The sequence below is a fragment of the Legionella sp. PATHC032 genome (assembly GCF_026191185.1).
Lineage (GTDB): Bacteria > Pseudomonadota > Gammaproteobacteria > Legionellales > Legionellaceae > Legionella.
In genome coordinates, this window is sequence record NZ_JAPHOV010000001.1 from 3130172 (window position 1) to 3187842 (window position 57671).

A 57671-nucleotide genomic window follows, 5' to 3' on the forward strand; every position below is an offset into this window, starting at 1 on the left:
TTGGTATAAAGTAAAAAATATGACTGCTTCGATCATTAAAACCAAAGCGACTAACATTCTCATAAAAAAAGCCTGAGTTTGTTTGCGCATTAAATAGATATAAACACACACTACGAGCAGTGTAATACCCCACAACAGATTTTTAGCAAGCATGACATGTTGTAATAAGTAAGCTGATATTCCAGTAAGCATTAAAACACCAGCTATTATTATTCCCCAGTGAAGAACAGTTATTTTTCGAAGATCCGCTTTTGTATTGACATGCGCCACATGTTGTCGTTGATACCAATAATTCACAATACCCAAAATCAACCCTATTGCACTAATCATGTAAGCATATGAGTAACCATAAGCGCTTGATACTGCTGGTCCAACGAATAATGCAACCATACTGCCCAAATTAATAGCCATATAATAAAGGGTAAAACCGCCATGTAATCGCGGATCATTGTCATCATAGCATTTGGATAACAAATTCGATGGATTCGCTTTGAATAGACCATTGCCTACACAAATTAAACCTAATGCAAGAAATACATGCTGCTTATCAGTGACTGCAAGAGAAAAATAACCCAGGGCCAGCACAACAAGCCCGAGAACTATGGTTCGTTTGGTGCCAAGAATCCTGTCGCCTAAATATCCACCAATAACCACCATCCCATACACCAGCGCAGAATAAGCACCAAAGGTATAGTAAGACTCTAAATCGCTATAACCCAGGTAACGAATAAAATAAAGAGTAAGAATTCCCTGAACTGTATAGAATCCAAATCGCTCCCACAACTCCAACATAAAAATCATGTGAAATGCACGAGGTTGCTCACGAAATAAATTCAGCATGAATTTTCATTCCTTGATAGTAATTTTTTTTAACTTAAAGGAAATTCTTGTTTTTTGCAATGCAGATTTAAATTTTAGGGGCATCAGGATGCTCTATATCTGACTCGCTTTCTCCATCCTCATCATCATTCTCTTTGGCTGGTAGTTTTCTGGAACCCAACGTTCCTGGAGAGGGAGAGGTGGATAGAGATGAAAAATGCTGAAGCTTATCTGGCGACGCTTCCTCTACTTCCTCTTTTTTTTCCATTCTTACTTTTTCCTTGAGCCTGTTGATATTTACTGATAACCCTACCAGTACATCCTCAGTTGATTCATGTACAGGTTTATGTTCCTCTGAATCCGCAGAAATTGGCATCTCAGCATCTATTGGCGGTAAATCAAACTCATTATCGATTTGCAAAGAATCTTCTTTTTTTTCTTCTTCCTCATGACTTAAAGTCGGTTTGTTATCTATATCCTGTGATTCAGCACTCTCACTTGGGGTTGATTTTAATTTATTGTAGAGCCAGACAGCCGTTGATTTAACTAATGGCGCACTTACCCTAGCAACGAAATACGCACCTCCAGCAATTGCTATTCCAGCCAACATTCCCCCGCCAACGGGCGGGAAAAATAAAGTGACAGTCAAGGCTACGATAGTAAGCGCAGACAAAGCAACCGCGACAGTCCTGTCAACAACCTTCATTGTATCCAACTTTTTGATTTGTTGTTCTAATTGCAACTCGTTGTTTTTTAAACTCTGGATTTGTTTTTTCTGCCTGTTATAGTCCTCCTGGACAACTGATATTTCAAATAAAATGGCTGCTATTTGCTCTTCATTGTCAGCGCTTTGTAAAAGGGATTCTAAATGCTTGGCTTTATCCTGAATTTTCAGCATTTCATCCTCTTCTCTTATGATCTCCGCTTTTAACTTTTTCCTTTCCCTGCCTAGTTGATAGCGTTCGTAAAGAGTTTTTCCTAATAAAAACGCACCCACACCTAAACTGAGGCCTGCTGCAGCAAAAGCTATATAAGGAGCTGCTACCGGAACTGCCAATGCGGTTATTGTCAATCCTAACAATACTGCGGAATAAAGCCATTTTGCATTATTACTCAAATTAACAGGCACTTCTTCGCCTAGCAAATAAGCTGATAAATAAATAATAGGAATGCGCAGAAAATCAAAACCGGCCATGGCCACACCGCCAAAAGCAAAACCGTGAGCTAAAGATTCTTTGCCCGGGGTATGGGATATACTAGTGATTCGCTCACCAATTTTGACAGCTACGTCACCCGTATCATCAACCGTTTTTAAAAATTTTGACAGCAAGGGAATCCGTTTTGTGGCTTTTTTTAATAGTGACGTTTTATCTAAAGGAGTCAACGGATATTCAATAGGAAGCTGCATCGACTGTAACAGTTGAAGAGCTTTTTCTATTTCAAATTTTCTGAATCTTTCGTCTTTTGTAATTCCCATCACAGTCACTCAAGAAAAGCATTGATTTAATTTATATATATCAATTCATTATCAAGCAAAGATGGCATTGGCAATTCTTTCTTGCTAATTAGTCCTGATTTCAACTATATTTCTAATTATAATAAATAAAATAAAACATGATGGCTAAAAAAGCTCTATATTTGGCAGGTGGTGGTGCTCGAGGTGCTTATCAAGCAGGGGTACTCAAAGCAATCGGGCATATTTTACAAACCAAAACGCTACCTTTTGACTTGGTAAGTGGTGTCAGCGTAGGCAGTGTCAATGCAGCCGTACTTGCTGAAAATGCCAATGATTTTCCTGCCGCCCTGGATAAACTCGAGGCCATTTGGGGTGAAATTCATTGTCAACAAATCTACAAGGCAAGTAATTACGAATTGAGCAAATCAGTAATGCGTAATTTAAGCACCTTAATTATCAAACAACGTCAATCAGGGCATTTGCTTGATACAACACCATTACGGCAATTTCTGGAAGAAAACATTGACTTCACACGAATCGAACAAAATATACAAGAAGGATACCTTGATACTTTCGAAGTCTTAAGCGCCTGTTATGAAACACATCAAACCATCTCTTTCTATGCCCATAATCATTCAGAATTTGAAGATTGGAATTATCCACGTCATAGCAGCCAACGTGCGGTGATTAATGCCCAGCATATTCTGGCATCAAGCGCCTTACCACTGTTCTTCCCCCCTGTCAGTCTCAATGGATTCCATTATGGCGATGGAAGTATAGGTTTGGTCGCCCCCCTTCGCGGAGCTATTCGTTTTCAAGTCGATAGAATTCTCATCTTAGGCACCAGGGAATTACCCGAATTTACCGATCCAGAAACCTTGCGCAATGGTGAAATCGCTTTCGCCCATATTCTAGGCAATATGATGAATGGGCTTTTTCTGGATAATCTGGATAGGGATATAGAAATGGTCAATCGTATGAATGAAATAGCTACTCTTTTATCCATGTGGAAAAAACGACGCTCTCCCTGGAGACCTATCTCAACGTTGCATTTACGCCCGAGCAGAGCAATGGCCTCAGTAGCGCAAAACCATTACACCAGCATGCCAGTATTGCTTCGATTTTTATTAAATATTATGGGAGCCAGGAGTCATTCCGGTGATCTGCTTAGCTTTTTACTCTTTGAAAAAGAATTTACTCGGGAATTACTGGAATTAGGATACCAGGACACTATTGCCGCAGCCACAGAAGTCAGCGCTTTTTTTAGTTAGCCAGAGTTTGGTTGCAAAAGCACATCAACCTGTTATGCAAACTTCCGATTTAAAAAGATCGCAGTTGCGCTAAGATTTCCTTGGTAGAAGGCATAATATCATTCCATATAAAGAATGCTTCGGCAGCTTGCTCTACTAACATACCTAATCCATCAGCTGCTTCACACCCTCCATTACGAGCATATTGAACAAAGGCAGTACTTGTTTTTTTATTATAAGCTAAATCATAACAAAATGGTTTATGGGATAACACTTCTTCAGGTAATACAATGACTTGACCTGACAGACTCGCAGAAGTGGCATTAATGATTAAATGAAAGGACTCTGACAACTCAGCAAAACTTGCGACATTAATTTGAGGAAATTGACGCTGTAATTCTTCTGCTTTTTCCAAAGTCCGATTAGCAACCATTAATTTTAACGGTTTCGTTTCTAATAAAGGAAAAATAATCCCTCTTGCGGCTCCGCCAGCCCCCAGAATCAGAATTTTTTTATCTTTTAATTCAAGAAATCGGGATAAATCACGTATCAAACCAATACCATCGGTATTGTCAGCATGTAATTGATTTTCTTTCATCCAAAGGGTGTTTGCCGCGCCAGCCAGGGTACATCTCGGCGTGCGTACTGTTGCTAATTCATAAGCGCGTTTTTTATAAGGTAAAGTGACATTAAGTCCATTGCCATATTGGATAAAGAAATCAGATACCTGCTGTTCAAACCTGACATCATCACCCAGGATTTTTTCATAAATCAATTTAATTTGGGTTTGTTGAGCAAACATTTGATGAATAACAGGAGACAAACTATGTGCAATTGGATTACCTATCACTGCAAAATGGTGAAGCACAAAAAAACTCCTTTATCCTATAGGTTTCGTTGGTTTTCTAAATTATAAACTTTTTTCACCCAAGCAGCACATCAATCCATATTTATCTTAAATCGAATCCTTGATGATCAAGCTGAAAAGTTAATTTAAGAGTTTTGTAAGTTTTGTATGCGCAAATAAAAGGATAAAAATCGGCTAAGGCGTGCTGAGTTTGCCTATAGCAAAACCCAGCACACGTTAATTCACTCTATTTTTCTTCAACGACCAGACTCTTATCTATAACTTCACGCAAATCCCGCGATAAATCCAGTTGTGTAAGCTGCTCCAACTGATTCAGGATTAGCTTTTGTCTTGGCTCATCATAACTTCGCCAGCGCGTAAAAGGGGTAGCCAATCGTGCAGCGATTTGAGGATTCAGTTTATCCAGTTTAATCAGCACATCACTTAAAAAAACATATCCGCTACCATCTAGGGCATGGAAGTTTCTGGGGTTAGCCATACAGAAAGCGCCAACCAGAGCCCTAACTTTATTGGGATTTTTAATACAAAAAGCAGGATGTTGCGTTAATTTTTTGACATGAGCCAATGTACCTGGTAATTCACATGCCGCTTGCATGGCAAACCACTTATCCAGTACCAATTCATTATGAGACCATTGTTCATAAAATCTTTCTATGGCTTCGTTCCGGTGAGACTCCCTGGAACAATTGACTAGTAAGCTGCAACTGGCAATTTGATCCGTCATGGTCCGAGAGGCTTTGAATTGTTCTTGGCATAATTCTAAAGCATCCGATTCTTTTGCTTTCATCATCAACCATAAACAGACATTTCTTAATTTTCTGCGTCCATAAGCTTGGCCATGCATGCGATGATCTTCTAATTCCCATAATGCTTTATAAAGATCAGATGCCTTTGTGTATAAACCCAATCCCAATTGTTGACGGAAATAGTCTCGCACTGATTCCACCTTGCTGACATCAACCCATTTCATTGTAGCTGCTACTTCTTCAAATCCTGGTGGTGTCAGCAACTCTGCCCGGAGATCCATATCAAGAGACTCATCAAGCAAAACATGCTGAAAGGCAGCGATAAGAGTTTCAGACACTTGCCATTCACTGGTTGGTAATTTCAAGTTTTCATTGAGGCAGTTAAGAACCAGACGTTGTGCGGCGTCCCACTTGGCATATCCATCCGTTTCATAACGCAATAAAAATAACAAATCATCCTGCTCCAGATCATCATAAATTTTTACAGGAGCTGAAAATTCTCTTAATAGCGAGACAACTGGCTTCTCATTTAGCCCGGAAAAAATAAAACGTTGTTCCTTCTCTTTTAACTCCAAAAGCTCATTTTCTATGGGAATCATTTCCCCTTTCGAATCAAATAATGCCATGCGAACCGGGATATGAAATGGTTTTTTCTCATGGCATTCAGGAGTAGGAGGACAATGTTGTTGCATAGTAAGTTCTAATCGCCCTTCTGAAAAATGGCTTAGGACACGCACTTCAGGCGTCCCTGCCTGGCTATACCAAAGTTTGAATTGTGTTAAATCGACTCCGTTGGCATCTTCCATGGCAGCAACAAAATCATCAATGGTTACGGCATGGCCATCATGGCGTTTGAAATAAAGATCCATGCCTCGTCGAAACCTCTCCTTGCCTAGCAAAGTATGTTGCATGCGAATCACTTCCGCGCCTTTGTTATATACTGTCGCCGTATAAAAATTATTAATTTCCTGATAGGATTCAGGTCTTACTGGATGCGCCATACTCCCCGCGTCCTCAGGAAATTGAGCGCTACGCAATACCTTAACGTCCATGATCCGATTGACATCACGAGAATTCATATCCCGAGAAAATTCCTGATCCCGAAAAACAGTCAATCCCTCTTTCAAACTTAACTGGAACCAGTCACGACAAGTCACACGATTTCCTGTCCAGTTATGGAAATACTCATGGCCTACTACACCTTCAACATCCGCAAAATCTTGATCAGTGGCTGTTTCAGGGCGAGCAAGGATGTATTTGGAATTAAATATATTCAATCCTTTGTTTTCCATGGCTCCCATATTGAAATCGCTTACAGCGACTATCATATAAATATCTAAATCGTACTCACGACCATAAACCTCTTCATCCCATTTCATGGCCTTTTTTAATGACTCCATGGCATGAGAGCACTTGTCTTCATTCCCTGGCTCTACATAAATACGTAAATCAACAGTTTTCCCAGAGCAAGTAACAAAACTGTCTCTAACACTAGCTAAATTACCAGCTACCAAAGCGAATAAATAAGAGGGCTTCTTGAAAGGATCCTTCCAAACCACCCAATGACGTCCATCAGCGGTTTCCCCAGCATCCATTAAATTACCGTTAGACAATAAAATTGGATATTGCTTTTTATCAGCATTGATTCTTGTTGTAAAAGTTGCCAAAACATCGGGTCTATCCAGATAATAGGTAATTCGCCTAAAACCTTCTGCTTCACATTGAGTACAAAACAAATGGTTAGAACGATAAAGTCCTGATAATTGTGTATTTTCTTGTGGTTTGATGCGAGTCACTATGTTAAGGATTATTTCATCAGAGCATCGCTCTATAATAAGGGCGTCTTTAGACAAAACATACTCTGTGGGTTCTAATTTTCGCCCATTTAAATGCAAACCGATTAATTCCAGCTCTTCACCATACAAATGCAAAGCGCCATCCTTTTGACGTGTTAACTTAAGAGTGCTGCTCACTAAAGCATGGTCATCATACAAATCAAAGTTCAATTCCACCATCTCAACTGTGAAACAAGGCGATTGATAATTCTTCAAATAAATGGTCGTGTCTGGCATAGTCATTGCTTCCTATAAAAAAAACGAATAAGTTTATTGATTTATGTATTAAATTAAGTGGTTAGTCTACTATACTATGAATTAAAAGAAGTAGTTTTTGCTTTTATACAGGAAAGAGTAAAAAAGAATCACATTATATCCTTCTCAGGGTTAAGTAAAAGGGGATGGCGCATGAATACACAAGATTTTTTAGCGGGTTATACCAAACGATTTGTTGATAATAAAGAAGAAGACATGAGTTTGGATGAGTATCTGGAATTGTGCAAAACGGACCCGACAGCATATGCCAACCCAGCAGAGCGTTTGCTTATGGCGATAGGCGAGCCTGAATTGATTGATACTCGACATGATCCGGTTCTATCACGAATTTTCTCAAATAAAATAATCCATCATTATGAAGTTTTTAAAGATTTTTATGGAATGGAAGAACCCATTGAGCAAATCGTTGGCTTTTTAAAACATGCTGCGCAAGGTTTAGAGGAAACGAAACAGGTTTTATATCTTTTAGGGCCTGTTGGTGGAGGTAAATCGTCCATTGCAGAAAAATTGAAAGACTTAATGGAAAGAGTCCCTTTTTATGCAATCAAAGGCTCCCCTGTCTTTGAATCTCCACTGTCATTATTTAACCCCTTGGAAGATGGTGAATTACTTAGAGAACGTTTTGGTATCCCAACACGCTACCTACGCTACTTAATGTCCCCCTGGGCAGTCAAACGATTACAGGAATACAATGGCGACATCAGCAAATTCCGGGTTATTAAAGTCAAGCCTTCTCGACTCAAACAAATTGCCATCGCAAAAACAGAACCTGGCGATGAAAACAATCAAGACATTTCTTCTCTGGTTGGTAAAGTCGATATCCGTAAATTGGAAGAATTTTCCCAAGATGATCCTGATGCTTACAGCTACTCTGGAGGCTTGTGTCGAGCCAACCGCGGGCTTTTGGAATTCGTGGAAATGTTTAAGGCACCGATAAAGGTACTTCATCCCTTGCTGACCGCAACGCAAGAAGGTAATTACAATGCCACAGAAGGGCTTTCAGCTATTCCTTTTGAAGGAATTATACTGGCCCACTCCAATGAATCAGAATGGCAATCCTTTAGAAACAATAAAAATAACGAAGCATTTATAGACCGAATCAACATAGTCAAAGTGCCTTATTGCCTGCGTGTTTCTGAAGAAATCAAAATCTACCAAAAACTAATCCATAACAGTTCTTTAGCCAATGCGCCTTGCGCACCTGGTACACTGGATATGCTAGCCCAGTTTTCTGTATTAACCCGTTTAAAAGAACCACAAAACTCCAGCATTTACTCCAAAATGCGCGTGTATAATGGAGAGAGTTTGAAAGATACCGATCCCAAGGCAAAATCGTATCAGGAGTATAGAGATTTTGCAGGGGTTGACGAAGGGATGAGCGGAATATCCACGCGGTTTGCCTTCAAAATCCTTTCAAAAGTATTCAATTTTGATCATACTGAAGTGGCAGCAAACCCGGTTCATTTAATGTATGTGCTGGAACGCCAAATCGAACAGGAACAATTTCCTCAAGAGTTACATGAAACCTACTTGAACTTCATTAAAGAATATTTGGCGACCAAATACGTCGATTTTATAGGTAAGGAAATTCAAACCGCTTACCTGGAATCCTATTCTGAGTATGGGCAGAACATATTTGATCGTTACATTACCTATGCTGATTTCTGGATTCAAGATCAGGATTATCGCGATCCGGATACTGGCGAGATATTTGACCGAGCCTTATTAAACCTGGAATTGGAGAAAATCGAAAAACCGGCAGGGATCTCCAATCCTAAAGACTTCCGTAATGAAGTAGTCAATTTCGTACTGCGCGCTCGAGCAAATAACCGAGGAAAAAACCCTGTATGGAATAGCTATGAAAAACTAAAATCAGTCATTGAGAAAAAAATGTTTACCAATACTGAAGATTTGTTACCCGTTATTTCTTTCAATGCCAAAGCATCTGAAGAAGATAAGAAAAAACATGAAGAATTTATCTCTCGAATGGTAGAGAAAGGCTACACACGAAAGCAAGTTCGCTTACTTTGTGAATGGTACTTGAGAGTAAGGAAGTCACAATAATAGGTAGCATAATTCATAACGTGACAGGTTATGAAATACAGTCAGGATTATAAGTAACTATCTGAAGCAATAAAATGGAACCCAAACTCAGATATCGCTAATAGCCTGACTAACAAAAAACTTACCTGCAGAAGGTGTGGAGCTAACAATTATGTCGCAATTAATTGATAGACGACAAAATGCTGGAAAAAAAAGCACGGTTAATCGCCAACGTTTTTTACGCCGTTATAAAAGCCAAATTAAAAAAGCAGTTTCTGAGGCTGTCGGAAAACGGAGTATTACTGAAATTGACCAAGGCGAACAAATCACTATACCCGCCAAAGACATTTATGAGCCTCAATTCCATAGAGGCCATGGTGGCCATATCGAACGTGTACTACCTGGAAATGATAACTTCATCGCCGGAGACAGGATAAAAAGGCCTGGCGGTGGAGGTGCTGGAGGTGCTGGAGGTAACGCCAGCGATAGCGGTGAAGGTGAAGATAATTTTGTTTTTGAATTATCCCGTGAAGAATTTTTGGAGCTCTATTTTGAAGATCTGGAATTACCTGATTTGGTAAAAAAGGAATTAGCAAGAATTAGCACTTATAAAACAGTAAGAGCTGGCGTAACCACGAGTGGAATACCTAATAATATTAATGTCCTTCGTTCAATGAAGCAAGCAACAGGACGTCGCGTCGCTTTAGCCTCCCCCTATAAAAAGCGCTTAAAGGAGGCTGAAGAAGAACTTGAACGCCTGAAGCAATTAGCCAATCCGGACAAGCTAGATATTTTGAAGCTTGAAAGAGACATTGAGTTTTTCAAAAAAAAGATACAGACCGTACCATTTATAGACACAATTGACCTGCGTTATAATCACCGTGTGCGAGTGCCATCACCATCTACACAAGCAGTGATGTTTTGTGTGATGGACGTATCAGGCTCCATGGATGAAGCTAAAAAAGACATAGCAAAACGCTTTTTCATATTACTTTATATGTTTCTTACCAAAAATTACGAAAAAATTGAATTGGTTTTTATCCGCCATCACACCTCAGCCAAAGAAGTTAATGAAGAGGAATTTTTTTATTCACGCGAGACGGGCGGCACCGTTGTTTCCAGTGCCCTGGAGTTATTAAATACCATCATTGAGGCACGCTATCCTCCTCAAGCCTGGAACATTTATGTTGCCCAAGCATCCGATGGCGATAACTGGAATGCAGACTCTCCTTACTGCCAGGAGCTGCTACAGGAAAAAATTATGCCTTTATTGCAATATTTTGCTTATATTGAAATCATGCCCCGTCATCATCAAAGTTTGTGGGAAGTATATCAACAAGTAAAAGAACGTTATCCTAATTTTGCCATGGAAAATATTGATAATGTCGCTGACATTTATCCTGTATTTCGCGAATTATTTAAAAGGAAAACGCTATGAGAAAAAAGCCACTGTCAACCGGTGCAGAATGGACTTTCGAGTTAATACAGGCCTATGACCGCGAAATTGCGCGCATCGCTAAAAGCTTTAATTTGGATACCTATCCAAACCAAATTGAAATCATTACCGCAGAACAAATGATGGATGCCTACTCATCTGTGGGTATGCCCATCGGTTACCACCATTGGTCTTTTGGAAAACATTTTGTCAGTGTTGAGAAAAGTTATAAAAGAGGACAAATGGGCTTGGCCTATGAGCTTGTAATTAATTCCAATCCTTGTATTTCTTATTTAATGGAAGAAAATACCATGGCTATGCAAGCATTGGTTATTGCCCACGCATGCTATGGCCACAATTCTTTTTTTAAAAACAATTACTTATTTAAAATGTGGACTTCTGCAGATGCTATTATTGACTATCTGGTATTCGCCAAGAAATACATCAGTGATTGTGAGGAACGTTATGGAATAGATGCGGTAGAGTCAATACTTGATGCTTGCCATGCCCTTATGAATTACGGAGTTGATCGATACAAGCATCCCGCTCCTTTATCTATCCAGGAAGAAAAAATTCGACAGCAAAACCGTGAAATTTACATGCAATCACAAGTTAATGAATTATGGAGAACAATACCTTTCAGTAAGCAAATCGATAAAAACGGACAAAAAAAGCGCTTCCCAGAAGAACCTCAGGAAAATATTCTTTATTTTATAGAAAAAAATGCCCCTCTCTTAGAGCCCTGGCAAAGAGAAATAGTGCGTATAGTAAGAAAATTAGCCCAATATTTTTATCCTCAGGGACAAACTAAAGTGATGAATGAAGGATGGGCTTGCTTTTGGCATTATACTATTTTGCATGCCTTGTATGACGAAGGTTTAGTGACCGATGAATTTATGCTGGAAATACTACAAAGCCACACCAATGTCATCATGCAACCAGCATACAATAGTCCTTATTACAGCGGTATTAATCCATATACCCTTGGCTACCACATGATGCAAGACATCAAACGAATCTGTGAAAACCCCACAGAGGAAGACAAAAAGTGGTTCCCCTATCTCGCGAACACAGATTGGCTCACAAGCCTTGATACAGCGATGCGCAACTACAAAGATGAAAGCTTTATCGCTCAATACCTGTCACCAAAACTTATACGAGATTTAAAACTGTTCCATATAGTTGATGATGATCGCAACTCCGAATTATACATCAATGCCATTCACGACGAATGGGGATATCAGCAAATCAGAGAAGCATTATCCAGGCAATATAATCTGGGTTATCTGGAACCTGATATTCAAGTCTATTCTGTCGATTTGCAAGGAGATCGCTCTTTGACTTTAAGATACTCTCAACAAAACAGGGTACCACTTGGAAGTTCAACTAATGAAGTATTGAAGCACTTACATTATTTATGGCAATTTCCGGTCATATTACAGGCAGTAGATGTGGAAAATAAAATCACCGAGGAATTTAGTTGTCCACCACTAAATACAAATAAAACAGCGGAAACTCATTGATGATCTTATAGGACTTACTCAAAATAGCAATTAGTTTTCAATTATATATAAGTACCGGTATCTTTATCCTTTACTCACTGCCCCTTAAGTGATATTGAAGCAATTTATCTGTCTACCCCTTCGGCAACAGGCAATCTGCGGATGCCCCGATCGAAATACTCTCCTAATAATTTCTTAATAATTTTGTACTATACTTTGCCATAATCAATCTTTGGGGTCACTGCCATGCCTTTAGCTCAAACCAAACGCCTGATTAACACCTACGGCGCTTCACTTAAAAATGGAACAATTTCTAACGAAGAACTGATTAATTTGCTGGATCCCAACACTTTTACAAAATCAGAAGGTTATGTGGATCCCAATGCCCCGGTTTCAGACTCCAATCACAGCAAAATGGATGCAATAAAGGATTTTGTATTAACTATTGGCCCAACTTTAGATTCTGAGATACTTCACCAATTAACATCTCGAGTGATCGAACTATCGCCCCCAGGAGATAGAAACACTTTTATGAGAGGCTCCAGCTTGGAAAAAGCTTTTTTAGCTTTTGAAATGGCTTACTATCCAACAAAAGCAGAAGAGCATTTCAACTCAACAAGAATTAGAACAGAATTCCCAGGCGAAAATGATATTGCCAATCTTAAAGCGGTTATTTTGAATCCAATCATTGCATTTTTCCAATCGCCTCCCGGAACCGATGAAAAATTAGAAAAACTAATTGAATTGTGCACAGATTATAAAGAGCACTTGCAACCCTCTCTAACCGATGACGTTAATAATCTAGTAAATAAAAAACATGCGATTGTTACAAGCATGCTAGCAGCTCTCACTGACAGCACAGCTTCAAATAGTGCAACAAAAATTAAAAATATGGAGCAAATACTGACTGAGGAACACAAAGCCACTTTAAAAGATCGCCGCGACTCATGGAGTGGCGCAAGATTTCTTGAAAGCATACTGCACATATTAAGCCTGGGCATTTATTCAAAACTGACCAAAGGCACTTTTAAGTTTTGGAAAAGCCATGGCGAGGCTCTCTCCGATAACATTGAAGAAGTTAGCAAACAGCAACCTGACATGAAATAAGTATCAATCGATAATCAATAAACTGACTTTAAACAAATAGCCTCTCAAAAATATTTAAGATTCTTGAGAGGCATTCAAACAATTACTCGGAGGCCAGCTCAATAGCGAACGCTACAGCCAGTTTGGAGAAGTTGGTCATATGCTCCAGATTTAATAAATCCATTTTATCAGAAGAAGTATGGATGTATGGATTGTGATCGGCGAAACTGGTTTCACATGGGAAAGCAGCAGGAATATCTTCTTCATTCCAGGAGGCATGATCACTGCAGCCATAACCACATCGAGAATAATCTACCGGTACGTGAATATAATGATCAATTAATTTGGCCAAATAATTACTTAAATTCTTATCTGTGTAATCAGTAAACACCCACATCGTTGGATCATTGGCATCATTTCGATAGCCTGTCATGTCAAATTGCACCACAGCCTTCACTGGAATTGATTGTTCCTGAAAGTGTTGAACGACGTGTTGTGAACCAACCAAACCTCTTTCTTCAGCGGCATACCAAATAAAATAGATGGGGCGCTTAAATGTCGCTTTAGATGACATGATAACCCGCGCTGCTTCCATAATACTTGATGAGCCACTACCATCATCACCAGCGCCAGGCATACGACCATCAAGAGTATCCATATGAGCGCCAATGACAATAGCGGGAGCCTGTATGTCTTTGCCAATCACGGTAACCAGGGAAGGTTGTTTGTACCACCCGGTTTTTACAAAAAAGGTCGAAGTATCAGTTCTGTCATACTCAACAGCCATTTGTTCAAATTTGGATTTTAACCAATTGGCCGTTTCAACACCTGTATCCTTGGTTGCAGAGCGATTATAATAGGAAGTCAGATGAGTCAAAGTTTGCCATATGTTGTCAGAGACTACTTCTTTTAATGCTGCATTGACTTCTTCTTCATGCTTGATTTCATAAACGTCTTTATGTAATTTGAATACACCAAACGGTTTAATGAGTTTTTTTTGCAGTAACTTTTGAGCAGATTGCTGTTGGTTTGCCGCTAATGTCCCTGTTAATTTGTGACTCACATTCATAAAATGGCCACAATTTACTTTATCAGCCAGAATAGTCAGAGTCTCTACATCAGATGATGAGACATCAATAATTTTGAACTCTTTGTTCTCGGCCAAAACCTTATGGGGTATGGTTATTTTTGCAGCAAGGCATTGTGGAACTTGCAATTGCTCATGAACAGGCGACGTCGTTGCAAAACATGAATTACTGGCGAGTATTAATCCTGATGTGATACAGGTCATCCATTGGTTAAAACGCATATCCTCTCCTAAGTTATTTAAATCGTTTTTGATACTACCTGATGAAACGAATATTGCAAACAAACTTTATTGTTGAATTGCAACAAAGACAAAAATTATCTTTTTTGACATTAATGCTATTGATAATCATTTTCATTTAGTATAAAGTTCTGCATTACGCATCAATGAGCAAATATACTACAATGAATATAAAAAATATACCTATCAAGCCCCAAAAAATCCCTTATTACTTGTTTCTTCTTTTACTGACGACAGGAGCAAGCCTGATACTTGGCTTTTTAAGCTTTGGAGGCATGTATGCTCTTTTGCCCGCGCTGCCTTTAGCTTTCGCAGGTTTTGCTTTATCGGTCGCTTATGAAGGCGAAATCTATTTGCAAAACATAAAAGGCGCTCTTAATAAACTGTTTAAATTTAACTATCTTAAGAATTACCTGGCCAAAGAGTATTTGCTTACTCATTTTCCAAACACCGACGAAGAAAATTGCCCGCAATTTTTCAAAGATTATAAAAGACAGTTAGAATTATTGGGTGAATTTGGTCATAAAGAACTCAATCAAGACAGTAAAAAAAGAAAGCGCCAAATTGAAAAAACACTCTCAGACATGGAAAAGTGGTTTGCCCTGCAATTGTTTTCAGATAAAAACAATACATCCCCAACCCCATCCAAATACACGAAGGAACTACTTGACTGGCTTGCTTTAAATAAGCAAGACGAATGGGTAAAACGATGGGAAAAGCGTCATTTTCAATTTCATATTGTCAAAGGTTTTAGTGTGGTTGCTGGTCTTTTCATGGGGCTGGGAAGCACCTATCTTATTGTTGAAGCCTTTACGGTAATTCCGTTTTTTGCTGCCATTCCATTCGCATTGTGGCCCATTATAATCCTTCCAATGGCTATCGTCGCAGGGGCTGCTTATGGAATGCTGACCTATAATGCTGTTACTGATATGATCAACAATAATACAGTTGTCAAATGGTATAACAAAATTCGCGATGATTTAAGTCAAGGTTTAACTGTACGCAATGTGTTTATAGCAACTACTGCTGTTTTTCTTGTTGGACTGGCACTGGCCCTAACCGTCTGTACTGCTGGAACATGGTGGACGATTGCTACAAACGCCCGCCCTTTATTTGACTGGATGAAAAAAATGCCCAGTTTTATTATGGGGGTTATCAATCCGATTATAACTGGTGCTTCGGCTATCGTCTTTAACATACAAAACACAGCTGAATCACTGGATATGGTCGATGAAGCAACTCGTAGCAATAAGAACGTCTTCCAAAAAATTTACGAAGCAACAAGCAATGGATATCAGCACTTACGTGAAACTGAAAATTGGTTACAAATAGTTAACCCGTTTCGCATTCTTTTAAAATTAACCATTACCCCACTACGTATTCTTTTGTTTCTGGGACATTTGATCAGCGTTGCAGTCACATCGGATCGTATGCCTGGAGTACCGCAGATTCTTTCCGCACTCGTTGCCATTATTAGCGAAGGCTTTGAAGATGCCCACTATTTTATTGGACATGACCATGAAGACGAACAGGATGAAGAACATGGACACCAAGATCATCACCAATTTGAAAAACTCCTAAAGGAAAGGCTGAATCCTGACTCCGATCAAGATCATAATATGGATATTCCTACCTGGGTATTAAAAACTATTGCTTCACCTATATATGGCTTAGCAGCACTCTGGGATTGTTCTGCCAGTAAGCTAAATCCTCCTCAAGAGAATCATAGTAAGAATTTGCCTTCTGGCAAAAAACCTCATGTGTTAAGTCTTGGAGAAGCATGGAATAAACAATGGGGAGTAGCCAAAGAATTCGATGTTAAATTAAATGCTAATGCTGAACGCCCATCGCAGGAATGGCAAGTTGAGCATGCTGTTGCTCGGATAGAGAAATTTCAAAGAAAGCATCTTAAAGACATCGTTATAGGTCGCGAATTGGCCGATAAAAAGATCGTCGCGCTCAATCAATTAAAAGAAAAAATACGTCATCCTGAAAAAGGTGAAACATTGAGTGACACTCTGGAACAAGCTAAAAAGCAATCAGACTACAATCAACACAGACTATTTAGCCAAAAAGGGGAAAAAACCCGCACACAAATCTTCATTGAAGAACTTCCAGAACGCGTCAATCTCTCTCATGGCCAATGATAGTGATTACCAATAAGTGCCTTAAAAAAGCAGCAAGGAGTTCAGGTAATGATACTCCTTGCTGAAAATCAATATAATCTACTCTTAGCTTAACAAGTTTTTCAGTCCTTCCAGGTGAGATTTGGCCAGTTTTTTTGATTGCTCTTCACAACGCTCGCCGCCTTTCCCAAACCACTCTAAACTCTCTTGAGGCAATTCATCCAAAAATCGGCTTGGAACACAATCTTGCAGTTCTCCAGCACGGCGTCTCTGCTTGGCTAGAGTAAAGCATAACCCCTTCTGCGCACGTGTGATCCCTACATAAGCCAATCGTCTTTCTTCTTCAATTTGATCATCATCAATGCTCACTCGATGAGGTAATAACTCCTCTTCCATCCCTACCAAATAAACAAAAGGAAATTCCAAACCTTTTGAGGCATGCAATGTCATTAACTGTACTACATCACTTGAAGATTCATCGGATTGTTCCAGTATATCGATTAAAATTAATTTATTCACCACATCAATGAGGGATTGTTCAGGCTCCTTACTCAACAAGCGATTAACCCATTCTAAAAGCTCCCATACATTATCCATTTTTTTTTGTGCCTTGGCGGGAGAATCACATTGTTCATAAATATAAGCTTCATACCCAATATCTTCCACCATTTGCCTTAAATGCTCCAGGACTGAAGCCGAACTGATGCGCTTTTTAATATCTTCCATCCATACTTTGAAATCATGAAAAATAATTCTCTGTTTCTCAGCAACAAACTCAGACAAGGCCAAATGATCGGATCCATGATATAAACTTATTCCTCTGGACTGAGCATAGCGTCCCAGAGCATCGAGACTACTCTCTCCTATACCTCGTTTGGGGGTAGTAATTGCTCGCAAAAAAGCGGCATCATCTGCTTCATTACAAAGCAATTTAAGATAGGCAAAAATATCCCTGACTTCTAACTTGGCAAACCAGGACTGGCCTCCGCTAATATGGTAAGGAATACCATGATGTCTTAATACCTTTTCAAATATTCTCGCCTGATGATTTCCTCTATATAAGATAGCGTAATCGCTATAATTTGTTCGATTACGTAATTTATGGCTTATTAAATCAGCGATCACATGTTCTGCCTCATCCTGCTCATCCTTACAGCTAACAACTCTTAATAATTCCCCATGCCCCAAATCACTCCATAATTTTTTTTCAAATAAATGTTGATTATGCGCAATCAAATGATTGGCAGCATGTAAAATTCGGCTGGTTGATCGGTAATTCTGTTCTAATTTAATAATCTTTAACCGAGGAAAATCTTTTTGTAACTGTGCCAAATTCTCTGGCTTGGCGCCACGCCAGGCATAAATCGACTGATCATCATCACCTACCACCGTAAAGTGAGCACGAACCCCTACCAATTTTTTTACCAGAAGATACTGGCTAGTGTTTGAATCCTGGTATTCATCCACCAACAAATGACGTACTTTATTCTGCCAATATTCCAACACATCAACATGGTCATTCAATAGATTGACAGGTAACCGAATAAGATCATCAAAGTCCACCGCATTATATGCTTTTAAAGCTTCTTGATAGCGTGGATAAATTGTTAAAGCTTCGTCACATAAAAGAGTTTCCGGAGGATTTTGAAGTATTAATTCAGGATGTAATAAATTATTTTTCCAAAGAGAAATTTGTTGTTGAATTTTGAGGATAAAGTCTCTATCGGTTGCCTTATTAACGGGTAAAAAACCCCGCAAAATCTGTAAACAATCTTCGCTGTCAAAAATAGAAAATCCTGGTTTCAAATCACATCGAGAAACATCACGCTTGATAATGCTTAAGCCTAATGTATGAAATGTTGCAACCTTTAATCCCCGCCTGTTTGCAGCGGGTAAAAAGGCAGAAACCCTCGCACGCATTTCATTCGCTGCTTTATTTGTGAAAGTAACGGCACAAATGGAGTTGGCATTATAACCACATGAATTAATTAAATAACCAATTTTTTGGGTAATAACTCTGGTTTTACCACTTCCAGCCCCAGCAAGTACCAACAAAGGCCCATCAATATATTTCACCGCAGCCATTTGTTGGCTATTCAACATACCTATTCCCGTTCAAAAAAAAGGCATTATCACCCAGGCTTTCTTTTTCAGGCAAGAATTAATTGATAGAACGCTCTACATCAAACTCGTCTTCGTTGTCACACAGGATATACTCTGATTCTTTTTCTATTTCTTTAATTTCTTCTATACCAAACAGTAATTTGTCTATTGTCTTAAACAAGGGGAGAAGTAAACTGTTATTTTTCATAATAACTCCTTACAATTTTAAAAAGGGGTTTTTTAAGGATAGTCCATGGAATAAATTTCTCCAGGAAAATTGAAAAATAATTAAGATACGCTGGTTATAGAAACCACTACTTCCCCTATAAGATTTTGTTCAAAATAACTGGATTCAGAAAAAGCCAGAGATGAACATTTTATGATAGAATAGGCAAATTTGTGTTATAGGTTTGAAATGAAAGAAGCAGACACCTTACAGCGTTTTATTTTTGAACATGCAAATATCCGTGGCGAAATCGTTCATATTGAAAAAACATTTCAAAATATTATGAACCAACGCGATTACTCACCTATGGTAAAAAATCTTTTAGGTGAAGCCTTAGTTTCTTGTTTGCTCCTGACAAGCAGTATTAAATTTGAAGGAAATTTAAGCCTGCAATTTCAAGGTGACGAAAGATTATCCCTATTACTCGTTCAATGCGATCATAATTTAAATATAAGAGGCTTTGCAAAATGTGCAGAGGGTCTTGAAATCGCTGATTACGCGACTGCTTTTCTTCAAGGTCGAATGGTCATTACTATAAGTCAGGACAGCCAAACTCAAGCCTATCAAAGCCTGATACCTATTCAATCCACTTCCATGAGCGAAAATCTGATGACTTATTTTGCCCAATCAGAACAAATTGCTACTCGCGTCTGGTTAGCTGTCAATGAAGAGATGGCTGCAGGTATGCTATTACAACTTATGCCAGGTCAAGATACCATTCAAAGAGAGCAATTTTGGGAATATGCCGTTCAGCTGGGACAAACAGTAACTGAAGATGAATTGTTGACTATAGACAATCAAACACTACTCTATCGTCTTTATAATGAAACGGAATTAAGAATATTCGAGAGTCGTGCTACTCGTTTCCAATGCCGCTGCAATCAGGAGAAAATGAAACAGGTCATTGCCATCCTGGGAGAAGAAGAAGCGAATGAATTAATTAAAGAAAAAGGAAAAATAGAGATCACTTGCGATTTTTGCAATCAAAAATACACTTTTGATTCAATCGACGTTACTTTGCTATTTCGCAAATAAAACGGGCCACTGTTTACTGCATAGTCAAATCTGGATCTGCCAGAACTCCGCATGTTGACTGACTAAACTGCATATACTCCCCTCTCATGGCTTGTAGTACTTGCTGCAAAGTAATAAATTGCTCACTTAATTGCAAATACAAATTGGCCGTCTGATTCTCCTCAAGCTCTCCAACAGTCAAATAAGCCGCTTGCCCCATGTCAGAAAAATAACTCAAACTCACATGGCGTTTTTTAGCGATGCCTGGAAATAAGCCACAAAACAATAAGCTTTTATCCCCCACATCCCTTAATAATTCGACTTGTAGCTGGCGAGGTTTTCGCATGGATTCAAGAAAGTCAAGTGCAACAACAGATTCGATAAGTTTTGTGCCTTGAGAAAAGCGCATGAGCAAAAAAACCAGATAACTTTCGGTGTTTTCATTCAATATCAGCCTGGTAGCTGCTTGCGCTTCATTAACCAGGGCATGCCATTGGCTAATATCAGTGGGATGTAATATTAGTTGTTTCATAAATACCCCCCATATTTACCTCTTACTATTAGTCTAGCAAACAAATACCAATTGTTTTCTATGACTAATATAATAATTCCTAATGCATTTTTATGATTAAATCAAGGTTTTCTTATCTTGAAGACAGATAAATCATAGGAAAACCAACATCAATTTAAGACGGATATGTTATTCTTATCGAAAGCAATTAAGTACCAAGCCTTCATGAACTCGTTTCATTTCAAATGAAGGCCTTTAGCATCTGCTCTTTGCAGATGGCGCTAGATATTAAGCTTCTTCCAGTCCGACCAGGTACCTGAATATCCCATGAGGGATTGGCGAGCAAATTCATAAAAATGAATCAAAAATTGCAGCCTTTGCTCATAATAAGGAGTTAACTCAGGGATTTCACGATTCGTCACCGTCAAATTATAAAAAGGCGGAATGGAGGCTTGTCGTGCGATGATTTCATCAAAGCTAACCTTGTCTGCGTTCTTCAACATATCAAACATGGCAAAAACAGTTGTCGTACGGCCTTTTCCGCCCCGGCAATGAACATGATACCAGGTGTCTTCCGGATTATTTTTAATCAGTGCGACAAGCGCATCCACTTCAGAGTCTAAAGGAGCCCGGTGATCGGATATGAATATGCGATAATAATCAAATCCTTTTTTATATACATAATATTCTTCATTTTTTACAGTGCTCACTACCATCGATTTACCTTGAGAATATTGTTTGGCTACATATTGGGGGACAGTTAAAACACCGTTAACAATTTTCCTTGATCTTAAGCCAGCTAACCAGTTTTCCTGGTCGAAAGTACTCTGGCTATTGGACTTGCCTAAATTTATCCAGTTGTAGGCACTAACTAAAGTAATTGCTCTGCCATTGAGATAACCATGACTCTCCTGGCGAAGATCAAGCACTATGACTTTTTTTGCATCAGCCCCCATTTTTCTGGAAATCGACTCGGCAATCGCCTCCCAACCCTTTTCGCTTGGTTGCTCGCTTCCTGACAAATGAAATTTATTAATCCCAGAGATATTACCACCGTAAACATCCGCAATCGTTGCAACCTCTCTATATCTAATGACAGGTGAAAATTGGGTTTTACTGTCCTGGACAATACATGGATTTTCAATAGTTGAATCGCAAACACTCGAGGAAGCTAACTGAGAGGCATAACTCTGGGTTGATAATAATATCAGCATTACCACTTTAAATCCTTTAAAGCTCATAATAAATCCTTTTTAAATCCCTAAAGATGAACCGCTGCATTCTATGTAAAAGACTTTTATTATTCAAGACGCGTTACATTTCAGAAATAAAATCATAACCCTTAATACTTTACTGCCAAATCATTCTATACTTTATTGAGCTGCTCAAATAAACCATGTCCGTTGGGGATAAACCATGAAATATCGCAAATTGGGAAAGGTTGGTCCTAATGTTTCAGCATTGGGTTTTGGGTGCATGGGTTTATCAGAGTTTTATGGCAAACCCGCCCACTTTGATGATGCGGTTAAAATTATTCGCAATGCTCATGACCAATACCAGGTTAATTTCTTTGATACGGCCGATATTTATGGAAAAGGTAACAATGAAGAATTAGTCGGCAAGGCCATAAAACCCTTTCGTAACCAGGTTATACTTGCAACGAAATGTGGAGTAGTAAGAACAGATTCTGATGATGAAATGAGTGTCAATAATTCATCTGCCTATATCAGAACAGCCTGTGAGAAAAGCCTAAAGCGCTTAAATACTGACTACATTGATCTCTATTATTTACATCGTTATGACTATCAAACACCAATTGAAGAAGTAATGAGGGTAATGCATGATCTGATTGACCAGGGAAAAATTGGTTACATCGGATTATCTGAAACTGATGCTGATACCATTCAGACAGCTCATGCGGTAGTCAAGGACAAACTGGTTGCTGTTCAAACTGAATATTCCCTTCGAATTCGGGAGCCGGCGACAGCCGTTTTGGGAACCTGCCGTGAGTTAGGCATTTGTTTTGTTGCCTATTGCCCCATAGCACGTGGTTTCCTCAGTGGTCAGATTAATCCCCATCTTTTAGGGAAGGATGGCTTTGATTTCAGAGTTAATGTTCCACAATTCCAAGCCGAAAATTTTGATCAAAATCTCGGTTTAGTCAATGATCTTGAGGTCATTGGAAAAAGAATAGGTTACACACCAGCACAATTATCATTAGCCTGGCTATTAGCACAAGGAGAAGACATTATTCCTATTCCAGGAACCTCCAATCCACAGCATTTAGCAGAAAACATGCAAGCGATTGATATCCTTCTAACCTCTGAGCAAATGGAGGATTTGGAAAATGCCTACAAAAATAATCCTGTTGCTGGGAAACGATTATCCAAGGAACTGATGGCAGCCTTTCATTTAAGAGAATAATCTCTGTGTAAATAAGAGAATGCTATTATCCTCACTACAAATCATAGGTTCTCCAATACTCTAAAACAGGACTTACAACATTTAGAAAAGACTTCTTTACATAGACTATTATTCTAATAAGGGAGAATAACATCTGGTTAACATGAAAACGCCCATTTATCTTGTAACACAATTTCAACAACTGATGGATTTAATGCAAAACCAATATCAAGTGTCTTGTCTTGAACTGATGCAGCGCTCAGGTAAAGCAGCCTGTGACTTTTTGATGTATCGGTGGCCAAAAGTTAAAAAGATCAGTATTTTTTGTGGCCGTGGCGATAATGGTGGACAAGGCTATGTTTTGGCTCAGCAAGCAAAAAAAATGGGAATGAACCCAACCGTATGGCAAGTAGGACACCAGCTGAGTAAGTCAAAGCCACCTCAAATGCATAAAGAGGTATGGCACGAAATGAGTTCATGCCATCATCAAGGAATTGTTCTACACCCTTATTCGCCTGAAATTGATTTAGGCAATCCTGAATTAATTGTCGACGCCCTTTTTGGCGTAGGGTTATGTGGCCATGTTCGCCCGGAAATAGCCTCTCTTCTTCAACGCCTCCAACAATTCACTGTACCCATCCTGGCCATCGAAGTACCGACAGGAATCAATGCCAGCACAGGTGAAATAGCGGGCAATGCCTTGGCTGCGACAGCAACTATTACTTTCTTGTGTATGAAATTAGGGCTATTAATAAATGATGGTAAAATTTATAGTGGAGAAGTGGCATTCGATGATTTACTGGCACCTGAAACAATTTATCAACAGGTCAAAGGTATAGAAGAGCCCGACTTGCTTGATAATTCTACTGGCTTCCCCAAAAAAATTTGGTGCCGTAATAAAACTCAAAAAGTCTGGCAGTTCAGCATCGACTAACGAGTAGATATTCTTTAATGAGCGATTCGTGTATAATGTTAAATCTATGAACAATTGCCAGTTATTACCTTAAATTATTAAATCTCGCTATTCCCCAACTAAAGGTTTTTTATGATTGAAAAAATTCGCAATATTGCCATTATTGCTCACGTTGACCATGGCAAAACTACTCTTGTTGACAAGCTCTTGCAACAAACTGGAACGCTAAATGAGAGAGCTCCAAAAGTTGAACGCGTGATGGACTCCAATGCGCTTGAAAAAGAGCGCGGCATTACGATCTTAGCCAAAAACACTTGTGTGTACTGGAAAGGTTATCAAATTAATATTGTAGATACCCCAGGACATGCGGATTTTGGCGGTGAAGTAGAGCGTATTCTTTCTATGGTCGACAGCGTTTTGTTACTGGTCGATGCAGTTGACGGTCCCATGCCACAAACCCGCTTCGTCACCCAGAAAGCATTTGCCCGTGGCTTAAACCCCATTGTCGTTATTAATAAAATTGACCGTCCAGGAGCAAGACCTGATTGGGTGATGGATCAAGTGTTTGACTTGTTTGATAACTTAGGCGCCAATGATACCCAACTGGACTTTCCTGTAGTTTATACCTCCGCTTTAAATGGCTATGCCAAACTTAATTTGGAAGACAATACTACGGACATGACTGCCTTACTGCAAACGATCATAGACAAAGTCACACCACCTTGTGTCGATGCGAATGGTCCGTTTCAAATGCAAATCAGTTCTCTCGATTATTCTTCTTACGTTGGCACCATAGGCATTGGACGTATTACTCGAGGGCAAATTAAGGCAAAATCTTCGGTAAAAATTATTGATAAAGACGGTAATATGCGCAGCGGGCGACTCCTCCAGCTACTAGGATTCAAAGGACTGGAACGGGTTGAAGTAGAGGAGGCCAGCGCCGGTGATATTATTGCGATAACCGGAATTGAGAACCTGAATATATCCGACACGATTTGTGATCCCAATCAGGTAGAGGCATTACCAGCGCTTTTAGTAGATGAACCTACAATCAGTATGACTTTTCAGGTTAATGACTCGCCACTGGCCGGTCAAGAAGGTAAATACGTCACATCAAGAAAAATCCGTGAACGCTTAAATACAGAATTACTGCATAATGTGGCGCTTCGCGTAGAAGACAGCGATGACCCCGATAAATTCAGAGTTTCTGGTCGTGGGGAATTACACTTGTCGATTCTCATTGAAACGATGCGACGTGAAGGCTATGAATTGGCAATAAGCAAACCGGAAGTGATTATTCGCGAAGTCAATGGCGAACAACAGGAACCTTATGAGCACCTAACCGTTGATGTTGAGGAAAACCATCAAGGGACCATTATGGAAAAATTAGGCGAACGCCGAGGGGAAATGCAAAATATGGTTCCTGATGGCAAAGGCCGAGTACGCCTGGATTACATCATACCTACCCGGGGATTAATCGGTTTTCATAATGAATTTTTATCCTGCACTTCAGGTACTGGATTAATGTATCATGTCTTTGATCACTATGGCCCGTTGATTAAAGGGCGCATCGGAAAGCGTATCAATGGCGTCATGATAGCTAATTGCCCTGGAACTGCCCGGGCTTTTGCCTTGTTCAACTTGCAAGAACGTGGAAGACTATTTTTAGAGCCTCAATCGGTCTGCTATGAAGGAATGATTGTAGGTATTCATGCCAGAGATAACGACCTGGTTGTTAATGTCACCAAAGAAAAGCAATTAACCAACATCAGGGCTTCAGGTTCGGATGAAAATATTATCCTGACCCCTCCAGTCAAATTATCTCTTGAGCAAGCGCTTGAATTTATAGATGATGATGAGTTAGTTGAGGTTACCCCGTTATCTATCCGTTTACGTAAAAAATTTCTCAAGGAACACGATAGAAAAAAAGCTTCTCGTACTGCCACCAATGAAGAATAATAAATATTATGAAACAAAAATTTAAACGAGCCATCTTGTATGCCCGCCAACACAGAGCCAATCAGGAAGTGAATGAAAGTTTGCATCGACTGGTTGACTTTTTAGGCACGCAAGACATAGAAATCTTTCAGGACACAGATACTGCGGCCAGTTTTGAATTAGAGGTTCCTGTTTTGCCTAGAGAAAAGATGGGGGCAAAACACGACTTGATCATTGTCGTGGGTGGTGATGGCAGTTTACTTTCTGCCTCACGCATGGCGATAAAAGTTAATGCACCGGTCATCGGGATTAACAGGGGGAGGTTAGGTTTTTTAACGGATATTTTACCCCAGGACATCGAATCCCATTTAGGTCCTGTGCTTAATGGACAATATAATGAAGAAGAACGTTTTTTATTGCATACTAAAATCTATGACAAGGAAAACAGTTATTTTGAAGGTGATGCACTCAATGATGTCGTATTAGGCAGAGGAAGTGAAACGCATTTGATAGAATTTGATGTTTACATCAATCAACAGCTGGTTAGCCACTACCGTTCGGATGGAATGATTTTATCCACTCCAACTGGCTCAACTGCCTACGCCTTGTCTGCAGGAGGACCGATAATGCATCCTCAACTCAATGCTATCGTCTTGGTGCCTATGTTTTCACACAGCCTAAGTTCTCGCCCCCTCGTCATCGATGGGGAAGCAGAAATTGAATTGTATATCAGCAAATCAAATGAAACCGATTTACGTATCAGTTGTGATGGACACGAATCCCGTATAGTGAAGCCGGGACAAAAAGTAGCAGTCAAAAAAAATGGTAACCGATTGCGTTTGTTACACCCTCTTGATTATCATTATTATGATACATTACGAAGCAAGCTTGGTTGGGAATCAAAGCATCAGGGATAAAACATGCTCACAACATTGCGCATTGAACATTTTGCTATTGTTAAACAACTGGAACTGGATTTTGCACAAGGCATGACTACCTTTACAGGGGAAACAGGCGCTGGCAAGTCAATCATGATTGACGCATTACTGCTGGCCCTGGGTGAAAAAGCAGATACTTCCGTAGTTCGCCCCGGCGAAGAAAAATGTGATATCACCGCTGGATTTTGTTTCGATGAATCATCAGAACCCGCTCAATGGTTAGCCGAGCATGATATTGCTTGCCATGATGGTGAAATCTATCTAAGGCGTATTATTTATGCAGAAGGCCGCTCCAAATCTTATATTAATGGCCAACCTTTCCCTTTACAAAAAATAAAGGAGTTAAGTGAAAAACTGGTGCATATCCATGGGCAACACCAGCATCAAACACTCATGCAACATGCGACACATAGACAACAACTTGATCGCTATGCCAATAACCACCTCTTGTTAAATGAAGTCAATACACTCTATAAACAACATCAACAACTAGTACAAGAAATCAAGGTATTACAAAGTCAGGAGCAACAAGCTGACCGAATTAAATTATTGCAATTTCAAATTGATGAATTACAAACGCTGGGCATCCGGGAAGGTGAAGTTGAAGCCTTACATCAAGAGCATCAAATATTGCATCATGCCAAAGAGTATCTACAGTTAAGTCAACAGATCAATGAGCTATTGAATAGTGATGAACAACCGAATATTTGCTCTGGTTTAAATCATATTTTTCAACTGATTCAACAACTTCCTCAAGAACAGCCGCAAATAAAAAATGCCGCCGAGTTAATTAATTCAGCCTTGATTCAATGTGAAGAAGCCATCACTGAAATGCAACAATTCGCAGATAAAATTCAGCTGGATCCGGAAAGATTACAAGAGGTGGAAACCCGAATAAGTTCTATTCATCAATTGGCACGGAAATACCATCTTGATAGCAAATCGCTTCAGGAGCATGAAAAAACGTTACAAAATGAATTGGAGAGTTTGCAAAATGTAGAAAGCAAATTGGCTCATCTCCATTTGCAATTGGCTCAAATCGATAAGGCTTATGAAAGTGCTGCATTAAAATTAAGAGAATCTCGCAAAATTCACGCTCAAAAACTGGCTCAAGAAATAACAAGCAGCATTCAGCAGTTAGGGATGCCTAGAGGCTGGATTGAAATTGAAATCACACCTTTAGAAAAAATGCAAGCTCATGGATTGGATAAGGTGGAATACAAGGTATGTACCAATCCGGGGATGCAACCTGATTCATTGAACAAAATTGCCTCAGGGGGGGAACTATCTCGAATCAGTCTTGCAATACAGATGATCACAGCTCAACAAGGCTCAACACCTACCTTATTATTTGATGAGGTCGATGTGGGCATTGGCGGTTCCACTGCTGCGCTAGTTGGAAAAATGTTGCGAAAACTCGGAGAAAAATTGCAGGTTTTTTGTGTTACCCACCAGCCGCAAGTTGCTGCCTCGGCACACCATCACTTTTTAGTCACCAAACATAGTAATAACAATCAAACTTTTACTCATATTTCATTGCTTAAAGCATCCGATAAAATTGCCGAGATCGCTCGCATGATGGGTGGGCTCACTATAACAGAACAAACACTTTCTCATGCGAAAGAGCTGATATCGCTGAGCAATGAGTGAACACGTCGATCATTTTCGGGTGAAATTTTACCAATCTATTGATTTAATTTCCTATTTTTTATACAAAATCTAAATTAATTCAAAAAATTAAAAAAAAATTAATAAAAAAACAGCACAATTAATAAAATAATGCTACAATGGATGCGTAACAATTTAGGAAATTAACATGTCAGAAAAAATTCGTGGTACAGTCAAGTGGTTTAATGAGTCCAAAGGTTTCGGTTTTTTAGAAAGTGGCGGCAAAGATTATTTTGTGCATTTTAGTGCGATCCAAGGCAGTGGTTTTAAAACCCTGGCTGAAGGCGCTACTGTAATGTTTAAAGCTTGCAATGGTCAAAAAGGACCTCAAGCTGAGGAAGTTGAAGTAGTCTAATTTTTTTATATTAGCCCTGTTTTTTTAAGTATAATTTAATCCTTAGAAAAGCAGGGCTTTTTTTATCTAAAACATTCTTAAAATTTCTGTGCTGCACTTAAAAAAACTCTGCTCAAGCAATTGCTTTGTCAAATATTGGTTAAAGTCAGCCCAATTATATGATAAAGTTTGTGCCATCATTCAATTCAATAGCGCTCAAATTATTATTGGCAAATACCTGTGCCGATAATAGCTGTTACCAGCATTCTGTTTTTCAATAGAGGCAGCATAGTAGATAAGTATCAATCCCCCATCGTTTCTGGTAGACTGCATAAAGACGCTTGGTCATATTTTGTCTATCATAAATTGTTTCTGTAAAAACTGGTATGGTTCTCATCAAACTCTTGTCCAACTTCTTCTTGAACCAATTCTGTTGTTATTCTTACCTTATTAGAGTTATCCATGTCAGTTTGATTGGTGATGGTTTTCTCATGATTATCATCTTTTTTTGCCCACAACTTTGCTGGATTTTCTCGTAATATTTCAGAAGGTGACTTAACTTTCATATCATGAAACACAGTAGAATATGAGTTATTTTTGCTATCAATCAGATCTATTTTCAAATCCTCAGATTTTGATTGTTTTTGTTCCTTTTTTTTCAGTCTTGAAACGGAGTCATATGTAAACATACTTGATAGGATATCCCTTAAAAATTTACCAATTCCTTCTTTTATGAATTCTCCTAAGACACTTAAATATGAACCAATTTTTGAGAGTATACTCTCAAAAAAGTAAGATTCTGTTTGTCTTGTTGTTGAAGACTTGTTCTCTTGTTTTTCCTTCTCTTGCTGACGTTCTTTTCTTGTTTTTTTAATTTGAGAGGGTTGAAGCAATGCGTCTTGATTTTTCGGATTGATTTGTTTTAGCTCAATTATTAGGTTTTTCTTTTTATTGTAAGCATCGCCTGCTTTGTCAAGGTATCTAAATATATTAAGATTCATCTCTTGTTCAGCTTCTGTTCTTAGATAAAAGAAATGAGCCTCGGGCAATCCTTTAGCACCAACTTCGGGATGGAATTGTGTGGTTATAATCGGAACACCAAACTCTGATTCTGCTGCTTCAATGGATTCATTATCACTTGCAGTACCTGTATGTTGAAAGCCCGCTGCTAATTTGGAAACAATTTGCTCATGCGCGCCAAAAAACTCCGTTTCATAATGAGGGGAAGTAAGAGAATGAGAATCTTCTAATCCATTTAAACTCGTTTTTATATTTTGTAGTTCTGTTTTTAATTGATGATACTCGCCTATTTCTTCTACTAATTCTCTTAAATCAAATAACTCTTCTTCTATATTTAATCCAGTCAACTTTAATAAAAGCTGCACTTCAGATTTATCTAATTCTTCTAATTTTCCTAATGCATCTAATTTACCTGCTTCCTGTACTAGGTTTAATTTTTCCAATGCACGTATTTTTTCTGATAATCTATTATATTGGTTCATTCTTTCATTAAATGCTTTTCTGGCTGTATCCATTTCTTTCTGGACTTGTTTTCCACCAATAATTTGAGCTATTAATGAACTCTTATGCAGTTTGATTGCATCATAATTCATGACTTTTTGTATATTTAATTTGTCAGAATTTAAATCGCATATTTCTCCACCGCCATATACTGCAATGACTTGATGTCCACCACAAACACCTAGAATAGGTATACCTTTTTCTGTCGCTACATGCACTAATGCCAATTCAGCAATTGTTCTGGAAAAATCATAATTTTGATCGGGATCTCTTGCTTGATTAAAAAGCTCAGGATCAATCATTGAATTATTACCAGATAATGCTAACACATCAACATTTTTAAGTAATTCCATTGCTTTTGCTTTGGCGTGTGCAAATAATCTTTGTCGGCCTTCTTTAGTGGAATACAACTTATCAAATGCTTCTTTAGGTATGTCTTCCATCATTTTTCTGTAGTCGCCGTCAATAACTTCGGAACCGACATGTCTAAATGATTCTTTCAACGAAAGAACACTGCTTCCACCAACTTCAGGACTATAGGTAACAATTACTCTTGCCATGATCATAAGCATATTTGAATGAGCAGATGATATTATAAATGATCATTATTAAGGGATCCTTATTTGTTGGCTAGGTTTTGAGCAATTTAAACATTCTAATTTATTGGATTGCCCTGTTTATTTAATAGTTTTTTGAGATCAGTGAACGGGGATTGCTAATTGTATTTAGGAGGTTTATTAGAATAACGTGAATTCGATATAACCGTCTAAAAAACGAACTTAAAGGGGTTAACCTATAGAAAGACTAGACCATTTGTGATCTTATTTGTTTTTTCGAATAACAGAAATAAGAGTCAAGCGGCTGGATTGGATAAATTAATAGAATTATTCTCAATGCATCGAACTGCTAATCAGATTGTTGATAAATTAAGACCTTCTTTTAACCATTTCCCTTCTATGGACCCTTATGTCTGGAGTTGGGATACAGGCTTACCAGGGAGTTGATGGTGCGGGTAGTAACCCTGAATTGACTCTGGCTATTTCTAAACCAGGCAATATCAGGCAATTATTTGATGAAATTGAAAAATTAAAACGTGTACTGGACAAGAGCAAATTATTTCCAGCAGTAAGTGATGATCTTCGTATTGATACCATGAGATACAATATAGACCTTGATTATAACCAACTGGCAAAACTTGGACTGATAGCAAGTCAGGTGGCAAAGAATAAGGTTTTATTTAAAATGCAATAATTGGATATGGATTTTTGCAAACACTCTCAGTATTCTAGGCAACATGATTTCCTGCTGGCTTATTTATGACTTGTAAAGGATCTACGGTATTAATGGTTCCACCGGAAGGATTTTGCTTTAATTATGAAACATCAACCAGCAACTCTTTCCAATCATTCATGTCTATCAAAGACATAAGCACTAAGGCGCTAGCAGAATTTACTGCTATGGTGTTACAACTGGAAAAAGAAGAGATAAACGTATTAACCCTCTCGCAAAGACAGGATTTACCGGATGCCGTCTTTCCCAATAACTGGTTTTCAACACATATCGATACAAGAGGGAATAATATCCTGATTATTTATCCATTATTAGCTAAAAACAGGCAAGCAGAAGTCAATATCAAAGGATTAATTGCAGTACTGAACCAAGCTCAATTTGAAGTTAATGAAATAATTGACTTAAGAAATGATAAGAATGAAATCCTTGAAGGAACTGGCAGCCTGGTTTTAGATAGAGAAAACCACCGTCTTTATGCGTCTTTATCCCCGAGAACTTCTCTGAATCTGGTAAACAAAGTCGCGGATATCCTGGGATACACTCCTATTGTATTTAATAGTGTCGATAGGCAGAACAAACCCATCTATCATACCAATGTCATAATGAGTCTAGGCAAATGCTACGCGATTATTTGCTTAGACTCTATTAATGATGTGCGACAAAAAGCAATACTCTCAGAAAGTTTCAAAAAAACAGGCAAAACAATGATTGATATTAGTTGGAATCAAGTACAGCATATGTGTGGTAATGTTTTGGAACTTTATAACAAGAAAGGTGAGAGTCTTTTAATTTTGTCCGAGCAAGCTAAACGACACTTTACTCATGAGCAGCTAAGAATCATCCAACAATACTCCAGATTAATATCAACGGATATCCCTACAATAGAGGCCATCGGAGGTGGAAGCGCACGATGCATGATGGCTGAAATTTTTTATTAAAAGTTCAAAAAATTTTGCTACCAGTTTAATTTCCTTTCAGATATTCTCTAGAACTGGACTTACGGAAAGCCCCAAGGTCAAGGCAAAAAAGTTTATAAGGAGAGAGTTTAGATAAACTAAATAATCGAATTAAAAACTTTTTTAACAAAGAGATAGGGTGTTTACATAAGTCCTGTAGAAAACTAATCATTCAGGCAGGGAATCATCATGAAAATTAGTGAATTAAAAAAAATGGTTACGGAATTAAATAAAGAGGTTTCAGGGAAGGCTTCTTGCGCAAACATAATTAACCTAGCTGGCAATTTATCAGAAATCATTGAGTATTTTGAGCAGGACGAACATGTTAGCCCAGAGCTTATATACAAAATAGAACCGGTTATTTATGAATTCTGGAAGATAGTTAGTAATACATTACCTTATGAAGAATGGCAAAACAGTATTCAAGTCGCACCCTGGCTTACATTACAACAATCATTATCTAAAGCCGGCTTACTGCCTACGGATTTTCACCATCCCATTTTGTACCAGCACTTAAAGGATCACTATGAAAGTTTGGGCCACAGTCCATTAGGAATTGACCAACTCTTGCCCTTACTTATCCGCTGCAGTCGCATGACCGGTTATGCCAATAAAGACCCACAATCTCTTGATACTTATCCTCATTCACAATTAAATAAACAAATCGAAGCAAAAAGGCCTCAGGAACTGGCTAAGTTAAAAGATATCCTCTGCCTTTTAAGATCCAGTTTCTATCTTATTTATCATTATTGCACCCTCGAGCAATTGGCTTTAATCCCTTACCTTGTTTATTTCCGCAATCCCACTACCGATGAAGAAAGACGATCTGAATTGGCCATTTTTAACTGGTTAACCCAAAAACCAGCTGATTGTCTTGAGTTCTTTAAAACCAATGAAGATTATATTGATACACGATCATTGAGACAAATTAATGAATTAGAGCCATTACGTCCTTTCATCCCAGCTGCTCGTGGTGATTTTATTAAATTAACTAATAAAGAACACTGGATATACGCTTTTATTCAAAGCAGAACAAATACGCCAAGTTCAGAGTATGATTTATTGAATGATACGGTCAATTGGCTAGACACTGATTTTACAACCGAAAAAGTTAAATCCTATCAGGCTGCTTTGGAATTTGCTCATACCGTCAAAAAGCAAGCGAACATTTTAACCCAAAGAGAAATGAAAATAGTGCATTCTGCGCTCTATGTCTTTTGCCTGGATAAATACATAAAACATCGTAAAGAAGACCCACGTCTAAGGTGCACTCCATTTTCACTTTCGGGAGAAACAAAATGCCGGGCGGCTGAAAAAAAACAGCAGGAGATACAGGGAAAACCAGTGAAATTTGGATTTTTTGAAAACCTGGCTTTGAATGAAGGAAGACTAAAAACGCTCACCAAGACTTTTGAAATGCCACCCTGTACTTTACTAAGAAATTAATTTTGTTGTTTTGATTGGAATGAAAGATTATGTCTGATTAAACGAAAGCTAATTTGAATTAGAACCTGGTACTATTGACATTCACCAAAGGCGTTTCATTTTCTGGAGACTCCATAGGTGTCGCGACAGGCTCTGGACCCTTGATGTTTTGCAGCCTTTGTTTAAATGAAGAAACTAAGGTTTCATTTTCGCTTTTAATATTAAATAATTTGGATATTAGGGTTTTAAAGAAACTCACCAGGAAATTGTCCGAATTTTTAAGTAGCACATCTTTACATTGTTCACTTAGGCCGTGAGCTTTCACTTCTGCCAAACGAATAGAAGGGTCTTTACTGGTTGTTTTTAGCATGTTTTCCATCTTTGATATTTCTTGAATTTTTTCATCTTTGATTTCTTTTGAAAAATTCTTATGACTAGTGACATGTTCCCTTATTTCAGTCAGTGAATCATATACACTGATCATCGTGTCATATTTTTCCAATTTACTCATAAAACCTTTCGCGTTTTTATTCTGCTCCTGCAAAAACCTGAGTGTCTCGTGCTCTGGTATTCGTTGTGTATTCATTAACTGAACTTGATGGGATCTTAATGCAGCCATTTTTTCTTCACGGCAGGGATTACCTTTCGGTTTCTTTTCTTCTACCTCAAGCAGGCTCTGTACTTCTTTTAGATGGGCATTTAATTGTTCGTAAGCTGCTTTTAACTCTTTATTCTTTTCAAAGACAGCCGGAGCATGGATTTTAAACTGGGCATCAATCCCTGTTTCTATGTCATCAATCGCTATTTCTTTGATTATTTCAGACTTTTTGGCGATAAAATCAGGCATGATTTGCTTCAAGAATACCTTCCCATAAGGACCGAGTTCGTTGTTCAATTGCTCGCTGATTTTAGTATTAATATAATTAGTAAACACTTGTCCTTTAAATGCTTCGCCAATAAGAAAATTGCCTTTAGTTTTTGACAAAACTTCGGAGTTAGAATCATTTAATATCTGTACTGCCAAATTTAAACGCTCGGCCGCTTCTTTATGAGAATTTGAAAGGATATCCTGGACATCAGAAATCATTTGTAATTTGTCTTTTTTGGCTTGGGGTAAGTCACTCCCATTCTCTATTGTTTCTTTTAAAGAATTGAGTACATCATAAATGCTGATTAATGCGTCATCGCTTTCCAGAGATTTCAGGGAGGCCTGAGTTTCTTCGTGCATTTTCTTAAGGAATTCCACTGTATTTTCTTTAGGAATACCATCCAAATCACTCAAACGATCCTTTAAAAAAGTCAACTTGACTATTTTTTCATTTCGACAAGGGTTATCCCCAGTCTTTCTATTCTCCTCATCAAGTAATCTATTAATTTCCTTCAACGTATTATTTAAATCAACGTACGCTTCTTTTAATGAATTATTATTAAGCAAAATTCCGGGAGTAATGGCATTGATTTTTGAGCTAATTTCAGCACCCATTTTGCTGTCAAACACAACATTTCCCAGTATTGCAGATTGATGCAAATGAATTTCGGGACTTATTTTATCGATAAATAAACTCGTATAAACTCCCAATTCACCACGAAGTGAGTTTTTAATATCACTCTGAATATAATTGTCAAATAAGAATTCTTTAAAAGCCTCTTTTTTGTTGTTGATAATGTCAGGGGCTATCCTGTCTATTGCTTTTGCAATTTCCTCTTCCATATCCTGATCAATAGTAATTTTGCCCAAAATCTCATTTTTTTTGTCGAGAAAATCCTTTTCAATGAATTGTAGAAACTGTTCGGCATGAGAACCAATTTTAGCTTCAAGGGCACTATTGACATTAGCATGGATGTAATTAAAAAATATTTTTTCTTTAAAGGCTTGTATTTTTTCTGGCCCGATTTCCAGCTCCTGTTTCCTCAGCAGATCGATAAAGTAAACTATACGCTCTTCACATAGTTTTACCTTTAATCGTTTCGTATCATCCAAACCGGTAATCAATTCTTGAAGTTTACTTTCATCATTGATAATTCTTTCTGCCGCCGCTTTAAAATCCTCCGGTGTTTGCAACTCTCTAAGAAAATAAGCGAGATCATATTGGTAATTTATTTTGATAAGATGAGGTTGTAGTTCTGCATAAAGCTGCAAAAATTGTTCTTTATTCTCTTCTTTTTCGAAATCGCCATCCAGATACAAATCCCTTAACTTATCAAAGGGGCTGGATGGGTTATTAATTTTATGACGTTCCTCGAAGACTCTGTCAATGGCCTGGAGTAATGAGTATTCACCATCTGTTTTGGAAATGTAATCCTCAGTAAATTCAGGATTAATTTTAGCGAGATAAGGTTGAATTTTTTTATATTCACTCGAAGCCTCTTCTTTTAACTCCTCCAATGTGCGCTCGTACAGATTCATGTGCACTCCATCTTCTATATCCTTCGCAATATGCTTTAAGCTGGCATACGGTTGATATAAAGTACTGAATTGCTCATGCTCTGTACCAAATATACTTTTTTTCCTATCAATTGCACTGGTATCTTCCTTGACACTTTCAAGGCGATCCATTTCTCTTGCCAAACGTTTTTGTGTGCTTGTTGTATCAATTAATAACTCCAAACCGGTTTGATCTTTTTCTAAAGATAAATTGACAATAAGAGAACTATAGAACTTTTCAAATCGCTCACTAACAGTACGAGAATACGTTCCGGGCTTTAACCCTAAATGAAACTCCGCATTATCGGCAGCCGCCATTAAAATGGTGCCAAACTCTGCTTGAATTTCTTTTAAATGTCCCATTGTCAATTCTCGCCCCTCTTTGCCAATATCAGAAAGTTGCATCTGCAGTTTAGCGGCAGTACTCAAAATCTTTTTAACTGAACCGGGACCAAAGGATAATCCATTTAATCCTTCAACAAATGCTTTAACATTCGCATCTATTTCCTCTTTGGAAGGTTCTGGAGTGTCAGGTTCCGCTTTTAATTTATTGAGCTTGACTGGAATTTGATACAGGCTTTCTGCAATTAATTGTAAATAAGAAGTATCTTTAAGTGATGTACTTTGTTGAAGGGCATGTTCCTCATTCATAATTCTTTGCAAAGCACCACCGAAATCTTTTGCTGTTTTTAAACCGTCTAGAAATTGAGTTTGATCATAAGTACTATCGACTTTATGGAGATACGGCTGAATTTCTTTGTATAGCTGTCGAAATTTTTCCTTGTTTTCCTCTTTTTCAAAATCCCCTTCTAAATGCAAATCCTTAAGTTTAGCAAAACTGCTTTCAGGATTATTAATGCGTTGGCGCATGGACATCACTTCATCAATAGCATTCAGTAGCGTCGATGATTCTTTATGTTTTGCTATAAAATTTTTATCAAATTTTGGATCAATGGACTTGAGAATAGGTTGTATTTTGTCATAATAACTAACCGCTTCCTCTTTGAGTTCGTCAAAAGAGGGTTTATATGGATTATTTTGATCTCGAAATTCATCACTAATACGCTTTAACAAAAGATAGGGTTGATAAACACTATTAAATTCTTCATGTTTTGTGCCAAAAACTGCCTCATGAGGGTTAGTTGCACCAGTAATAACAGGAGTTACAGGACTTTCTGGCTTCTTAACCTTAGGTGCCGGTTCTTGCTTTAATGGCAGGTTACTAACAAGATCATTACAAAAATTATTGACAATAGTGCTTATGTTATTGGAGTATGAGCCAAACTTTTGACCTGAATGATACTCAGTATATTCTGCGGCCGCCCTGAATTGCGCACTCAATTCGGAATGAATATCCTTAAGTTTACCTAGTGTTACGTCAGGACTTTCCTTATCCAGATTGGAAAGCTGGGTTTCAAGTTTGGTCAAGGCATCCAGTATTTTTTTCGCAGAACCAGGGCCAAAGGACAAACCACTGATCCCCTTGGCGAATTCACCAATTTGATTTTTTATTTTTTCCCTGGCTGAATCTGAAATTTCCAGGTCACCACCAAAATTATCGATGGCTTCCTGAATTTTGACCAATTGCTCACTAATTAATTGCTGGTCTGTTTTAGGCTTAACGCCCTTTGACAAACCGGATTCTACAACCGCTTGTTGTTTCTTCCATGCAGTAATAATATTTTGCTTGGGAGGCTCTTGTTTTTCTGTGGTTTTTAAATAATCACCTATGAGTGGCATACCCTCTAATGGTTTTAGTAAATCCAAACCTTCCTGGATAATTGCCTTTAATCCTGGATTATTTCCTGCCTCCATAACATAGTACTTACTGAAACAGATATTCATAACCAGAGCATTAAACGTGGTCATGACAAATCGCGTACGGTGATAAATGTTATTGGGGTCACCATAGTCATTTAACGACTCCAGCTTTTCCAAGCCATTCTTCATATAATGCATGGAATTTATTAATTGCTTGTACATGGCGACTTCAGGGCTGTCTTTATGAAACTCGAGATAAGGTATTTTATCAAAATCAAGCGTTTCTCCATTTGATGAGAGCTGTTTCCATACCTCAGGAGAAAGATTGTCCTTAAGATAAGTCTGAAATTTTTTATTGAAAAAATCATCAACAGACTTGGATAACTTCAATTTGCTCATCTGCCCAAAGAGCGTTTGTTTCTCAAGTTCTGCCCCCTTCGCTACCAAGGGAGTTTTTGCATATTGTTCTTCTCGGGCTTCTTCCTCCTTATCCAGCAAAGTCGTTTTATCCTGATTTAAATCACTAATTTTCTCATTTAAATAGTCATTAATACCTGATTTAAGAGATACCAGATCGGTAAGACGAAGGGGAGGATCCGTTGGTTTTGAACTGGTTAGGCTGCTTACAAGGCGAGTATTAATGTCATCGTGCTTCAACGCCAATAATTGTGGTTGAAATGTTTTATAAGCCTTACGGAGAAATTCTTTATCAGATTCAGCCAGAGAATCAAACGATGGATTCTCATGGGGATACTTTTCCTGGATATAGTTAAAAAACTCCGCCACTCCCTTCTGTGCTCTTTCAAGTTCTAAAATTTGGTTAGATACTGCAATAACTTTCTTATGGTAATACTCAACCGGTTTATCGTCCTCCAAAGTAAATTTTAATGGTTCAAACGGTTGAACCCGAGTAGTCAGATTAGTTTTTTTATTATTCATTGAATAAGCTGTCTCTTCTGAGTGACTCATTGTTTTTTCAATGAGCTTTGCTTTAAACTCAGATTGAGCAAGGCTTTGCTGAATACTGGATAGCACTGATTCCTTACAGGATAATACCTGCTTAAAATGATCGGAACTCCATAATTGCTTATAATCGGAACTGTATAATCTGGAAACGATATTGCTGCCGGTAGGTTGGGTGAGCGCATCTACAACCAGTTTGTCAATATCTGGATATAATGCCGCAAAATGTGGCTGAATCTGTTTGTATTCTTTGATTAAAGCGTCCTTTTCACTCTGGCTGATGTTGGCCAAACTCCACTTGGACCATGCTTTGTGAATGCTATTGTACGAGCCGATTTTATCAAAGAAACGATTAGCCGCCGCAAGTACACTTTTGTCTTCAGAACCAAGTCTGGCTTCATTAAGTCGACTTTCCTGATTAGATCTTCTTTTCTGAATAAATACATCGTCCATCAAAACACCTAAATCAGGTGCAGGCGTTAACTTTGGTCCTACATCCAGTTTTTTGCTGTCTCCGGCGAGAAAGCGAACGATTTTCCCCCCTATTGAATCAGAATAATCCGAAACAGTATCAAGCACTCCCGCTGCCTTGGCAATAGTATCAACTTGTTCTGCCAGCTGCGTATAGTATTTATTCATTTGTTCAAGAGCGGGATCGGTCAGCAAACCTGGTTTTAACCCCATACTCTCTTCAACCATTTCCAGCTCTGAAATCAATTGTGGTAAAATGTTGTGTTTAATGTCTTCAAGTTTTGCAACAGCATCCAAATAAGCTTGTTTTGTCAGAGGAGCTCCGGCATTAACCAAATCAGTACTATGGGCAATTAATCTTTTCACTATTGAAAGATAGCTTGGGATTGCTGATAGCCCACTCTTGGAATTGAGTTGTTCAAAATAATATTTTGTTTCATTTGCTTTTTTTATCATTGCGGCTTGATAGTCTTCAGCACTGGTAATTGATTTGGTAGCAATCCCCGATGCCCCAGTAGCGATTAATTTTTGTAACTCCTCGAAGTAATGAGGCAATTCAAAAATGAGTTTACTGAGTTTTCCCAGACTTTCGGACTCGGTTGGCTTTTCAGTGGGAAGCATATTGACTACACCAGCAAGTACCGCCCCTGCACTCTCCTCTGGATGCTCCGGAGCAAATTTCCCTAATGCCTTACTGGCTAAAGCCATTTGTGGTAATAATTTTTGGATGTGTGGGCCTACGATATCCTGTATGTCTGAATTGCTGTGATTAATTAGTTGAAGAGCCGCGTAAATTTCATGCACTGCTTTATAGCTGACCATGACCGCATCTTTAACGATCATGGGAGTGTACCTATCGCGGCTAATATCAATATTTTCAATGGCTCGAAAGGACTTTTCAGCATTTTCCAGAGCATTAAGCAATTTTTTCAGAACAGCGACCTGGGTAGGATCGGTTGTATTAACTTTGAAAGGAACATTGGGGTTATCTCGTTCAAAATAAGCCGCCAACTCCTCAGAAAAATGGGTTTTATCGGTAATCGACTTTAACAAACCATTTTTTATTGTTTTACAAGTATCAGCTATTTTTAAATCTTCTTTTAAATAGATGATATAGGTTTCAATGGTTCTTTTCATGCCACATCAACCAGAAAATGATCAATTTATATTATTAATATAGTTGATTCACTCCCGTATAGTGGCTTTTTCTCTCAAAATTTACTTCAACTTGCGTTAATATTGCGCAAAAACGAGACTTTAGTACGTCATACCAGATGATATCGTTTCTTTTTTCTCCTCAGTTCCCCATAACCATGAGGTGAGAAAATTTAAGCTAAAAAAGCCAAAACCACTGCTTACAGTAGGTTGCATTTGATTTTTTTGCATTTCGCGTTTACGGTAAAAATTATAAACTTTTATCTGTTGATAGAGCTCATCAAACACCACTACATCATCAATGGACAATCGTTTGCCTGTTTCATCTTTATTCCCTGTTGCGATAAGAAATTTACTCAATGCTTCTTGATCATATACTTTTCCTTGTGCAGTAATGACAGGTGTTTTGATAAGCGTTTTACTTATTAGGCAAAGAAATATGTCTGGGATTTCAGTGTATTCTTTTTGGCGTGCGGCAACCCGAGCATTTTGCACTAATCTGTTTTTTAATTTTTCATAGTTCGTTTGTGTTTCAATAAATCTATTGACGATGTTCAATAACTCAGGGAATGATTGCAAATCTTTAGCCGTTAAGGGTTTACGGCTCTGTGGATCTTCTTTTTTCGTTTCTAACCATTTTAAAATAGAGGATTTATTATAAACAAAACCTTCTGGTGTGATCACAGGATCTTTCAGAAATCCACTGTCAATAGGACAAGTCAGCATTGTTGGCGTTGTTTCTGGATGAGATGAATTGGCTTCTAATGCCGCTTCTCTTAAGTATTTACTTTTATGATCAATATCGAAAGGATTTCGTGTCGCCATTTCTGCACCTCAACTAAATGAGTCAATATTTTACCATTAGATTTATTTTTATTCAATTGATTTGTTTTTAGGCGAGCAACTCCTTCATTATTTGTACTTTCACTGATAGAGATAACCCTATCTCAATCTGCCCGTAAAAAACTACATGCTTATATTGGTTCGTACGTTTTCAATCAAGTGATCACATAATTGATCGCTCGACAAGCATAAAGTAAAAATTAACTACTATAATAAAACTATAAGAAATTAAATTCTGTTTGAGACTTGCTGTAATTATGACAAAAAACCGCAAATTAAAAAGGAATTTACTGGAAATATCAAAGACTGACACAGGACAATATTCTGTTAGTGCGCCTGAGCATAAAGGTTTGGTGCTCAGTGGTGGCGGAGCGAAAGGCATATCCTATTTGGGCATGATACAAGCGTTACAAGAGCGAGGAAAAATAAAAAATCTGACCCATGTCAGCGGGGCATCTGCTGGAGCAATGACTGCAAGTATATTAGCCATTGGCATGGATATTAAAGACATCAAAAAACTGATTGAAGGATTAGATATCACCAAGCTATTAGATAATAGTGGTGTTGGTTTTCGAGCGCGAGGGGATCGCTTTCGTAACGTTCTGGATGTTATTTACATGATGCAGATGAAAGAGCATTTAGAAAGCGTACAGCAACCCATTCCTACAGAACAACAAATGAATTATGGCCTGCTTAAACAAAAAATAGCTCTATATGAAGACAAGTTATCAAGAGCAGGAATTGTGATAAATAATGTAGACGACATTATCAACTTGACAAAATCAGTAAAAGATCTGGAAAAATTTGATAAAGCACTTAATAGTATTCCTACTGAGTTGAAAGGTGCCAAAGGAGAGCAGCTTGAAAATCCTCGCATAACTCTTGGCGACTTGGGCCGTTTAAGAGAATTGTTGCCTGAGGAAAATAAACACCTTATTAAAAATTTGTCTGTAGTAGTAACTAATCAAACAAAACATGAGTTGGAACGCTACAGTGAAGACACAACCCCTCAACAATCTATAGCACAAGTTGTCCAGTGGTCTGGGGCCCATCCAGTACTTTTCGTACCTGGCAGAAATGCCAAAGGAGAATACATCGCTGATGGAGGTATTCTGGACAATATGCCGGAAATTGAAGGGCTTGACAGAGAAGAGGTACTTTGTGTCAAAGCAGAAGCAGGCACCGCATTTGAAGCCCGTGTTAATAAAGCCAAACAAAGTGCTATGGAAGCGATTAGCTGGTTTAAGGCACGCATGGATTCTTTGGTTGAGGCTACAATAGGTGGAAAATGGCTTCATGCCAGTTCGTCCGTGTTAAATCGCGAAAAAGTCTATTATAACATTGACAATATGATTTACATTAATACAGGTGAAGTCACAACCACAAACACTTCTCCAACCTCAGAACAAAAAGCGCGCGCAGTAAAAAATGGCTACGATCACACAATGCAATTACTGGATTCCCACAAGCAAACATTTAACCATCCATTAATGGCAATACTTTATATCGGGCATGACAAATTAAAAGACGCTTTGATTGATGAAAAATCAGAGGAGGAGATTTTTGAGGCCTCAGCACATGCGCAAGCTATTCTGCATCTTCAGGAACAAATCGTCAAAGAAATGAATGATGGCGATTACAGTAGCGTGAAAAATTATTTAGATCAAATTGAAGGCATTATCACAGTCGATGCCAAAATGGATGATATCCAGGCAGAGAAAGCCTTTGCCCTATGTATTAAACAAGTTAATTTTTTAAGTGAAGGAAAACTGGAGAATTACTTGAATAAAGTCGAGGCAGAAGCTAAAGCCGCTGCGGAGCCTAGCTGGGCCACAAAGATATTGAATCTTCTTTGGGCACCAATTGAATGGGTTATTTCCCTGTTCAAAGGCCCTGCCCAAGACTTTAAAGTTGAGGTCCAGCCTGAACCGGTTAAGGCGTCTACCACTGAAAATCAGGAAACTGTCTCTAATGAAAAGGATATCAATCCTACCGTAGAGTATAGAAAAAGCATGGCAGAAGGAAGGATAAAGCATACTGATCCATCCCCATCCTTGCAAGAAAAAGAAAATGTTGGTCTTTCAGCTACATTTGGCAGCCATTAACCATGCTCAGCAAACAGGTTGGGTAAGAGAATCATTCTGGGAGATTTTAATATTCACTCCTGGCTCAAGTGCGTCCTTCTTTCCTGCATGGTTTCTATGCTATTGATAACGGTTTGATAACAGATCTCTTTCATTACTGGAATATCCTTCAAGGGGTATCCTTGATGAATAGCATAAGCTATCAAAAAACTATCCTGCCAAACTTTTTCATTTTTCCTGTGTTTTGCTTTAACCCATAAGGCTATCCATAAAAAATGAAACTGCCATTTATCCCGATGTAACTCCATTTCTTCGGAAAATACCGCATCCATAGCATCAGCCAACCGACAAACTTTAACTCCTTCCACAAAGCTACTGTTATGATTGACAATTTTATCAATAGTGGGATTTTCAATGTACCACGATTCTGTAAATTGCTTATTTTTAAGCCACATTTTCGAGCGCTTTAAAGATTCTGCTATTTTTTCCTGGGTAAAAGGAATAATCTGAACACTCAATTGTTCAAATACGTAATCCAAATCAAGCTTATCAGGCTTTAAACGAACACCCAGAAATTCCAGTATTTCTAAAAAATGCAAATTAGGTATATCTCCTTTTTCAACAGTAATGGCTAAAAAATGCTCCACTATTGTTTGAAAATAAGAGAAATCAACTTCACGCAAGGTCACGCTGTCTTCAAAAGCTTTATGGTAATAATCTGTAACTTCTGCTGCAGAAATCTCTGGAGTTATCCAGGCATCTTTAATGCCCAAATCATACTTTAATAATAAGCCACATAACCTGTTTTTTTTATTTTTTCTCCCGTGGATAAAAACGCCTTGCGAACCACTTCCATCCACTTCAGTTGCTTTAATCGTTATTCTTGCTTGAATAGCCTCCGTTTCAAAGGTTACTCCTTTTTTTCTTTGCGTTTTAATCCAACGATCAAAAACTCCATGATAGTGAGCAGGATACCAATGTTTGATTATTTGTAATCTTGACAGAGATGCTGGTGTCAAAGTAATTGTATCCATTAATTGATCGATAGTAGAAAGCGCTATCTCTCGTACCTCGACATTAGGATGGAGTAATGCCAGTAATGCAATATCTTTTCCTTCTTCAATACTATACAAATCAATAATCAAGTCCGCAAAAAAATCGGGGGGCATAGCGTAGCTTTGTGCAAAGAAATTCTCTGTTATATCAAATAGGGTTAAATCAGATAATTCATGGATCAAATCTTTTATGGAGTCCAAATGATTAAATTGCTCATCCACTTCCGTTGCATCATCATCCTGGCTTGCCAAGCCATAATATGCTTCTTTTAAATTGTCAGTTAGCTCAACATGCACTTCATAAAATGCATTCAGTACGGGCAACCAAAAGCTTAAACTATGCTTATGCGTATCAATAACCTCAGCTAAATGATTCATTAGTTGAGACAATAATTTTGCGGCATTTTTATTATTTGCCTCTGCAGCTGCTTGCAATTGAGCAATACAAATGTCCAGAGCAAAAACACATGCTGAGTAAATAGGAGGGCCATCATGCACTAATTCTTCGCTCAAATTATTAATAAGGTGTATTAATTCAAGGCTAATTTCCGGGTGTTGAAAAAAAAAGGCATATAATTGAGGGTCCGGTTCTGCATCTTGCTCAATCAATACAGCCATATCAGCAATTACTCGCTGCAATTCTTGAGTTTTATTAGTCATTATGTTTTTGGTACCTGCCTCGGCTTCCCATTCTCATCAATCGCAACAAAAACAAATACCCCTTCAGTAACCTGGTATTGTTCCATTTTGATCGATGAGTAAGCCCATACCTCAACCTGGATAGTCATAGAAGTATTACCCACTTTGACTAATTCAACGTGGCAGCTCACTACATCACCTACATGCACGGGTTTTAAAAAAGTCATTGAATTAATTGCAACTGTAGCGACTCGTCCATGGGAAATTCTCTTTGCCAAAACACCTGCTGCCAAATCCATTTGGGATACTATCCACCCACCAAATATATCGCCATTGGCATTAGTATTTAGAGGCATAGCCAAAGTTTGGATAGTCAACTCTCCTTTAGGTGTTTGCATCCTTATTCTCCACCACGTTTTAGTTTGGCCAAAGCATCCGCCATGGCTGTATTGAATACGGTTTTTCTGACCGGTTCCGATTTTTTTATCTTATCTTGTTTTTTCTTATGTTCTTGCTTCTTCTTAAATTCAGGTTGTTTTTGTTCTACTTGTTTTCTAGCCGACTGTGGTTTGTTTGCTTTCTGCAATACTGCAGGAGCTTGCTCATCATTCAGCCTCATACTTAAACCAATCCTTCGGCGCTCTTTATCTACTTCAACCACTTTAACTTTTACAATATCACCGGCTTTAACAACAGAACGAGGATCTGTAATAAAGCGATTGGTCATTGCTGAAATATGTACTAAGCCATCCTGGTGAACACCAATATCAACAAAGGCACCAAAATTAGTCACATTACTCACAACACCTTCAAGAACCATTCCTTGTTCCAAATCATTAATGTCCTCAACACCCTCCTTAAATTGGGCAGTTCTGAACTCTGGCCTTGGATCTCGTCCCGGTTTCTCCAATTCACGTAAAACATCTCTTATTGTTGGCAAACCAAAATTCTCATCCACATATTGTGCGGCATTAATGCTCTGCAATAATTCTCTATTACCGATTATTTCCTTAATACTGACTTTTTGGTCTGAAATAATTTTTTCCACTAAAGGATAGGCTTCAGGATGAACACAAGAGGCATCTAAAGCATTATCTCCATTCATAATGCGCAAAAAACCGGCTGCTTGCTGAAAAGCCTTTTCCCCCATGCGATTGATATTTTTTAATTGATTTCTGTTGGTAAACGCACCATGCTCATCGCGAAATTGCACAATGTTTTTAGCCAAAGTATCATTCAATCCAGAAATATGGGATAGCAAAGCCGCAGAGGCAGTATTAACATCTACGCCAACAGCATTCACGCAATCCTCGACAACACCATCCAGACAACGTGCCAATTTTGCCTGGTTCACATCATGTTGATACTGCCCAACACCAATTGATTTGGCTTCAATTTTTACCAGTTCAGCCAAGGGATCTTGCAACCTTCGTGCAATAGATACAGCTCCTCTTAGAGAAACATCCAAATCAGGAAATTCATTGGCTGCAATTTCAGATGCGGAATAAACAGATGCCCCGGCTTCACTGACAATCATTTTTGTCAATTTCAAATCAGGGTACATTTTAATTAAATCAGCGACCAATCGCTCTGTTTCCCGAGAACCGGTGCCATTTCCTATGCTGATTAAATTAACCTGATACTTCACAGCAAGCTTTGCCAAATCTGCAATGGATTGATGCCATTCATTTTGAGGGGCAAATGGAAAAATAACAGAGTAATCCAACAGCTTACCTGTCGCATCCACGACAACCACTTTAACACCCGTTCTAATTCCCGGATCAAGACCTATCGTCACTTGAGGACCTGCAGGAGCAGCCAGCAACAAATCACGTAAATTTTTAGAAAATACTTTAATGGCTTCCTCATCCGCTATTTCGCGCAGACGAGTCAATAATTCAAGCTCTAACTTAGTAAATAACTTAATTTTCCAAGTCATCCTGACAGTCTCTATAAGCCAACCATCCGCTTTTCTTTGCTTGTCAGTGACATTAAAGTAAGCCGCAACCTTATTCTCTCCATAACTGGCATCCTGATCAGGTAAAACCAGACTTACTTGCAGAATACCTTCACGCCGCCCTCGGAACAAGGCAAGTGCTCGATGAGATGGAATCTTTTTAATTGCTTCCGAATAATCAAAGTAATCAGAAAATTTATTCGCTTGATCCTTTTTATTACTGTTTCCTACTGATTTGACTATCCCGTGTTGCCATAAATACTCTCGTAATTCATTAATTAACTCGGCATCTTCAGCAAAATGTTCCATTAAAATATGTCGCGCACCATCCAATGCGGCTTGGGTGTTTTCGATCCCTGCTTCGCTATTTATAAATTGGGAAGCCTGTTCTTCAGGATCCAAAGTAGGATCTTTCCATAAAGCATGAGCTAATGGCTCTAATCCTGCTTCAATAGCAATTTGCGCTTTTGTACGACGTTTAGGCCTATAGGGTAAATACAAGTCTTCCAGGCGTGTTTTAGTTTCAGCAGCTAATATGCTTTGTTCCAATTCCGCTGTTAATTTTTCTTGCTCACGGATGGATTGCAAAATGACGGTTCGTCTCTCATCCAACTCACGCAAATAAATTAGCCTTTCAGCAAGATACCGCAATTGCACATCGTCAAGCCCTCCTGTTGCTTCTTTACGATAACGAGCAATAAAAGGTACTGTTGCTCCTTCATCTAACAACCGAATAGCAGTTTCTACCTGCGATACTTTGACCTTAAGTTCATCTGCAATAATTGCGGCTGACGCCAACATCACTTCTGCCATTCATATCCCCGTAAAACATGATAAAAATCGTCTCATTATATACTCATCACATACTATAATGCGATATAGAAATTAACCTAATATCTAAACAAACTGTCCTGATGTATACCTCTTCACTATGTTTTACCCCTTCCTAATACACCAAACATAATCATTCACTTCACTAATACCTTGATTAAATAAATGATCGTTAGGCTCCTGAATGCGTTTTTGCGATTTCAACAGCTTAATTATGGCACATTGCTGATAGGATAAAGCAACTTCTTCTGGGGAAACACTATAAGGAGGACCCTGCACTTTCTCTTGATTATATTGTAAAGTCTTTAGCAGAATACTTCCCTCAGGCTTAAGCCACTTGAGGCAAATATCGACATACACTGATCGCAATTTTTTTGGCAAAGCAACCAAAGCCGCTCTGTCATAGATGGCATCAACTGGTTCTATTAAAGTTGAATTTAAAGCAAAAATATCGGTAACCCATAAATTCATGTTATCTGTAAAGTATTGTTTTGCTTGACCTATCGTTTTCTCACGAACAGTGATTTGGTGTTCCTGAACAAACTGAATAATAGCCTTTTCAACCAGTTCAATACCAATCACATGATACCCTTGGCGAATTAACCAAAGCATATCGAGACTTTTTCCACATAAAGGAACCAGAACCCTTCCCTTAGCGGGTATATTTAAGGAAGATATATAGGCAATCAAATCCGGATTTACTTCTTCTTTATGAAAAGAAATACGTCCTTCACACCATAACTCATTCCAAAAATATTGGCCTTTGTTCACTCCACAGTCACCGATTTTGCAAGATTTCTAGGTTGATCCACATCAGTCCCTTTAGCTACAGCAACATGATACGCCAGCAACTGCAAAGGAATAGTGTAAACAATAGGCGCAAGCCAAGCACCACAAGATGGCACTTTGATTAAACGAGCTCCATTTGCTTTCCAACTTTGTGAATCATCAACAAACACAAATAATTGCCCACCTCTTGCGCTCACTTCATGTAAATTGGATTTTAATTTATCTAGAAGTTCATCATTGGGAGCAACTGCGATAACAGGCATATCCTTGTCAACCAAAGCCAATGGACCATGCTTTAATTCACCGGCAGGATAAGCTTCAGCATGTATATAAGATATTTCCTTAAGCTTTAATGCACCTTCCAGGGCGACAGGATATTGAACTCCTCGACCTAAAAACAAAGCATGGACTTTATTCACAAACAAAGAAGCCAATGATTCAATTTCTTCATTCATCTGCAAGACACGCTCACAACAGGCAGGCAATTCTTGTAATTGTCTTAAAACTTCCTGCGCGCGATTGTCATTACAAAGTGCTGCTGCCAACATCAAAAACGCTGCCAACTGTGTAGTAAATGCTTTGGTAGATGCTACACCAATCTCAACACCTGCCCGAGTTAAAAAAACACAATCCGCCTCTCTAACCAAAGTACTGGTTGCCACATTGCATATAGCTAAACTGGCCAAATAATTCGATTGCTTTGCCTTAAATAGGGCTGCAAGAGTATCAGCCGTTTCTCCTGACTGAGATACCGTGATAAATAAGGTATTGTCTGGGACAACAACATCTCGGTATCGATATTCACTTGCAATTTCAACCTGTGTAGGTAAGCCGGCAAGTGATTCAAGCCAATATTTGGCAATCATTCCGGCATGATAACTGGTTCCACATGCCACAATATGAATATTTTTTACCATTGGGAAAATATGGGATGCTTTCTCACCAAAACTTGCTCTTAGCACATCAATACTAGTAATTCGACTTTCTAATGTGTCTGTGATTACCTTCGATTGTTCAAATATTTCTTTCAGCATAAAATGTCTGTAAGGCCCTTTATTCACTATCTCGGAATCACTGTTCAATGGGTGAACCACTCTTTGGACAAGTATTCGATTGGAATCATAAACCTTAATATCCTGTGTTGTTACACAAGCACTGTCTCCCTCTTCCATGTAAATAACTGACTGGGCAAAAGATCGGAGTGCCAAGGCATCAGAGGCAATGAAATTCTCACCAATTCCAAATCCCAAAACCAAGGGACTCCCTTTGCGAATCGCAACCAATTCTTCCGGTCTTTTCTGATGAATTACTCCCAAAGCAAAAGCCCCATGCATTTCTGCTGCAGCTTTCTGTACAGCCAGTAATAAATTCTCATGCTGCTGGTAATGATAATGAATCAAATGCGCAGCAACCTCTGTATCAGTTTCAGAGGTGAATTGATAACCATTAGTAATAAGTTGTTGACGTAAATGTTCATGATTTTCAATAATTCCATTGTGAACTAATGCGATTTCTCCATGAGATAAATGAGGATGAGCATTTTGTTCAGAGGGTTTGCCATGCGTTGCCCAACGAGTATGAGCTATACCGGTATTTCCAGCGATAGCCGTCTCTTGCATAGCATCCGCCAAATTCTGCACTTTTCCCTGAATTCTTACTCGTTTTAAACGATCTTGATTATCTATGACGGCAATACCTGCAGAATCGTATCCTCTATATTCCAACCGGCGCAAGCCTTCCAATAAAATCTTGCTAATATCCCGTTCTGAAACAGCCCCCATAATCCCACACATAACCTGCTCCTCTTTTCAGCAACTGTTTTGTAGAAATAAGCTTTTTCATTCTTAGTTCATCTACTGCATGTATATAGAAAAGAGTAAAGCGCATAAGAATGGAGCTAATTTCCTGAATACCTGGTGCCTTAAATTTTATAAATAATATTCCCTCATATGAATGAAGTATATCAATAAAAAAGGGGAATTATGACATAAAGTTTTACAAATCACTAAGGTAAATTAACCTTCATCATCATTTAGAGAGTCTAGGGTTGCTTAAAAACTACTCTGGATTTACTTAAATAATCATTGATTCTGACAACTTCATCATGAAATCACCTGAATCACCGTTAATGTGATTCAGATGATGATGCCAAATTTTATTATGCGGACTCTGGCATTTTGCAAGTTACTTCGTAGCCATGTTCTTCCATCGCCAAACAAACTTCATAAGCAAGATAGTTATGTGCTCGCGTGGTTGGATGAATTTCATCCCAGAATAAATAGTCTTCTGGTTCATTACACATGTGATAGTTATTTTCACCTGGAGCAAATTGCTTATCTCGATATTGAAGAACCTGCGTATATTGCAATACGTAGTTGCGAGCAAATGGTGAGTGAATGAATGCATTGAACATGGGGAACTTCACATCGATACAGGCATCTTTTACATTGTAAAAACCATATTTCTCCGGATTTTCAAACGCTTTTTTCAGATATTGCTCTGTATTCACAAACAAAAAGTCAGCTGTTGGGTATCGCTCTTTCCATGCGTCAACTCGTTTTGCAAGGCGCTCATTATGCAGGTCTACCGCTGCATTTAGCACGTCACGATCCGTAGTTTTCACAAACTTGGGAGTATCCCCCACATGAGGTATTCCCATAATAACAAAACGCCTCGCTCCGGCATTAGCCAGCTTCAGAACTGCAGAACTCATACCATCCAATACATTGTCAATATAAGTGCTCATTACTTCAGTATTGTAATTGTCCTCAAAAAACAGGACATTAATGTAATCATTGCTTCCTGAATAAATAAAATAGAGCGTTTCATCACTTAGTTGCTCATGTTCCAGCAGATAAGCTTGCACTATCAAGCCAAGACTCGGAGGAATTAATTTTCCTACTATCAAGTTCTTGATTGTTCCCAATGGATGCCGTATCAAGTTCCAAACCGTTAATTGATAATCATAAGTGGCAGACCAGCTACCTCCAAATGCTTTGTTGAGATAAACTTCTTCATCACTTTTTTGTATGGATAGCATTTCTGCCAAGTACTCAATCCAGACACGACCATTAGAAAATCGATTTTTCCAATAAGGCTTGCCAGGCAAAACAGGGACCAACTTTACTTTGCTCACTAAATTGGCAACATAAGGAGCCAAATCATGATCAAAAAAATCAGTCACTGCAGATATTCCTGCATCAAGTACCATCTGAGGAACATAATAATCGTTAGCAAACTCTATCATTTTGTTGATAACAAAAATTTTGAAAGGAGCCACTAAGAATGCAGGGTCCTCTTCCTGACGCAGGCTTTTAAGTAAATGAGTGGTATTACCATTATCAGACAAGCTGTCTCCAAACACTACGATTGATTTCACTGGAATGGATGTGAAGCCAACCAAGGGGAGAGACAGTAGTATAATAAAGAGGCAGCGACAAATCCTGTTGTTTTGGACCATAAAAATCTCCTTATATCAAAGCCAGCGAAACAAAAGATAGCAGCTTAACCCTTAGAGTATGATCAGAATTTAATTATTGTCAACGATTCTTTAATACTTAAGTCTCAATATGCAAAAATGCAACATTACCTATTGCAAAAAGAATCGAAGCCCATGCCCGAAGAGCAATTACGAAGCTATTTGCACCGCTAAAATCCTAACTGCCCAGAAATGCATTTAATTCATTCCTATTGATTAAATTGTGAGTAAATGATAATTTTTGCGGATTGATTTTTTGTTAATCTTGTAGGTTACAACGTGAAAGACATTATTATTGCATCATTTTACAAGTTTATTCCTCTCAATGATTTTGAATCTCTGAGAGAACCCATACTCACTAAAATGCATGAAACAGGCATAAAAGGAACCATCATCCTGGCCCATGAGGGCGTTAATGGCGGGTTTGCCGGGAGTATGGAGCAAATGACTGTTTTTTATCATTACCTGCGTTCTGATTCACGCTTTGCCGACCTGCATTTTAAAGAAACCTATGATAGCAAAAATCCTTTTGATAAAGCGAAAGTGAAACTCCGTAAAGAAATAGTGACAATGGGCGTCCAGAAAGTTGATCCCTCTCATAATGCAGGGACCTATCTAAACCCTGAGGAATGGCATCAGTTTATTCAAGATCCTGATGTTATTTTATTAGACACCCGCAATGATTATGAATACGAACTGGGTACTTTCAAGAATGCAATTAACCCCGACATTGAAAATTTCAGGGAATTTCCGGACTATGTTCAGCGCAATTTAATCGATAAAAAAGACAAGAAAATAGCCATGTTTTGTACTGGAGGGATTCGTTGCGAAAAAACGACAGCCTATATGAAAGAGCTGGGCTTTCAACACGTTTACCAGCTTCATGACGGAATTCTTAACTACCTGGAATCTATTCCTGAAAGCGAATCACTTTGGGAAGGTCAATGTTTTGTTTTTGATGACCGCGTCGCAGTGGATCAAAAATTAGACCGCGTTTACCCGCAATTACCTCAGGATTACAAGTACGAAAGAGAACAGAAATAATATAGAATATATTTACTTTGCCAAAGGCTGTTCAAAGCAACAAAATTAAGAAAAGCAGTTAAATGGGATAATACATCAGTTATACTGCTTTTTTTCAATAAACTCAGATGAATTATGACTAGCAAAAAACAACCAGATTCCACCATAGCATTGAATAGAAAAGCTGGTTTTGATTACTTTATTGAAGATCAATACGAAGCAGGCCTGGTTTTGGAAGGCTGGGAAGTAAAAAGTCTGCGTGCCGGAAAAATCAATTTGTCCGATTCACACGTGATTATCAAATACGGCGAGGCATTCCTGTTAGGTGCCCAAATACAGCCCCTTCCTACCGCATCCACTCATTTTATTCCGGATCCGGTCAGGACACGCAAGCTATTGATGAATAAAAAAGAATTAAACCATCTCATCGGAAGTGTTGAAAGACAAGGCTATACCATAGTTCCTCTTTCTTTGTATTGGAAAAAAAATAAAATTAAAATAAAAATCGCTCTGGCCAAAGGAAAAAAAGAGCATGACAAAAGAGATACTATCAAAGACAGAGAATGGCAAAGAGATCGTTCCCGAATAATGAAAAAGAACACTTGAGGAGATGGTTTATGAAAATAGGTGAGGTTGTCCCCGATTTTGCATTTAACGCCACGAATAACGTACAAGGACATCTTAATGATTACAAAGGACAAATCATTGTACTTTATTTTTACCCCAAAGACGCCACCCCAGGCTGTACGACTGAAGGTCAAGATTTCAGAGATGCCTACTCACAATTTAAAGATTTAAATGCGGTTATTTTTGGTATTTCGAGAGATAGTTTAAAATCTCATGAACAATTCAAAAGCAAACAGAATTTTCCTTTTGAGTTAATCAGCGATAGCAATGAAACATTATGCCAAATGTTCGATGTGATCAAGATGAAATCCATGTATGGCAAGCAAGTCAGGGGAATAGAACGGAGTACTTTCATTATAGACACACAAGGCATCTTGACACACGAATGGCGTAAAGTGGCTGTTAAAGGGCACGTAGAAGAAGTTCTAAATGCAGTGCGATCTTTGGCGGGATAAACAAGAACTATACCTGTTGGTGATTCATGTTTTAAAAAAGTACTTTTTATAGAATATTTAATTAATTTTTGCTATTATTGTTGCGGATAAATCATCAAATACGCCCTTTTCTTAAGAGTTCAATATGTTTATCCGCAACCTGCAACTTTTTATTGTTGTCGCCTCTTGCATACTGGTTTTAATTGGTACAGATATTTTGTTACCAAGCCTGCCTAACATTGCTCACGCACTATCTGTCTCATCAAATGAAGCGAAAATGCTCATTTCTATTTTCATGATAGGACAATTTTCTACAGTTCTTATTTGGGGAGTTATTGCCGACCAGCTAGGCAGAAGAAAAACATTATTTCTGGGGATGCTTATTTTCTTTATTGGTTCAATCTTAAGTTTAAAAGCCAATTCAATTCAGCTGTTACTAGCCTGTCGATTCTTGCAAGGTACAGGCGCAGTGGTTGTCCCTGTTGCAGGTTGGGCTTTAGTCCAGGATCTCTTCCCCAAAGACGAAGGAGCCCGCATCATGACCTTGATTGGGACACTGACTGCAGTGATTCCGCTCTTTGCTCCCGCATTAGGAGGAAAATTGGATGTGCTATATGGTTGGCGTTCAAATCTTTATTGTATCGCAGTTTACTCTTTCATTTTATGCGCCATTATGCTGTTTTTACCCAGAACTATCACTGTGCAAAAAACAATAACTCCCGACCTTAGGGAAACACTGAGCATTTACATGCGAATTATAAAAAACAGAACATTTATTTCCTATATCGCACTATTTGGATTATTAAACTGTGGCGAGTGGTGCTTCCTGACTGTAGCTCCATTTTATTATTCGCACGCACATATTGCTCCTGACACAATGGGGATTTTATTAATGATTACCTCCATGGGATTTGTCTGTGGATCTTTACTGGCCTCCCGCCTATTTAATCGCCTGGGAATTGATAAAATCATAGCCTTGGGAATTCAATTGGCTTTAATGAGCAGCCTGATGTTGTTAATAGGAGAATACTTTCACTGGAGCAAATACCAACTCTATAATGCCATAACTATCGGTGTCTATATTCTAAGCTCAGCCTTGCTATGGGGCGCAACCACATCCAGAGCCCTGCAATGCTTCGATGATTGCAGAGGCTCAGCCTCTGCAATTCGCAGTTTAATATTGCTGTGCTTTGCTGCTTTTGGCACTTATTCAGGTCGCCTGGTTAATCATAATAGCCTGTTCCCTGTTGGATTGTTTTTACTTTTTATGGCCTTCATTGCATTCATCGTTTTCAATAATAAAGAATTGAAAACAGAACGGCACATGGAAAGCATACCCATTTAACTTAAAAGCAGACACTTAATAATATAATTCTTGACGGAACCAGCATAGCTCAGCACAATGAACATAGAATTCAAGGACTTCAATGCACTCCCTGCCCACGCAGGAAATTGATTCCACTTGAATTGAAGAATACTTTAGCTGACAGGGTGAACCTATGGATAATACCAATACCGGACTTAAGCTGTTCGTGCTTGATACTAATATTTTGATGCATGATCCTACTGCCATCTACCATTTTGATGAACATGATATTTATTTGCCAATGGTGGTGCTTGAAGAATTGGATAGTCATAAAACAGGAACATCCGAATTGGCGAGAAACGTGAGACAAACGAACCGTATGTTAGTAGAACTAATGAGTAATGCCACTCACGATCAAATTGTTTCAGGACTGCCTATCCCATCTTATATCAATAGCAGTAACAAGAAATGCAGTGGAAGGTTGTTTTTTCAAACAGATGAATTTGATCAAGTGGTTCCTTCAACTCTGCCAGGCCATAAAGTAGACAATACAATACTGGCAACCGCTTTAGGTCTGCAAAAAAAATATTATGGCAAAAGACAAGTTATCATTATTTCAAAAGACATCAACTTACGTATTAAAGCAGGGATATTAGGTATTCATGCTGAAGATTACTACAATGATCAAGTGCTGGATGATGTCAATTTACTACATAGAGGATTACATATTCTCGATAACAATTTTTGGGATAGTCATGCCAAAGATATGGGATCTTGGCAAGAAAGCGGTAAAACCTTTTATAAGGTGACCGGTCCTTTGGTAAGCCAATGGAATCCAAACGATTGCCTTAGTACGGAAGATAATCAGTTTCAAGCTTTGGTCAAAAAAATTGACGGCCCTAATGCCATTGTTCAACTCATTCGTGACTACACTCAACCCAAACATTCAGTCTGGGGGATCACGGCAAGAAACCGTGAACAGAATTTTTCCCTAAACTTGTTACTGGATCCCGATATTGATTTTGTCAGTTTACAAGGTTCAGCCGGTACAGGTAAAACATTATTAACCATAGCCGCGGGATTAACCCAGGTCATGGATCAAAATCGCTACAGTGAGATATTAATGACAAGAGTAACGATTCCTGTTGGCGAAGATATAGGATTCTTACCGGGTACCGAGGAGGAAAAAATGACTCCGTGGATGGGCGCTTTAATGGATAATCTTGAAGTCCTTCACAGCTCGCAAGTAGGCGGCAGTTTTGGACGTGGAGCAACTCAGGATTTGCTGCAAAATAAAATTAAAATACGCTCATTAAATTTTATGCGGGGAAGAACTTTTTTAAATCGATATATTATAATTGATGAAGCGCAAAACCTCACTTCAAAACAAATTAAAACGTTGGTTACAAGAGCAGGCCCGGGTAGTAAAATTATTTGTCTGGGGGATATCAAGCAAATTGACACCCCCTATTTAACTGAAACCACTTCCGGACTCACTTTTGCTGTAGATCGGTTTAAAAGTTGGGAACACAGCGCTCATATGACGTTGACTCGGGGAGAGCGTTCAAGGCTGGCATTTTATGCGGCTGAGCATTTATAGTATTTGTTTATGAGGATTAATAATGACTGATCAAGCGATCACTTTTGATGATGTTCTGCTCGTCCCATCATACAACCATCATGAATCAAGACGAGTTGTTGAAACAACCAGTACCGACCGGTTAGGTAAACTGACTTTAAATCTTCCTGTGATTAGTGCCAATATGGATACGATTACCGAAAGCAATATGGCTAATTTTATGCACAGTAAAGGAGCCATGG

At 38.5% G+C, this 57671-nt stretch carries 40 protein-coding genes and 1 pseudogene (2 of these 41 running past the window's edge); 23 read left to right on the forward strand and 18 right to left on the reverse strand.

Annotated elements, in window-relative coordinates; genetic code table 11:
* Nucleotides 1-840, reverse strand: partial view of an oligopeptide:H+ symporter gene (locus OQJ02_RS13990; RefSeq protein ID WP_265719588.1) — the 5' portion only. Its footprint begins 663 nt before the window's first position; the window shows 840 of its 1503 coding nt (coding positions 1-840); the start codon lies at nt 838-840; its stop codon lies beyond the left edge, outside the window.
* A gap of 67 nt (nt 841-907) precedes the next feature.
* Nucleotides 908-2296, reverse strand: a complete 1389-nt coding sequence (locus OQJ02_RS13995) for a hypothetical protein (RefSeq protein ID WP_265719589.1) — start codon at nt 2294-2296, stop codon at nt 908-910.
* Nucleotides 2297-2433: 137 nt separating this feature from the next.
* On the opposite strand from OQJ02_RS13995, the gene OQJ02_RS14000 reads away from it, so the two are divergent.
* The gene (locus OQJ02_RS14000) at nt 2434-3546 is read left to right on the forward strand and encodes a patatin-like phospholipase family protein (RefSeq protein WP_265719590.1); all 1113 of its coding nucleotides are present in this window, start codon (nt 2434-2436) and stop codon (nt 3544-3546) included.
* 49 nt (nt 3547-3595) lie between these two features.
* On the opposite strand, the gene aroE is transcribed toward OQJ02_RS14000, so the two are convergent.
* Together aroE and pepN are read right to left on the reverse strand one after the other, a co-directional pair.
* Nucleotides 3596-4393: a shikimate dehydrogenase gene (gene aroE, locus OQJ02_RS14005; protein ID WP_265719591.1), complete on the reverse strand. Its 798-nt coding sequence runs from the start codon at nt 4391-4393 to the stop codon at nt 3596-3598.
* Between the two features lie 226 nt (nt 4394-4619).
* Nucleotides 4620-7211: an aminopeptidase N gene (gene pepN, locus OQJ02_RS14010; protein WP_265719592.1), complete on the reverse strand. Its 2592-nt coding sequence runs from the start codon at nt 7209-7211 to the stop codon at nt 4620-4622.
* Between the two features lie 171 nt (nt 7212-7382).
* On the opposite strand from pepN, the gene OQJ02_RS14015 reads away from it, so the two are divergent.
* From OQJ02_RS14015 to vipE, 4 genes are all read left to right on the forward strand, one after another.
* Nucleotides 7383-9314, forward strand: coding sequence for a PrkA family serine protein kinase (locus tag OQJ02_RS14015; RefSeq protein WP_265719593.1), 1932 nt, complete (start codon nt 7383-7385; stop codon nt 9312-9314).
* A gap of 151 nt (nt 9315-9465) precedes the next feature.
* Nucleotides 9466-10731, forward strand: coding sequence for a YeaH/YhbH family protein (locus OQJ02_RS14020; RefSeq protein ID WP_265719594.1), 1266 nt, complete (start codon nt 9466-9468; stop codon nt 10729-10731).
* Nucleotides 10728-12251 (forward strand): SpoVR family protein, encoded by a 1524-nt coding sequence (locus OQJ02_RS14025; RefSeq protein WP_265719595.1) that lies wholly within the window; start codon nt 10728-10730, stop codon nt 12249-12251. Before OQJ02_RS14020 ends, OQJ02_RS14025 begins: the two co-directional genes overlap by 4 nt.
* A 225-nt stretch (nt 12252-12476) precedes the next feature.
* Nucleotides 12477-13337 carry a Dot/Icm T4SS effector VipE gene (gene vipE, locus OQJ02_RS14030; RefSeq protein ID WP_265719596.1) on the forward strand — a complete coding sequence of 287 codons (861 nt, stop codon included), beginning with the start codon at nt 12477-12479 and terminating at the stop codon, nt 13335-13337.
* Nucleotides 13338-13419: 82 nt separating this feature from the next.
* Here vipE and lapA read toward each other — a convergent pair whose 3' ends face one another.
* Nucleotides 13420-14625, reverse strand: coding sequence for an aminopeptidase LapA (lapA, locus tag OQJ02_RS14035; RefSeq protein WP_265719597.1), 1206 nt, complete (start codon nt 14623-14625; stop codon nt 13420-13422).
* A 182-nt stretch (nt 14626-14807) separates the two neighbouring features.
* Between lapA and iroT the strand changes: the two genes are divergently transcribed.
* The gene (gene iroT, locus OQJ02_RS14040) at nt 14808-16790 is read left to right on the forward strand and encodes a T4SS effector ferrous iron transporter IroT/MavN (protein ID WP_265719598.1); all 1983 of its coding nucleotides are present in this window, start codon (nt 14808-14810) and stop codon (nt 16788-16790) included.
* Nucleotides 16791-16874: 84 nt separating this feature from the next.
* Here the strand turns inward: iroT and OQJ02_RS14045 are convergent, their stop codons facing one another.
* Nucleotides 16875-18872: a UvrD-helicase domain-containing protein gene (locus tag OQJ02_RS14045; protein ID WP_265719599.1), complete on the reverse strand. Its 1998-nt coding sequence runs from the start codon at nt 18870-18872 to the stop codon at nt 16875-16877.
* A 58-nt stretch (nt 18873-18930) separates the two neighbouring features.
* Nucleotides 18931-19080 carry a hypothetical protein gene (locus tag OQJ02_RS14050; protein WP_265719600.1) on the reverse strand — a complete coding sequence of 50 codons (150 nt, stop codon included), beginning with the start codon at nt 19078-19080 and terminating at the stop codon, nt 18931-18933.
* A gap of 207 nt (nt 19081-19287) precedes the next feature.
* On the opposite strand from OQJ02_RS14050, the gene hslO reads away from it, so the two are divergent.
* Nucleotides 19288-20133, forward strand: a complete 846-nt coding sequence (hslO, locus tag OQJ02_RS14055) for an Hsp33 family molecular chaperone HslO (protein ID WP_265719601.1) — start codon at nt 19288-19290, stop codon at nt 20131-20133.
* A 13-nt stretch (nt 20134-20146) separates the two neighbouring features.
* On the opposite strand, the gene OQJ02_RS14060 is transcribed toward hslO, so the two are convergent.
* Nucleotides 20147-20644, reverse strand: a complete 498-nt coding sequence (locus tag OQJ02_RS14060; protein ID WP_265719602.1) for a hypothetical protein — start codon at nt 20642-20644, stop codon at nt 20147-20149.
* 260 nt (nt 20645-20904) lie between these two features.
* On the reverse strand, nt 20905-21864 hold the full coding sequence (locus OQJ02_RS14065) for a tyrosine protein phosphatase (protein WP_265719603.1): 960 nt from the start codon (nt 21862-21864) through the stop codon (nt 20905-20907).
* A 175-nt stretch (nt 21865-22039) separates the two neighbouring features.
* Between OQJ02_RS14065 and OQJ02_RS14070 the strand changes: the two genes are divergently transcribed.
* From OQJ02_RS14070 to OQJ02_RS14095, 6 genes are all read left to right on the forward strand, one after another.
* On the forward strand, nt 22040-23047 hold the full coding sequence (locus OQJ02_RS14070) for an aldo/keto reductase (RefSeq protein WP_265719604.1): 1008 nt from the start codon (nt 22040-22042) through the stop codon (nt 23045-23047).
* 142 nt (nt 23048-23189) lie between these two features.
* Entirely contained in the window at nt 23190-23960 is a 771-nt protein-coding gene (locus OQJ02_RS14075) for an NAD(P)H-hydrate epimerase (RefSeq protein WP_265719605.1), read from the forward strand.
* A 111-nt stretch (nt 23961-24071) separates the two neighbouring features.
* Nucleotides 24072-25898: a translational GTPase TypA gene (gene typA, locus OQJ02_RS14080; protein ID WP_265719606.1), complete on the forward strand. Its 1827-nt coding sequence runs from the start codon at nt 24072-24074 to the stop codon at nt 25896-25898.
* 8 nt (nt 25899-25906) lie between these two features.
* Nucleotides 25907-26794, forward strand: a complete 888-nt coding sequence (locus tag OQJ02_RS14085; RefSeq protein ID WP_265719607.1) for an NAD(+) kinase — start codon at nt 25907-25909, stop codon at nt 26792-26794.
* A gap of 3 nt (nt 26795-26797) precedes the next feature.
* Entirely contained in the window at nt 26798-28465 is a 1668-nt protein-coding gene (recN, locus tag OQJ02_RS14090; RefSeq protein WP_265719608.1) for a DNA repair protein RecN, read from the forward strand.
* 166 nt (nt 28466-28631) lie between these two features.
* Nucleotides 28632-28838, forward strand: coding sequence for a cold-shock protein (locus tag OQJ02_RS14095; RefSeq protein WP_010948512.1), 207 nt, complete (start codon nt 28632-28634; stop codon nt 28836-28838).
* A 338-nt stretch (nt 28839-29176) separates the two neighbouring features.
* Here the strand turns inward: OQJ02_RS14095 and ceg34 are convergent, their stop codons facing one another.
* Nucleotides 29177-30910 carry a Dot/Icm T4SS effector Ceg34 gene (ceg34, locus tag OQJ02_RS14100; RefSeq protein WP_265719609.1) on the reverse strand — a complete coding sequence of 578 codons (1734 nt, stop codon included), beginning with the start codon at nt 30908-30910 and terminating at the stop codon, nt 29177-29179.
* Nucleotides 30911-31234: 324 nt separating this feature from the next.
* Between ceg34 and OQJ02_RS14105 the strand changes: the two are divergent.
* The 3 genes and pseudogenes from OQJ02_RS14105 to OQJ02_RS14115 all read left to right on the forward strand — a co-directional run.
* A pseudogene (locus OQJ02_RS14105) lies at nt 31235-31577 on the forward strand (AcrB/AcrD/AcrF family protein); the annotation flags it as partial.
* Nucleotides 31578-31654: 77 nt separating this feature from the next.
* Nucleotides 31655-32566: an arginine deiminase-related protein gene (locus OQJ02_RS14110; RefSeq protein ID WP_265719610.1), complete on the forward strand. Its 912-nt coding sequence runs from the start codon at nt 31655-31657 to the stop codon at nt 32564-32566.
* Between the two features lie 207 nt (nt 32567-32773).
* Nucleotides 32774-34030: a hypothetical protein gene (locus OQJ02_RS14115; protein WP_265719611.1), complete on the forward strand. Its 1257-nt coding sequence runs from the start codon at nt 32774-32776 to the stop codon at nt 34028-34030.
* Nucleotides 34031-34088: 58 nt separating this feature from the next.
* On the opposite strand, the gene sidH is transcribed toward OQJ02_RS14115, so the two are convergent.
* Both sidH and lubX read right to left on the reverse strand, forming a co-directional pair.
* Nucleotides 34089-40766 (reverse strand): Dot/Icm T4SS effector SidH, encoded by a 6678-nt coding sequence (sidH, locus tag OQJ02_RS14120; protein ID WP_265719612.1) that lies wholly within the window; start codon nt 40764-40766, stop codon nt 34089-34091.
* Nucleotides 40767-40886: 120 nt separating this feature from the next.
* The gene (gene lubX / locus OQJ02_RS14125; protein WP_265719613.1) at nt 40887-41609 is read right to left on the reverse strand and encodes a Dot/Icm T4SS effector E3 ubiquitin ligase LubX/LegU2; all 723 of its coding nucleotides are present in this window, start codon (nt 41607-41609) and stop codon (nt 40887-40889) included.
* Between the two features lie 257 nt (nt 41610-41866).
* On the opposite strand from lubX, the gene vipD reads away from it, so the two are divergent.
* Entirely contained in the window at nt 41867-43732 is a 1866-nt protein-coding gene (vipD, locus tag OQJ02_RS14130) for a Dot/Icm type IV secretion system effector VipD (RefSeq protein WP_265719614.1), read from the forward strand.
* Nucleotides 43733-43785: 53 nt separating this feature from the next.
* Here the strand turns inward: vipD and OQJ02_RS14135 are convergent, their stop codons facing one another.
* From OQJ02_RS14135 to plaC, 6 genes are all read right to left on the reverse strand, one after another.
* Nucleotides 43786-45426 (reverse strand): lpg2832 family Dot/Icm T4SS effector, encoded by a 1641-nt coding sequence (locus tag OQJ02_RS14135; protein ID WP_265719615.1) that lies wholly within the window; start codon nt 45424-45426, stop codon nt 43786-43788.
* Nucleotides 45426-45803 (reverse strand): acyl-CoA thioesterase, encoded by a 378-nt coding sequence (locus tag OQJ02_RS14140; RefSeq protein ID WP_028379003.1) that lies wholly within the window; start codon nt 45801-45803, stop codon nt 45426-45428. Before OQJ02_RS14140 ends, OQJ02_RS14135 begins: the two co-directional genes overlap by 1 nt.
* Nucleotides 45804-45805: 2 nt before the next feature.
* Nucleotides 45806-48175: a Tex family protein gene (locus OQJ02_RS14145; protein ID WP_265719616.1), complete on the reverse strand. Its 2370-nt coding sequence runs from the start codon at nt 48173-48175 to the stop codon at nt 45806-45808.
* A gap of 123 nt (nt 48176-48298) precedes the next feature.
* Entirely contained in the window at nt 48299-48964 is a 666-nt protein-coding gene (locus tag OQJ02_RS14150) for a thiopurine S-methyltransferase (RefSeq protein ID WP_265719617.1), read from the reverse strand.
* Nucleotides 48961-50775: a glutamine--fructose-6-phosphate transaminase (isomerizing) gene (gene glmS / locus OQJ02_RS14155; protein ID WP_265719618.1), complete on the reverse strand. Its 1815-nt coding sequence runs from the start codon at nt 50773-50775 to the stop codon at nt 48961-48963. Before glmS ends, OQJ02_RS14150 begins: the two co-directional genes overlap by 4 nt.
* A 365-nt stretch (nt 50776-51140) precedes the next feature.
* Complete coding sequence (gene plaC, locus OQJ02_RS14160) at nt 51141-52442, reverse strand: lysophospholipase/glycerophospholipid:cholesterol acyltransferase PlaC (protein WP_265719619.1); 1302 nt, start codon at nt 52440-52442, stop codon at nt 51141-51143.
* A gap of 297 nt (nt 52443-52739) precedes the next feature.
* Between plaC and OQJ02_RS14165 the strand changes: the two genes are divergently transcribed.
* From OQJ02_RS14165 to OQJ02_RS14190, 6 genes are all read left to right on the forward strand, one after another.
* Nucleotides 52740-53504, forward strand: a complete 765-nt coding sequence (locus OQJ02_RS14165; RefSeq protein ID WP_265719620.1) for a rhodanese-related sulfurtransferase — start codon at nt 52740-52742, stop codon at nt 53502-53504.
* Between the two features lie 114 nt (nt 53505-53618).
* On the forward strand, nt 53619-54089 hold the full coding sequence (gene smpB / locus OQJ02_RS14170) for an SsrA-binding protein SmpB (RefSeq protein WP_265719621.1): 471 nt from the start codon (nt 53619-53621) through the stop codon (nt 54087-54089).
* An 11-nt stretch (nt 54090-54100) separates the two neighbouring features.
* Nucleotides 54101-54565 carry a peroxiredoxin gene (locus OQJ02_RS14175; RefSeq protein ID WP_265719622.1) on the forward strand — a complete coding sequence of 155 codons (465 nt, stop codon included), beginning with the start codon at nt 54101-54103 and terminating at the stop codon, nt 54563-54565.
* Between the two features lie 124 nt (nt 54566-54689).
* Complete coding sequence (locus OQJ02_RS14180; protein WP_265719623.1) at nt 54690-55889, forward strand: MFS transporter; 1200 nt, start codon at nt 54690-54692, stop codon at nt 55887-55889.
* 154 nt (nt 55890-56043) lie between these two features.
* Nucleotides 56044-57450, forward strand: coding sequence for a PhoH family protein (locus OQJ02_RS14185; protein ID WP_265719624.1), 1407 nt, complete (start codon nt 56044-56046; stop codon nt 57448-57450).
* Between the two features lie 22 nt (nt 57451-57472).
* A protein-coding gene (locus tag OQJ02_RS14190; protein ID WP_027222966.1) for a guanosine monophosphate reductase crosses the window boundary here: on the forward strand, nt 57473-57671 show its beginning. Its footprint extends 815 nt past the window's final position; the window shows 199 of its 1014 coding nt (coding positions 1-199); the start codon lies at nt 57473-57475; its stop codon lies beyond the right edge, outside the window.

Bases quoted from the DNA above. Each gene is read 5' to 3' on its own strand.
- OQJ02_RS13995 (WP_265719589.1), bottom strand. From the start codon at position 2,296: ATGGGAATTACAAAAGACGAAAGATTCAGAAAATTTGAAATAGAAAAA.
- OQJ02_RS14000 (WP_265719590.1), top strand. From the start codon at position 2,434: ATGATGGCTAAAAAAGCTCTATATTTGGCAGGTGGTGGTGCTCGAGGT.
- pepN (WP_265719592.1), bottom strand. From the start codon at position 7,211: ATGCCAGACACGACCATTTATTTGAAGAATTATCAATCGCCTTGTTTC.
- OQJ02_RS14015 (WP_265719593.1), top strand. From the start codon at position 7,383: ATGAATACACAAGATTTTTTAGCGGGTTATACCAAACGATTTGTTGAT.
- OQJ02_RS14020 (WP_265719594.1), top strand. From the start codon at position 9,466: ATGTCGCAATTAATTGATAGACGACAAAATGCTGGAAAAAAAAGCACG.
- OQJ02_RS14025 (WP_265719595.1), top strand. From the start codon at position 10,728: ATGAGAAAAAAGCCACTGTCAACCGGTGCAGAATGGACTTTCGAGTTA.
- vipE (WP_265719596.1), top strand. From the start codon at position 12,477: ATGCCTTTAGCTCAAACCAAACGCCTGATTAACACCTACGGCGCTTCA.
- lapA (WP_265719597.1), bottom strand. From the start codon at position 14,625: ATGCGTTTTAACCAATGGATGACCTGTATCACATCAGGATTAATACTC.
- iroT (WP_265719598.1), top strand. From the start codon at position 14,808: ATGAATATAAAAAATATACCTATCAAGCCCCAAAAAATCCCTTATTAC.
- OQJ02_RS14045 (WP_265719599.1), bottom strand. From the start codon at position 18,872: ATGTTGAATAGCCAACAAATGGCTGCGGTGAAATATATTGATGGGCCT.
- OQJ02_RS14050 (WP_265719600.1), bottom strand. From the start codon at position 19,080: ATGAAAAATAACAGTTTACTTCTCCCCTTGTTTAAGACAATAGACAAA.
- hslO (WP_265719601.1), top strand. From the start codon at position 19,288: ATGAAAGAAGCAGACACCTTACAGCGTTTTATTTTTGAACATGCAAAT.
- OQJ02_RS14060 (WP_265719602.1), bottom strand. From the start codon at position 20,644: ATGAAACAACTAATATTACATCCCACTGATATTAGCCAATGGCATGCC.
- OQJ02_RS14065 (WP_265719603.1), bottom strand. From the start codon at position 21,864: ATGAGCTTTAAAGGATTTAAAGTGGTAATGCTGATATTATTATCAACC.
- OQJ02_RS14070 (WP_265719604.1), top strand. From the start codon at position 22,040: ATGAAATATCGCAAATTGGGAAAGGTTGGTCCTAATGTTTCAGCATTG.
- OQJ02_RS14075 (WP_265719605.1), top strand. From the start codon at position 23,190: ATGAAAACGCCCATTTATCTTGTAACACAATTTCAACAACTGATGGAT.
- typA (WP_265719606.1), top strand. From the start codon at position 24,072: ATGATTGAAAAAATTCGCAATATTGCCATTATTGCTCACGTTGACCAT.
- OQJ02_RS14085 (WP_265719607.1), top strand. From the start codon at position 25,907: ATGAAACAAAAATTTAAACGAGCCATCTTGTATGCCCGCCAACACAGA.
- recN (WP_265719608.1), top strand. From the start codon at position 26,798: ATGCTCACAACATTGCGCATTGAACATTTTGCTATTGTTAAACAACTG.
- OQJ02_RS14095 (WP_010948512.1), top strand. From the start codon at position 28,632: ATGTCAGAAAAAATTCGTGGTACAGTCAAGTGGTTTAATGAGTCCAAA.
- ceg34 (WP_265719609.1), bottom strand. From the start codon at position 30,910: ATGCTTATGATCATGGCAAGAGTAATTGTTACCTATAGTCCTGAAGTT.
- OQJ02_RS14110 (WP_265719610.1), top strand. From the start codon at position 31,655: ATGACTTGTAAAGGATCTACGGTATTAATGGTTCCACCGGAAGGATTT.
- OQJ02_RS14115 (WP_265719611.1), top strand. From the start codon at position 32,774: ATGAAAATTAGTGAATTAAAAAAAATGGTTACGGAATTAAATAAAGAG.
- sidH (WP_265719612.1), bottom strand. From the start codon at position 40,766: ATGAAAAGAACCATTGAAACCTATATCATCTATTTAAAAGAAGATTTA.
- lubX (WP_265719613.1), bottom strand. From the start codon at position 41,609: ATGGCGACACGAAATCCTTTCGATATTGATCATAAAAGTAAATACTTA.
- OQJ02_RS14135 (WP_265719615.1), bottom strand. From the start codon at position 45,426: ATGACTAATAAAACTCAAGAATTGCAGCGAGTAATTGCTGATATGGCT.
- OQJ02_RS14140 (WP_028379003.1), bottom strand. From the start codon at position 45,803: ATGCAAACACCTAAAGGAGAGTTGACTATCCAAACTTTGGCTATGCCT.
- OQJ02_RS14145 (WP_265719616.1), bottom strand. From the start codon at position 48,175: ATGGCAGAAGTGATGTTGGCGTCAGCCGCAATTATTGCAGATGAACTT.
- glmS (WP_265719618.1), bottom strand. From the start codon at position 50,775: ATGTGTGGGATTATGGGGGCTGTTTCAGAACGGGATATTAGCAAGATT.
- plaC (WP_265719619.1), bottom strand. From the start codon at position 52,442: ATGGTCCAAAACAACAGGATTTGTCGCTGCCTCTTTATTATACTACTG.
- smpB (WP_265719621.1), top strand. From the start codon at position 53,619: ATGACTAGCAAAAAACAACCAGATTCCACCATAGCATTGAATAGAAAA.
- OQJ02_RS14175 (WP_265719622.1), top strand. From the start codon at position 54,101: ATGAAAATAGGTGAGGTTGTCCCCGATTTTGCATTTAACGCCACGAAT.
- OQJ02_RS14180 (WP_265719623.1), top strand. From the start codon at position 54,690: ATGTTTATCCGCAACCTGCAACTTTTTATTGTTGTCGCCTCTTGCATA.
- OQJ02_RS14185 (WP_265719624.1), top strand. From the start codon at position 56,044: ATGGATAATACCAATACCGGACTTAAGCTGTTCGTGCTTGATACTAAT.